At 67.0% G+C, this 48,494-nt stretch carries 47 protein-coding genes and 2 tRNA genes; 24 read left to right on the top strand and 25 right to left on the bottom strand.

The features are described from left to right. From OXR08_RS10910 to moaB, 3 genes are all read left to right on the top strand, one after another. Window positions 1-553, top strand: a 553-nt coding sequence (locus OXR08_RS10910; RefSeq protein ID WP_267349766.1) for a uracil-DNA glycosylase, incomplete at its 5' end; no start/stop codon positions are given. A 38-nt stretch (window positions 554-591) separates the two neighbouring features. After that, window positions 592-2,379, top strand: a complete 1,788-nt coding sequence (locus OXR08_RS10905) for a lytic transglycosylase domain-containing protein (protein ID WP_267349773.1) — start codon at window positions 592-594, stop codon at window positions 2,377-2,379. Then, window positions 2,369-2,896 carry a molybdenum cofactor biosynthesis protein B gene (gene moaB, locus OXR08_RS10900; RefSeq protein WP_149680730.1) on the top strand — a complete coding sequence of 176 codons (528 nt, stop codon included), beginning with the start codon at window positions 2,369-2,371 and terminating at the stop codon, window positions 2,894-2,896. Before OXR08_RS10905 ends, moaB begins: the two co-directional genes overlap by 11 nt. Window positions 2,897-2,899: 3 nt before the next feature. Here the strand turns inward: moaB and OXR08_RS10895 are convergent, their stop codons facing one another. After that, complete coding sequence (locus OXR08_RS10895) at window positions 2,900-3,238, bottom strand: VOC family protein (protein ID WP_112382916.1); 339 nt, start codon at window positions 3,236-3,238, stop codon at window positions 2,900-2,902. A 54-nt stretch (window positions 3,239-3,292) separates the two neighbouring features. Here OXR08_RS10895 and OXR08_RS10890 point away from each other — a divergent pair, with 54 nt between their 5' ends. Then, complete coding sequence (locus OXR08_RS10890; protein ID WP_267349764.1) at window positions 3,293-4,363, top strand: PA0069 family radical SAM protein; 1,071 nt, start codon at window positions 3,293-3,295, stop codon at window positions 4,361-4,363. A gap of 266 nt (window positions 4,364-4,629) precedes the next feature. Here the strand turns inward: OXR08_RS10890 and dnaE are convergent, their stop codons facing one another. Continuing rightward, window positions 4,630-8,121 carry a DNA polymerase III subunit alpha gene (dnaE, locus tag OXR08_RS10885; protein WP_267349769.1) on the bottom strand — a complete coding sequence of 1,164 codons (3,492 nt, stop codon included), beginning with the start codon at window positions 8,119-8,121 and terminating at the stop codon, window positions 4,630-4,632. A gap of 94 nt (window positions 8,122-8,215) precedes the next feature. Here dnaE and OXR08_RS10880 point away from each other — a divergent pair, with 94 nt between their 5' ends. Continuing rightward, window positions 8,216-8,791 (top strand): DUF308 domain-containing protein, encoded by a 576-nt coding sequence (locus tag OXR08_RS10880; protein ID WP_149680732.1) that lies wholly within the window; start codon window positions 8,216-8,218, stop codon window positions 8,789-8,791. A gap of 37 nt (window positions 8,792-8,828) precedes the next feature. Here the strand turns inward: OXR08_RS10880 and OXR08_RS10875 are convergent, their stop codons facing one another. From OXR08_RS10875 to OXR08_RS10825, 11 genes are all read right to left on the bottom strand, one after another. Next, complete coding sequence (locus OXR08_RS10875; RefSeq protein ID WP_267349760.1) at window positions 8,829-9,305, bottom strand: glutathione peroxidase; 477 nt, start codon at window positions 9,303-9,305, stop codon at window positions 8,829-8,831. Further along, a complete protein-coding gene (locus OXR08_RS10870; protein ID WP_267349758.1) occupies window positions 9,296-9,976 on the bottom strand; it encodes an ABC transporter ATP-binding protein in 681 nt (226 codons plus the stop codon). Before OXR08_RS10870 ends, OXR08_RS10875 begins: the two co-directional genes overlap by 10 nt. Continuing rightward, a complete protein-coding gene (locus tag OXR08_RS10865) occupies window positions 9,969-11,219 on the bottom strand; it encodes a lipoprotein-releasing ABC transporter permease subunit (protein ID WP_112382740.1) in 1,251 nt (416 codons plus the stop codon). Before OXR08_RS10865 ends, OXR08_RS10870 begins: the two co-directional genes overlap by 8 nt. Window positions 11,220-11,958: 739 nt before the next feature. Beyond that, entirely contained in the window at window positions 11,959-12,564 is a 606-nt protein-coding gene (eda, locus tag OXR08_RS10860) for a bifunctional 4-hydroxy-2-oxoglutarate aldolase/2-dehydro-3-deoxy-phosphogluconate aldolase (RefSeq protein ID WP_112382739.1), read from the bottom strand. Between the two features lie 26 nt (window positions 12,565-12,590). After that, on the bottom strand, window positions 12,591-13,559 hold the full coding sequence (glk, locus tag OXR08_RS10855) for a glucokinase (protein ID WP_112382738.1): 969 nt from the start codon (window positions 13,557-13,559) through the stop codon (window positions 12,591-12,593). A gap of 77 nt (window positions 13,560-13,636) precedes the next feature. Further along, window positions 13,637-15,457: a phosphogluconate dehydratase gene (edd, locus tag OXR08_RS10850; RefSeq protein WP_267349757.1), complete on the bottom strand. Its 1,821-nt coding sequence runs from the start codon at window positions 15,455-15,457 to the stop codon at window positions 13,637-13,639. Continuing rightward, window positions 15,454-16,161 carry a 6-phosphogluconolactonase gene (gene pgl, locus OXR08_RS10845; RefSeq protein ID WP_267349755.1) on the bottom strand — a complete coding sequence of 236 codons (708 nt, stop codon included), beginning with the start codon at window positions 16,159-16,161 and terminating at the stop codon, window positions 15,454-15,456. The genes edd and pgl overlap by 4 nt, the downstream gene beginning before the upstream one ends. A 52-nt stretch (window positions 16,162-16,213) precedes the next feature. Then, complete coding sequence (gene zwf / locus OXR08_RS10840) at window positions 16,214-17,677, bottom strand: glucose-6-phosphate dehydrogenase (protein WP_267349753.1); 1,464 nt, start codon at window positions 17,675-17,677, stop codon at window positions 16,214-16,216. Window positions 17,678-17,686: 9 nt separating this feature from the next. After that, window positions 17,687-18,598, bottom strand: a complete 912-nt coding sequence (gene argC, locus OXR08_RS10835; protein ID WP_267349751.1) for an N-acetyl-gamma-glutamyl-phosphate reductase — start codon at window positions 18,596-18,598, stop codon at window positions 17,687-17,689. Continuing rightward, the gene (locus OXR08_RS10830; protein WP_235903816.1) at window positions 18,595-18,945 is read right to left on the bottom strand and encodes an SH3 domain-containing protein; all 351 of its coding nucleotides are present in this window, start codon (window positions 18,943-18,945) and stop codon (window positions 18,595-18,597) included. Before OXR08_RS10830 ends, argC begins: the two co-directional genes overlap by 4 nt. Continuing rightward, window positions 18,890-19,225, bottom strand: coding sequence for a MarR family transcriptional regulator (locus OXR08_RS10825; RefSeq protein ID WP_267349748.1), 336 nt, complete (start codon window positions 19,223-19,225; stop codon window positions 18,890-18,892). The genes OXR08_RS10830 and OXR08_RS10825 overlap by 56 nt, the downstream gene beginning before the upstream one ends. 257 nt (window positions 19,226-19,482) lie before the next feature. Here OXR08_RS10825 and secG point away from each other — a divergent pair, with 257 nt between their 5' ends. Then, window positions 19,483-19,851, top strand: a complete 369-nt coding sequence (gene secG, locus OXR08_RS10820; RefSeq protein WP_112382732.1) for a preprotein translocase subunit SecG — start codon at window positions 19,483-19,485, stop codon at window positions 19,849-19,851. 110 nt (window positions 19,852-19,961) lie between these two features. Next, the gene (locus OXR08_RS10815) at window positions 19,962-21,611 is read left to right on the top strand and encodes a CTP synthase (RefSeq protein WP_267349745.1); all 1,650 of its coding nucleotides are present in this window, start codon (window positions 19,962-19,964) and stop codon (window positions 21,609-21,611) included. A 236-nt stretch (window positions 21,612-21,847) separates the two neighbouring features. Here the strand turns inward: OXR08_RS10815 and OXR08_RS10810 are convergent, their stop codons facing one another. Then, window positions 21,848-22,318 carry an Hsp20 family protein gene (locus OXR08_RS10810; protein ID WP_112382730.1) on the bottom strand — a complete coding sequence of 157 codons (471 nt, stop codon included), beginning with the start codon at window positions 22,316-22,318 and terminating at the stop codon, window positions 21,848-21,850. A 245-nt stretch (window positions 22,319-22,563) separates the two neighbouring features. Here OXR08_RS10810 and OXR08_RS10805 point away from each other — a divergent pair, with 245 nt between their 5' ends. After that, entirely contained in the window at window positions 22,564-24,987 is a 2,424-nt protein-coding gene (locus OXR08_RS10805; RefSeq protein WP_267349742.1) for a TonB-dependent receptor, read from the top strand. A gap of 296 nt (window positions 24,988-25,283) precedes the next feature. On the opposite strand, the gene mltG is transcribed toward OXR08_RS10805, so the two are convergent. The 6 genes from mltG to fabD form a co-directional block, all read right to left on the bottom strand. After that, window positions 25,284-26,249, bottom strand: coding sequence for an endolytic transglycosylase MltG (mltG, locus tag OXR08_RS10800; protein ID WP_267349740.1), 966 nt, complete (start codon window positions 26,247-26,249; stop codon window positions 25,284-25,286). A gap of 140 nt (window positions 26,250-26,389) precedes the next feature. Then, entirely contained in the window at window positions 26,390-27,646 is a 1,257-nt protein-coding gene (gene fabF, locus OXR08_RS10795; RefSeq protein ID WP_112382727.1) for a beta-ketoacyl-ACP synthase II, read from the bottom strand. A gap of 103 nt (window positions 27,647-27,749) precedes the next feature. Next, window positions 27,750-27,986: an acyl carrier protein gene (locus tag OXR08_RS10790; RefSeq protein WP_267349738.1), complete on the bottom strand. Its 237-nt coding sequence runs from the start codon at window positions 27,984-27,986 to the stop codon at window positions 27,750-27,752. A 134-nt stretch (window positions 27,987-28,120) separates the two neighbouring features. Further along, a complete protein-coding gene (fabG, locus tag OXR08_RS10785; protein WP_267349736.1) occupies window positions 28,121-28,861 on the bottom strand; it encodes a 3-oxoacyl-[acyl-carrier-protein] reductase in 741 nt (246 codons plus the stop codon). Window positions 28,862-28,873: 12 nt separating this feature from the next. Next, the gene (locus OXR08_RS10780) at window positions 28,874-29,290 is read right to left on the bottom strand and encodes a GxxExxY protein (RefSeq protein ID WP_149680745.1); all 417 of its coding nucleotides are present in this window, start codon (window positions 29,288-29,290) and stop codon (window positions 28,874-28,876) included. A gap of 29 nt (window positions 29,291-29,319) precedes the next feature. After that, window positions 29,320-30,279, bottom strand: a complete 960-nt coding sequence (gene fabD / locus OXR08_RS10775; protein ID WP_267349734.1) for an ACP S-malonyltransferase — start codon at window positions 30,277-30,279, stop codon at window positions 29,320-29,322. Window positions 30,280-30,520: 241 nt separating this feature from the next. Here fabD and rpsF point away from each other — a divergent pair, with 241 nt between their 5' ends. From rpsF to rplI, 3 genes are read left to right on the top strand one after another with little or no spacing between them, the layout of a single operon-like run. After that, window positions 30,521-30,922 carry a 30S ribosomal protein S6 gene (gene rpsF, locus OXR08_RS10770; RefSeq protein ID WP_112382724.1) on the top strand — a complete coding sequence of 134 codons (402 nt, stop codon included), beginning with the start codon at window positions 30,521-30,523 and terminating at the stop codon, window positions 30,920-30,922. After that, a complete protein-coding gene (gene rpsR / locus OXR08_RS10765; protein ID WP_007403456.1) occupies window positions 30,922-31,146 on the top strand; it encodes a 30S ribosomal protein S18 in 225 nt (74 codons plus the stop codon). The genes rpsF and rpsR overlap by 1 nt, the downstream gene beginning before the upstream one ends. 12 nt (window positions 31,147-31,158) lie before the next feature. After that, window positions 31,159-31,746, top strand: a complete 588-nt coding sequence (gene rplI / locus OXR08_RS10760) for a 50S ribosomal protein L9 (RefSeq protein ID WP_112382723.1) — start codon at window positions 31,159-31,161, stop codon at window positions 31,744-31,746. A 566-nt stretch (window positions 31,747-32,312) separates the two neighbouring features. On the opposite strand, the gene OXR08_RS10755 is transcribed toward rplI, so the two are convergent. Together OXR08_RS10755 and mutL are read right to left on the bottom strand one after the other, a co-directional pair. After that, the gene (locus OXR08_RS10755; protein ID WP_267349705.1) at window positions 32,313-33,062 is read right to left on the bottom strand and encodes an SIMPL domain-containing protein; all 750 of its coding nucleotides are present in this window, start codon (window positions 33,060-33,062) and stop codon (window positions 32,313-32,315) included. A gap of 236 nt (window positions 33,063-33,298) precedes the next feature. Next, on the bottom strand, window positions 33,299-35,071 hold the full coding sequence (gene mutL, locus OXR08_RS10750; protein WP_267349703.1) for a DNA mismatch repair endonuclease MutL: 1,773 nt from the start codon (window positions 35,069-35,071) through the stop codon (window positions 33,299-33,301). 163 nt (window positions 35,072-35,234) lie between these two features. Between mutL and OXR08_RS10745 the strand changes: the two genes are divergently transcribed. The 9 genes from OXR08_RS10745 to OXR08_RS10705 all read left to right on the top strand — a co-directional run bounded on the left by OXR08_RS10745 (window position 35,235) and on the right by OXR08_RS10705 (window position 42,530). Continuing rightward, entirely contained in the window at window positions 35,235-36,275 is a 1,041-nt protein-coding gene (locus OXR08_RS10745) for a rod shape-determining protein (protein WP_112382720.1), read from the top strand. A 26-nt stretch (window positions 36,276-36,301) separates the two neighbouring features. Then, entirely contained in the window at window positions 36,302-37,174 is an 873-nt protein-coding gene (mreC, locus tag OXR08_RS10740) for a rod shape-determining protein MreC (RefSeq protein ID WP_267349702.1), read from the top strand. Then, the gene (locus OXR08_RS10735) at window positions 37,171-37,689 is read left to right on the top strand and encodes a rod shape-determining protein MreD (protein ID WP_112382718.1); all 519 of its coding nucleotides are present in this window, start codon (window positions 37,171-37,173) and stop codon (window positions 37,687-37,689) included. Before mreC ends, OXR08_RS10735 begins: the two co-directional genes overlap by 4 nt. Beyond that, complete coding sequence (mrdA, locus tag OXR08_RS10730; RefSeq protein WP_267349699.1) at window positions 37,686-39,755, top strand: penicillin-binding protein 2; 2,070 nt, start codon at window positions 37,686-37,688, stop codon at window positions 39,753-39,755. The genes OXR08_RS10735 and mrdA overlap by 4 nt, the downstream gene beginning before the upstream one ends. Then, a complete protein-coding gene (gene rodA, locus OXR08_RS10725) occupies window positions 39,752-40,864 on the top strand; it encodes a rod shape-determining protein RodA (RefSeq protein WP_267349697.1) in 1,113 nt (370 codons plus the stop codon). Before mrdA ends, rodA begins: the two co-directional genes overlap by 4 nt. Before the next feature lie 101 nt (window positions 40,865-40,965). Continuing rightward, window positions 40,966-41,041: transfer RNA gene (locus OXR08_RS10720), tRNA-Lys, on the top strand. Window positions 41,042-41,066: 25 nt separating this feature from the next. Continuing rightward, window positions 41,067-41,142, top strand: a tRNA-Lys gene (locus OXR08_RS10715). Window positions 41,143-42,020: 878 nt separating this feature from the next. Continuing rightward, a complete protein-coding gene (locus OXR08_RS10710; protein WP_267349696.1) occupies window positions 42,021-42,344 on the top strand; it encodes a hypothetical protein in 324 nt (107 codons plus the stop codon). Window positions 42,345-42,407: 63 nt separating this feature from the next. Then, window positions 42,408-42,530: a hypothetical protein gene (locus tag OXR08_RS10705; protein WP_267349695.1), complete on the top strand. Its 123-nt coding sequence runs from the start codon at window positions 42,408-42,410 to the stop codon at window positions 42,528-42,530. A gap of 104 nt (window positions 42,531-42,634) precedes the next feature. On the opposite strand, the gene OXR08_RS10700 is transcribed toward OXR08_RS10705, so the two are convergent. The 3 genes from OXR08_RS10700 to OXR08_RS10690 form a co-directional block, all read right to left on the bottom strand. After that, a complete protein-coding gene (locus OXR08_RS10700; RefSeq protein WP_267349694.1) occupies window positions 42,635-44,731 on the bottom strand; it encodes a M3 family metallopeptidase in 2,097 nt (698 codons plus the stop codon). 133 nt (window positions 44,732-44,864) lie between these two features. Next, complete coding sequence (locus OXR08_RS10695; RefSeq protein WP_112382715.1) at window positions 44,865-45,047, bottom strand: hypothetical protein; 183 nt, start codon at window positions 45,045-45,047, stop codon at window positions 44,865-44,867. A 12-nt stretch (window positions 45,048-45,059) separates the two neighbouring features. Then, window positions 45,060-45,746 (bottom strand): Crp/Fnr family transcriptional regulator, encoded by a 687-nt coding sequence (locus tag OXR08_RS10690; protein WP_267349691.1) that lies wholly within the window; start codon window positions 45,744-45,746, stop codon window positions 45,060-45,062. A gap of 156 nt (window positions 45,747-45,902) precedes the next feature. On the opposite strand from OXR08_RS10690, the gene gntA reads away from it, so the two are divergent. The 4 genes from gntA to OXR08_RS10670 form a co-directional block, all read left to right on the top strand. Next, window positions 45,903-46,595 (top strand): guanitoxin biosynthesis heme-dependent pre-guanitoxin N-hydroxylase GntA, encoded by a 693-nt coding sequence (gntA, locus tag OXR08_RS10685; RefSeq protein WP_149680752.1) that lies wholly within the window; start codon window positions 45,903-45,905, stop codon window positions 46,593-46,595. Next, a complete protein-coding gene (locus OXR08_RS10680; RefSeq protein ID WP_112382712.1) occupies window positions 46,588-47,184 on the top strand; it encodes an urea carboxylase-associated family protein in 597 nt (198 codons plus the stop codon). The genes gntA and OXR08_RS10680 overlap by 8 nt, the downstream gene beginning before the upstream one ends. Continuing rightward, a complete protein-coding gene (gene uvsE / locus OXR08_RS10675) occupies window positions 47,181-48,299 on the top strand; it encodes a UV DNA damage repair endonuclease UvsE (RefSeq protein WP_267349688.1) in 1,119 nt (372 codons plus the stop codon). The genes OXR08_RS10680 and uvsE overlap by 4 nt, the downstream gene beginning before the upstream one ends. A 12-nt stretch (window positions 48,300-48,311) precedes the next feature. After that, window positions 48,312-48,494: hypothetical protein (locus OXR08_RS10670; RefSeq protein ID WP_267349686.1), on the top strand; the 183-nt coding region annotated here is incomplete at its 3' end.

Here is a 48,494-nt window from a genome sequence, read left to right as displayed (position 1 = left end):
CGCCACCTGGCGCATGGGGCCGGAGGCGCCGGAGCAGGGCTGGACCGGCATTTCGCTCGCCGCCAGCGGTCCGGCGGATGCGGCCGTGATGATCTTGGTCGACTGCCCGGACCGCGACGACGGACAGGCGGGGCAATTGCTGTCCGGGGCGCCCGGTCGCCTGTTCGACCGGATGCTTGCCGCGATCGGCCTGTCGCGCGACACGGTGCACATCGCCGCGGTCTGTGCGCGCCGCCCCGCCGCCGGCCGCATGCCGCGCGAACTGGAAACCCGGCTGGGCGAAGTCTCCCGCCACCATGTCGGGCTGGTCGCGCCCAAAAGGCTGCTGCTGCTCGGCAATGCGGCGAGCCGTGCCATCCTTGGGACCGAAATGGGTCAGGCGCGCGGGATTTTGCACCGGCTTAACCATAGAACCGGCACCGAGGGGTCGACCGGCGAGCAGGATACCGGTGTGGTGGCAAGCTTCCACCCAAGGTTCCTGTTGGAAAAGCCGGTGGCGAAGGCGGAGGCCTGGAGGGATTTGCAGTTGCTGATGAAGGATATCGGGGCATGACGCGCACGCTGGCGATCGCATGCGCACTGGCGGCCGCCATGGCCGCGGCGGCGGCCACCGCCGAACCGGCCAATAGCGCAACCACCGCCAAGACCCCGCGCATCCCCACGCTGCTCGACGACGCGCAACAGGTCGGTTACCGCGCCATCTTCGGCGCGATCCGCGACGGCCGCTGGACCGATGCCCAGCTGCAGCTCGACGCGCTGAAGCCGGGTCCGCTCCACGCCATCGCTCGCGCCGAGCTCTACACCGCCAAGGGATCGCCGCGCGTTGATCTCGACAAGCTGCTCGCCGTCCTGAACGAAGCGCCCGAGCTGCCCCAGGCCGAGCAGCTCGCCCGCCTCGCCAAGTCGCGCGGCGCGAGCGAACTTCCCCCGCTTCCCGAAACCCAGACGCTGATCTGGCGCGACGGCGCGCCCCGCCGCGCCCGTGCCAAGAGCGTGAAAAGCGACGAAATCGCCGCCACCCTCGCGGTACAGATGCAGCCTTATGTAAAGGCGGACCAGGGTGCACCGGCACAGGCGCTGCTCGAATCCACCAGCGGCCTCACGCCCGAAGCGCAGACCGAATGGCAGCAGCGGGTCGCCTGGATGTATTTCCTCGGCGGCGACGACACCAACGCCCGCGCCATGGCCGCCAAGGCGGCCGTGGGCAGCGGCGAATGGGCGATCCAAGGCCGCTGGGCCGGCGCGCTGTCCGCCTGGCGTCAGGGCGACTGCGCCGCAGCCGAGAACGGGTTCGAGGGGGTTGCCGCCCGCGCACCTGACGTCGATCTGCGCGCCGCCGCGCTCTACTGGGCATCGCGTGCCGACATGGTGTGCGGCCGCCCCGACAAGATCGAGGGCCGGCTGAAGGCTGCCGCGCAGTTCGGCGAAAGCTTCTATGGTCAGCTTGCCCGACAGGCGCTCGGCCTGAAGACGCAGGCCCAGCCCGGCGGGCAATTGGTCGCCACCGACTGGGCCGCGCTCGACCGGCGCCCCAACATCCGTGTCGCCGCCGCGCTGGCGGAAATCGGCGAGAGCGAGCTGGCCGATACCGTGATCCGCCAACAGGCGCGCATCGGTGCCCCCGCCGAATTCCGCAGCCTCGTTCGCCTGGCCGAATCGCTCGACCTCCCGGCGACCACCGTCTGGCTGGCGCATAACTGCCCGGCCGGCGTCACCGCCACCGCCGAGGCACGCTACCCCACCCCGAACTGGACGCCGGACAGCGGCTGGCGCGTCGACAAGGCGCTGGTCTATGCCCACACGCTTCAGGAATCGGGTTTCCGCAACAAGGTGGTGAGCCCCGCCGGCGCCTATGGCCTGATGCAGATCATGCCCGCCGCCGCGACCGACTTCGCGCGTGAACGCGGCGTTTCCATCGACAAGTCCGCACTGACCAAGCCGTCCACCAACATGGATGTCGGCCAGCGCCATCTGGAGAGGCTGCGCGACATGGCGGGCATCACCGGCGGCCTGCTGCCCAAGGTGATCGCGGCCTATAATGCCGGCCCCAAGCCGGTCGGCGAATGGAACAGCATCGTGCATGACGGCGGCGATCCGCTGCTCTACATCGAAAGCATCCCCTATTGGGAAACGCGCGGCTACGTCACCACGGTGCTGCGCAACTACTGGATGTACGAGGGGCAGGCGGGCAAGGCCAGGTCGCCCAGCCGCACCGCACTGGCGCAGGGCATGTGGCCGCGCTTCCCCGGCCTGCCGGGCGCCGCTGCGGTCCGCATGAACGCAAAGCCCAATCCGCGCGCCACCGCCGACGCCACCACCGCCATCGCGGTACAGGCGGCGGTCAGTCCGCAATCGACCACGGTGACGCGTGCCGATTGATCCCACCCGCACCTTCCGCCCGGTCCGCATCGCCGTTCTCACCGTCTCCGACACCCGCAGCCTGGCCGAGGACCGCTCCGGCGACACGCTCGTCGGCCTGTTGACCGGCGCGGGTCACGAACTCGCCGACCGCGCGATCATCCGCGACGAGGCGGAACAGATCGTCGCGCGCCTGCACGCCTGGATCGACGATCCCGAGGTCGATTGCATCCTGACCACCGGCGGCACCGGCGTCACCGGCCGCGACGTCACACCGGAGGCGGTGGAGCGCGTCGCCGACAAGATGATCCCCGGCTTCGGCGAACTCTTCCGCTGGCTCAGCTACCAGACGATCGGCACCTCCACGGTCCAGTCGCGCGCCTGCGCCTGCGTCACCCGCGGCACCTATATCTTTGCCCTGCCCGGCTCCACCGGCGCGGTGAAGGACGCCTGGAACGGCATCCTCAAGGATCAGCTCGACAGCCGCCACCGCCCCTGCAACTTCGTGGAACTGATGCCCCGCCTTCAGGAGCGTTGAGCCTCACCCGGCATCCGGCTGCATCGCGGCCAGTTCATGCCCGTCCATGTCGCGGAAATGAAATCGCCGCCCACCGGGAAAGGCGAAGATCGGCACGCTGATCGTGCCCCCCGCCCCGGCCACGGCGGCCAGCGCCGCCTCCAGGTCCGCCACCTCGATCACCGGCAGCGGCTGGCGCACCGCGTCGCGGTCGGCATCCAGCCCGATATCGGTATCGCCCGACATCGTCGCCGCATAGCTCGGCCCGAAATCGCTGAAGTCCCAGCCGAACGCCTGCGCATAGAAACGCTTCGCCGCCTCCCGGTCGCGCACCGGCAGTTCCAGATAGTTCAACCGCGCCATCTCGTCGCCTCCCTTGTTCTTGCTATGTTCTGACACGCCCGATAGCATCGCGCAATGGCAAAGACTCGCCCCCAGCGCGGCGCCACGATGAACGCGGCCAGCACCCGCTTCAACCTGCCCGGCCATGAAGCCGATGGTGACTGGCTCGACGCGCGCGAGGCGATCGACGGCGAGGCCCCGCGACTGCGCACCACGGTGACGGTCGAACGCCCCCGCACGATCATCGCTCGCAACGCCTCTCCCGACGTCCCCTTCGACCGCTCGATCAACCCGTATCGCGGCTGCGAACATGGCTGCATCTACTGCTTCGCCCGCCCCACCCACGCCTTTCACGACCTGTCCCCCGGCCTCGACTTCGAAAGCCGCCTCTTCGCCAAACCCGACGCCGCCACCCTGCTCCGCACCGAACTCGCCCGGCCGGCCTACACCCCCGCCCCCATGGCGCTCGGCACCAACACCGACCCCTATCAACCCATCGAGTTCGACTGGCGCATCACCCGCAGCGTGATCGAAATACTGGCGGAAACCCGCCACCCGCTGACCATCACCACCAAGTCCGATCGCGTCGTCCGCGACCTCGATCTGCTCGGCCCCATGGCGGCTGACGGGCTTGCGGCGGTGTGTATGTCGATCACCTCGCTCGACCCGAAGATCGCCGGCACCATCGAGCCGCGCGCGCCGCATCCCGAACGCCGTCTTGCGGCGGTCCGCCGCCTCGCCGATGCCGGCGTGCCCGTCTATGTCTCGATCGCCCCCGTCATCCCGGCGATCACGGACCATGAAATGGAGCATCTGATCGAACGCGCCGCGCAGGCCGGCGCCCGCAACGCCTTCTTCATTCCCGTCCGCCTGCCCCACGAGGTCGCGCCGCTGTTCCGCGCCTGGCTCGACGCGCATTTCCCCGACCGCGCCGGCAAGGTGATGGCGACGATCCAGGCGATGCGCGGCGGGCGCGACAATGATCCGGACTTCTTCAACCGCATGAAGGGCAGCGGCCCTTGGGCCGACCTGCTGCGCACCCGCTTCCACATCGCCTGCCGCCGCCACGGCCTCAACCGTGAGCGTATTACCTTACGCACTGATCTGTTCCGCAAGCCGGCCGGGGCGCAGGGCGAGTTGTTCTGACCTCAAAGGATCGCGCGGCCATCCCAGCCGTTGAACCTACGAAGGAGACGAACGATGATCGACCCCGAGCAGGAACCGCAGCAAGACGACGCCCCCACCGAGCAGGAATCGGGTGCCGGCTACGGCAACAACGCCGAAGAGCCCGAAGGCGAAAGCAAGTAATCCATACAATCCCTCTCCCCTCCGGGAGAGAGGGACCCACGGCGCAGCCGTGGGGAGGGTGAGGGGCAGACCAGCAGTGCTGCGCAGCTTTGGCCGCCCCTATATCACCCCACCAGCGCCAATCGCGCGTCGGAGTTCTTCATCTCCACCCCCGTCACCCCCGGCAGGGTTTCGACATGCTCGGCCAGTTCAGCGTCGAGCAGGAAGTCGCGCCCGAGCATCACCATCGCCTCGCCCCCGCCGGGAAGCGTCAGCCGCGCGCGGACTTCCCCCTTGGCGCCGCGATGTTCGGACAGCAACGCGGCGAGCGGGCGGAACGCCGCTGCATCGCGGATCGCCACCTCCAGCACGAACCGCGCCTGCGACGCCAGATTCTCGAACGGCTGAATACGCTTGATGCTGACCCGCGGCGCCTCCTCGCCCGACCGGCGGTCCAACTCCACGGTGACCAGCCCGCATCCGCCGACCCGCGCCGCATCCTCCAGATCCTTGGCCACCGCATCGTCGAAACACGTCGCCAGGAACTGCCCCGTCGCATCGGATACCTGCGCCATCATATAGCGCTTGCCTCGCGCCGAGGTCCGCCACCGCGCATCCTCGATCAACAGCGCCATCGTCGCGCCCGCACGCGTACCGTCGTCCGGGATCACCAGTTCCGACAGCGCGGTATAGCTGCGCGCGCCGTGCATCCGCGCGATATGCGCGTGCCGGTCGACGGGATGCGCGGAGAAATAGAAGCCGAACGCCTCCTTCTCCTGCTCCATCTTTTCCGACAGGCTCCACCGCGCATTCGCCGGCAGCTTGATCGCATCGCCCGCCTGCGGCCCGTCGCCGAACAGGCCACCCTGCCCGCTCGTCCGCCCGGCATGGGTGCGCGCCGCGATCGCCAGGATCGTCTCGGCCACCGCATGCACACCGGCGCGGTTCGCCTCCACCCCGTCGAACGCGCCTGCCGCCGCCAGCGTCTCCAACTGCCGCTTGTTGATCAGGCGCGGGTCGACCCGGGTCGCCAGTGCATCCAGCGTGGTGAAGGCACCGCCCGCGACGCGCTCGGCGACCAGCTTCTCCATCGCCCCCTCGCCGACCGACTTTAGCGCGCCCAGCGCATAGCGGACGGCCAGTCCCTCGCCATGCACCTCGACATCGAACTCGGCCTGACTGGCATGAATGCACGGCGGCAGCATGGTCACGCCCATGCGGCGCGCATCGTCGACAAAGATCGCCAGCTTGTCGGTCAGCGCCATGTCGTAGCACATCGACGCGGCGTAGAATTCGTGGGGATGATGCGCCTTCAGCCACGCCGTCTGGTAGGCGAGCAGCGCATAGGCGGCGGCGTGGCTCTTGTTGAAGCCATATCCGGCGAACTTGTCGATCAAGTCGAACAGCTCGTTCGCCTTGGCCTTCGGGATGCCGTTGGCGCTCAGGCATCCCTCGACAAAGGTCGCGCGCTGCGCGTCCATCTCCGCCTTGATCTTCTTGCCCATTGCGCGGCGCAGCAGGTCGGCGCCGCCCAGCGAATATCCCGCCAGGATCTGCGCGGCCTGCATCACCTGTTCCTGGTACACGAAGATGCCGTAGGTCTCCGCCAGGATCGGCTCCAGCAGCGCATGCGGATAGACGATCTCTTCCGTGCCCTGCTTGCGTCGCCCGAACGAGGGGATATTGTCCATCGGCCCCGGCCGGTAGAGCGAGACGAGCGCGATGATGTCGCCGAAATTAGTCGGCCGGACCGCGGACAGCGTCCGGCGCATGCCTTCCGATTCCAGCTGGAACACGCCCACCGTGTCGCCCTTCTGGAGCAGGCCGTAGGTCGCCTCGTCATCCCAGGGCAGCGCGGCAAGATCGATCTCGACCCCGCGCTTGTTCAGCAGTTTCACCGCCTTTTGCAGCACGGACAGCGTTTTCAGGCCGAGGAAGTCGAACTTCACCAGTCCGGCGCCCTCGACATATTTCATGTCGAACTGCGTCACCGGCATGTCGGATCGCGGATCGCGGTAGAGGGGCACCAGTTGCGCCAGCGGCCGGTCGCCGATCACCACGCCAGCGGCATGCGTCGACGAGTGGCGCGGCAGGCCCTCCAGCTTCGTCGCCAGGTCCAGCAGGCGCCGGACCTGGTTGTCGTTGGCATATTCCTTGGCAAGCTCGGGCACGCCGTTCAGCGCGCGCTTCAGGTCCCAGGGATCGGTCGGGTGGTTGGGCACCAGCTTGGCCAGCCGGTCGACCTGGCCATAGCTCATCTGCAGCACGCGGCCCGTGTCTTTCAACACCGCGCGCGCCTTCAGCTTACCGAAGGTGATGATCTGCGCCACCTGATCGCGACCGTATTTCTCCTGTACGTAGCGGATCACCTCGCCGCGCCGCGTTTCGCAGAAGTCGATGTCGAAATCGGGCATCGACACGCGTTCCGGGTTCAGGAAGCGTTCGAACAGCAGGCCCAGCTTCAGCGGATCGAGGTCGGTGATCGTCAGCGCCCAGGCGACGACCGAACCCGCGCCCGAACCACGCCCCGGCCCCACCGGAATATCATGATCCTTCGCCCATTTGATGAAGTCCGCAACGATCAGGAAATAGCCGGGAAAGCCCATCTGGATGATGATGTCGACCTCGAAGGTCAGGCGCTCGTGATACGCCTCGCGCCAGCCCGGCGCCCCCTCGCCCTCCAGCTCGGCAATGCGGTCGAGCCGCGCCTCCAGCCCGGCCCGCGCGTCGCGACGCAACATCTCCGCCTCGCCGTCACGGTCGCCCGCCAGGCTGGGCAGGATGGGTTTCCGCCACGGCGCCATCACCGCGCAGCGCTGCGCCACGATCAGCGTGTTGTCGATCGCCTCGGGCAGGTCGGCGAACAGCGCCTTCATCTGCGCCGCCGGCTTCAGCCATGCCTCCGGACAGCTACGCGGCCGGTCCTCGCTTTCCACATAGGTGGAATTGGCGATGCACAGCATCGCGTCATGCGCATCGCCGAAGGCGGAGTCGGTGAAGCAGCACGGGTTCGTCGCGACCAGCGGCAGGTTCCGGTCATAGGCCAGGTCGATCAGCGCCTGCTCGGCCGCCATCTCGACCGGATCGTCGCGCCGGCACAGCTCCACGAACAGCCGGTCGCCGAACAGCGCCTGCAAACGGTCCGCATAGATGCCCGCACGTGCCGGCTGATCCTCCGCGAACAGCCGCGCCAGTCCGCCCTCCCCGCCCGCGGTCAATGCCACTAGCCCGTCGCAATGCCGCGCCAGCGTCTCGAAGCAGACATGCGCCGGCAGCTCGATCGGCCGTTCCAGATGGGCCGCCGACACCAGCGCGCACAGATTGTCGTAGCCGCGTTCGTTCTGCGCATAGAGCGCGATCCAGTCCAGCACCGGCGGCACGCCCTCGGGCATGTCCGGCCGGGCAAGACCCAGCATCGTGCCGACCACCGGCTGCACGCCCGCCTTCTTGGCCGCGTCCGAAAACGCCATCGCGGCATACAGGCCGTTACGATCGGTCAGCCCGGCGGCGGGAAACCCTTGCGTCTTCGCCTGCGCGGCGATCGCCTTGGGGTCCATCGCCCCGTCGAGCATCGTGAAGGAGGAAAAGATGCGGAGCGGGACATAGCCGGAATGCATCGCATCCCCATAGCCCGACCCGCATGATTCGACCAGCACGGAACCCTCGTCCGATCGACCCGTTGCGATCGTGAATCACAGGAAGAAAGCCCGCATGACCGACGCCTCCCAGGATCCGCAAATGTCCATCGGCACCCCCAGGGTCGGGTCCGGCTGGGGCTGGATATTGGGCTATGGCATCCTGTCCGCGGCGATCGGCGTCGCCGCATTCGCCTGGCCCTTTTCGGCCACGCTTGCCGCGACGCTGGTGATCGGCGCGTGCTTTATCGCCGCCGGCATCGTCTCGATCGGCGCCGGCATCTTCGGCCAGGGGCATGAGGGGCGCGGCTATGCGATCGGTTTCGGCCTGTTGTCGCTGTTCATCGGCCTCATCATGGCGTTCGAGCCGGCGACCGGCGCATTGTCGCTGACGCTCCTCGTCGCCGTCTGGCTGGGTCTTCGCGGCATATTGGAGATCGTCTGGGGCCGCCGCATGCGACGCGGGCGCGGCGCAATGTTTGCGCTCGGCGCACTCAACATCGTGCTTGCCCTGGTGGTGCTGGCGACGCTGCCGTGGAGCGCACTGACCCTGCCGGGCTATATCCTCGGCCTCAGCTTCCTGTTCGGCGGCATCACCGCCATCGTCTCGGCCCTGAACCACAAAAAGGGCGCAGACGCCTTCGCGCTCTGATCCATAAGCCCTCTCCCCCCGGGGGAGAGGGCTGGCTTTACAACAATCCTTCGATATCCGCCGCCAGTTCCTCCGGCTTCGTCGTCGGCGCATAGCGTCGCACCACGCGCCCCTCGCGGTCGACGAGGAACTTCGTGAAGTTCCACTTCACCGCCTTCGATCCCAACAGCCCCGGCGCCTCGTCCTTCAACAGCACGAACAGCGGGTCCGCATCCGCCCCGTTCACGTCGATCTTGGCAAACACCGGAAACGTCACGTCGTAGCTGGTCGAACAGAAGTTCGCGATCTCCGCCGCATCGCCCGGCTCCTGCGCGCCGAACTGGTTGCACGGGAAGCCCAGCACCGAGAATCCTCGCGCCCCATAGCGGCGGTGCAGCGCCTCCAGCCCCTCATATTGCGGCGTGAACCCGCATCTGGACGCGGTGTTGACGATCAGCAGCACCTGCCCCGCATGGTCGGACAGCGACACCATGCCACCGCCCGCTGCCTTCACGGACAGATCGGTTACGCGCATTCCAGCATCCCCTCATGCAGCCGCACGACGCGGTCCATCTTCAATGCCAGCCGTTCGTTATGCGTGGCCACCAGCGCCGCCGAACCCTCGCCCCGCACCAGCCGCAGGAATTCGGCCAGCACCACCTGCGAAGTATGCTCGTCCAGATTGCCCGTCGGCTCGTCCGCCAGCACCAGCGCCGGCCGGTTGGCCAGCGCCCGCGCCACCGCGACCCGCTGCTGCTCGCCCCCCGACAACTGGCTCGGCCGGTGCGTCAGCCGATGCCCCAACCCCAGCGCGGTCAGCAACGCCGTCGCCCGCTCCTGCGCCGGCACCGTCTCCGCCCCATGCACCAGTTGCGGCAGCACGACATTCTCGATCGCGTTGAAGTCGGGCAACAAATGGTGGAATTGATAGACGAAGCCCAGCCGGTCACGCCGCGTGATCGTGCGGCCGTGCGCGTCCAGCTTCGCCACCTCTTCGCCGGCGATACGGATCGATCCGGAAAAGCCGCCTTCCAGCAGCCCCACCGCCTGCAACAGCGTCGACTTGCCCGATCCGGACGGCCCGAGCAGCGCGACGATCTCGCCTGGCGCGATCGACAGGTTCACGCCGCGCAGCACGTCGATCGTCTGCCCACCCTGCGTGAAGCTGCGCGCCAGATCGGTGGTCTGGAGAACGGGTTCACTCATAGCGCAGCACCTGTACGGGATCCGTGCTCGCCGCCTTCCAGGCCGGGTAGAGCGTGGCGAGGAAGGAGAAGATCAGGGCCATCGCCGTGATCACCACCACCTCCACCGGATCGGTCTTGGACGGTAATTCGGTCAGGTAGCGGATCGACGGGTCCCACAGATTCTGACCGGTGACGAGTTGCACGATGTTCACCACCCCCTGCCGATAGAACAGGAAGATCGCACCCAGGATCAGGCCCGCCACCGTGCCCAGCGCGCCGATGGTGGTGCCCACCACCATGAAGATGCGCATCAGCCCGCCGCGCGTCGCGCCCATGGTGCGCAGGATCGCGATGTCCCGCGTCTTGGCGCGCACCAGCATGATCAGCGAGGACAGGATGTTGAACACCGCCACCAGGATGATGATCGACAGCACGGTGAACATCGCCACCCGCTCCACCGCCAGCGCCTCGAACAATTGCGCGTTCATCGTCCGCCAGTCGGCGATCACCGCGCGCCCGCCCATCCTGTCGGCCAGCGGCGCCAATATCTCCCCGACCCGGTCGGCATTCACCGTCTGCAACTCGATCATGCCGACCGCGTCACCCATCAGCAACAGGGTCTGCGCATCCTCGATCGGCATGATGACATACGCCTTGTCGTAATCGTACACCCCGATCTCGAAGATGGCGCCGACCTTGTAGCTCATGATGCGCGGCATCGTGCCGAACGGCGTGGTCTGCCCCTGCGGACTGATCAGCGAGATGTCCGATCCCACCGTCGCGCCCAGCGCCTCGGCCAGGCGGCTGCCGATCGCAATCCGATTGCTGCCCGGCGTGACGCTGGACAGGTTACCCATCACGATCTTGGACCCGATGGCACTGTTGCCGCGAATGTCGGCGACGCGCATGCCGCGCACCAGCACGGCCTCGACGCGGCCGTTATAACTGGACATCAACGGCTGCTCGATCAGCGGCACCGCGCTGGTCACGCCCGGCGTCCGCTTCGCATCGCGCACGATGTCCTGCCAGTCGGGCAGGCGCCCGCCGATGCCCTGCACCACCGCATGGCCGTTCAGGCCGACGATCTTGTCGAACAGTTCGGCGCGGAACCCGTTCATCACGCTCATCACGATGACGAGCGCGGCGACGCCCAGCATCACCGCGACCAGGCTGATCGACGCGACCAGGAAGATAAAGGCTTCCCCCTTGCCCGGCAGCAGGTAGCGCCGGGCGATCATCCGTTCGTAGCGAGAGAGGATCATGGGCGGGTCGATCGATCCTTGGAATGCATGATACAGGCTCTAGGCGGCACCTGCCGGGCTGGCAATGGCGCGCGATGTTGCGCGCAAGTCACAGCGCCCGGCCAATCGTGTAAGCTCGTCTTGATGACGCGTGACAAAGCCCGGTGGCTTACCTAGCAAGAACTCACTTGAGACACAGGCAACGGCCGTGGTTCGGGGAATGCTCTTCCGCCCGCCTTTCAAGGGGCTGGAGCGAGAGCGGGACAAGGGGGCTGACGAGCGATCGTCACGCAGGCGCCCGGATCGGCAACGGTCCGGGCGTTTGCTTTTTCGGCAACATGCCGTGCAGCAGAACCACGCGGAACCGGAATTGTTTCCGCCGGAATGCCGCCGAAGCCGACATGGGATACGGGGAGCTTCCAGACTGCCGTTCCCACCGCCGACTCCGGCGCCCTGGACGGGATTTTTACCTAGCGCAGCGAAGATGAACGGCAGGTGGCTGATTGATGTGGTTTATGATCTTGCGTGCGTGGCACCGAGGTCAGGAAACGACGCGCGATCCAGCGCCCTCTCCCCTTCGGGGAGCATCAGGTAAGCAGCGCCCCGCGCTACTTAGTCCATGCCGGGGGCATGGACGACCTGATGCTGGAGGGGACCCACGGCGAAGCCGTGGGGAGGGTGAGGGGCTGCCAAGCAGCGCAGAACTGCCGGCCTACCCCTCACGCTCCCGCTCCCCCGGGGGGGAGAGGGAAAGCGCCCCCTACCCCCGCAAACCCGCGGCCGCCCGCGCCTTTGCCTCAACATCCGCCATCGACCCGCCGGTTACCCAGCTTCCGCCGACGCACAGCACCGGCTTGAACGCCAGCCAGTCGGGCGCCGACGCCTCGGTGATCCCGCCGGTCGGGCAGAAGCGCGCCTGATAGAAGGGTGCCGCCAGCGCCTTCAGCGCCTTCAGCCCGCCGCTCGTCTCGGCCGGAAAGAACTTGAAATGGGTCAGCCCCAGGTCCAGCCCGCGCATGATGTCGCCTGCGGTGGCAATTCCAGGCAGATAGGCGATGCCGCTGTCGATCACCGCGCGGCCCAGCCGGTCGGTCAGGCCGGGCGACACGATGAACTCGGCCCCTGCGTCCGCAACGTCGCGCAACTGCTGCTCGTTCACGACCGTGCCTGCACCGACGATCGCGCCGGGCACCTTTTTCATCTCGGCCATCGCCTCCAGCGCCGCCGGCGTACGCAGCGTCACTTCCAGGACGCGCAGGCCGCCGGCGACCAGCGCCTCGGCCAGCGGTTTCGCGGTGGCGGCATCCTCGATCACCAGCACCGGGATGACGGCGCTGGTCTGCATGATGGTGGCGATATCGGTCATTGGATCGGTTCCCCGTGGATCGGAAATCAGGCGGTATGCTGCTGCGCGAACGCCGCGGCGGCGCCGAACAGTCCGGGCTGCGGATGGGTGATGAGCTTGACGGGCAGCTTCGCCATCATCGACTGGAAGCGGCCCTTGGCGACGAAGCGCTGGTCGAAGCCGGAGCGGATCAGCTTGTCCTTGATGCGGAATCCCAGCCCGCCGGCGATCACCACGCCCTTGGCGCCCTGCACCAGCGCGAAGTCGCCCGCCACTGCACCCAGTGCGAGGCAGAAGCGGTCGAGCGCGGCCAGCGCGATCGAATCGGTGCCCTCCAGCGCCTCGGTCCAGATTGCCTTGTCGTCGCGGCTGGGCACGGCGCGCCCCTCCATCTCCGCCAGCGTCTCGTAGATCGCGACGATCCCGGGGCCAGAGCAGATGCGCTCGGCGGACACGCGGGTAAAGGTGCGACGCAGCCGGCGCAGGAACGCATCCTCGATGCCGTCCAGCGGCGAATAATCCATGTGGCCGCCCTCGGTTTCCAGCACATGGTAATAGCCGCCCGTCTTGAACACCTGCGCCACGCCCAGTCCGGTGCCGGGGCCGCATACCGTGGTGATGCCGGTGGCGGGAAGCGGCTCGTCTGGCCCGCACAGGTGCAGGAAATGCTCGTCGGACACCTGCGCGACCGCATGGCCGACCGCACCGAAATCGTTGATGACGGTATATATGTCGGCGCCCAGCCGCTCGGGGATCAGCGACGGGCGAATCACCCAGGGATTGTTGGTCAGGCGGATCACGTCGCCGGTGATCGGCGATGCGATGGCCAGCGCCGCCGCTCTCGGCAGCGCCCGGCCGACCTCGGCCTCGAATGCCTGCCACGCGGTCTGCAGCGAGGCATGCTCGGCCGTCTTCTGCGTGCTGACCTCGCCCAGTCTGACGACGCGGCCCCCTTCCACCTCGGCAATGGCGAAGCGGGCGTGGGTGCCTCCGATATCGACGGCTACGACTTCCATTGATCCTCTTCCCCTGCTCGCCACCGCACGCATGCCGCCCGCCACGACCGGGCGGCGGCCTGCATGCGGTCCTTCTCTTACAGCCCCGCGCCGGCCAGCACGGCGGACGCGCCCTTTTCCGCCTCGTCCGCCAGACCGCGGAACAGGCCGAACAGTTCGCGACCCATGCCGCTCGCGGCGGGCGGTGCGTCGGCTAGCGGCCGTGCTTCCCATTCGGCGGGGTCGACCAGCGCGTCCAGCGTGCCGGCCACCGCATCCAGCCGGATGATGTCGCCGTCGCGGATACGGCCGATCGGCCCACCGCCCAGCGCTTCCGGGCTCAGATGGATCGCGCACGGCACCTTGCCGCTCGCGCCCGACATGCGGCCATCGGTGACCAGCGCCACCCGGAACCCGCGATTCTGCAACACGCCCAGCGGCGGGGTCAGCTTGTGCAGCTCGGGCATGCCGTTGGCCCGGGGGCCCTGGAAGCGCATGACGACCACCACGTCCCGCTCCAGTTCGCCCGCCTTGAACGCCGCCAGCACGTCCGCCTGGTCGGTGAACACCCGCGCCGGCGCCTCGACCACCCAGCGCTCGCACTCGACCGCCGACACCTTGATGCACGCCCGCCCGATATTGCCGGACAGGATACGCATCCCCCCATCCGCCGAAAACGGCGCCGCCGCCGTCCTCAGAATGCTCTCGTCCCCGCTCTCCCCCACCGGCTCCCAGGCCAGCGCGTCCGCCGCGTCCAGCACGGGCCGGTTCGCATAGGCCGACAGGTCCTCGCCCGCCACGGTCATGATATCGCCGTGGAGCAGCCCTGCGCCCAGCAGTTCGCGGATCACGAACGGCATGCCGCCCGCCGCCTCGAACCCGTTCACGTCGGCAGAGCCGTTGGGATAGACCCGCGCGATCAGCGGCACGCTGGCCGACAACCGGTCGAAATCCTCCCAGTCGATCACGATCCCCGCCGCGCGCGCGATGGCGGGCAGGTGCAGCAGATGGTTGGTCGATCCGCCCGTCGCGAGCAGGCCGACCGCTGCGTTGACGATCGCCTTTTCATCGACGCAGTGGCCCAGCGGGCGCCAGTTCTCGCCGCGATGCCCGATCCCCGCCAGCCGGTGGACGGCGGCGCGGGTCAGTTCCTGGCGCAGCTTGGTGCCCGGATTGACGAAGGCGGCGCCCGGCATGTGCAGGCCCATCACCTCCATCATCATCTGGTTGGTGTTTGCCGTGCCGTAAAAGGTGCAGGTGCCCTTGCCGTGATAGGCGGCGATTTCGGCGTCGAGCAGTTCCTCGCGCGTCGCCTTGCCTTCCGCATAGGCTTCGCGCACCGCCGCCTTCTGCTTGTTGGCAAGGCCCGTCGCCATCGGCCCGCCGGGGATCAGGATCATCGGCAGATGCCCGAAGCGCAGCGCACCCATCAGCAGGCCAGGTACGATTTTGTCGCAGATGCCGAGAAGTGCTGCCCCTTCGAACGTCCCGTGGCTCAGCGCCACCGCGGTCGCGAGGGCGATGGTGTCGCGGCTGAACAGCGACAGCTCCATGCCGGCATAGCCCTGCGTCACGCCGTCGCACATCGCGGGCACGCCGCCCGCCACCTGCGCGGTCGCCCCCACCTCGCGTGCCCAGACCTTCATCAGTTCCGGATAGCGGTAATAGACGGCATGCGCGGACAGCATGTCGTTATAGGCGGTGACGATGCCGATGTTCATGCCGCGATCGGCCTTCATCGCCTCGCGGTCTTCATCCGTCCCGGCATAGGCATGCGCCAGATTGGCGCAGCCCAGGTTCGGTCGCCGGATCGCCGTCGCCGCCTCGCGCGCGATCAGGTCCAGATAGGCCTGACGCCCCGGCCGCGACCGTTCGATGATGCGGTCGGTGACCGCGGAAACGGCAGCGTTCAGCGTCACTGTTCGCTCCAATGGATATCGACGGGCAGTTCCACCTCGGCCAGCACCCGGCCGATCGGATAGGCGGACGACGCACCCTGCTTGATCGCGTCCTCCAGCACCTTCTTCTTCGCCTTGCCCGAAATCGCGATCATCAGCGCGCGCGCCGATGCGATGCCGGCGCGGCTCAGCGTCACGCGCGCGACCGGCGCCTCGGGCGGCAGCGGTTCAGGCATCACGCCCAGCGCGCGGCGCTCCTTGGGGCCGTTCAGCGCCTCGTCGAAATCAGGGCCGGGGAAGATCGAGGCGGTATGCCCGTCGCCGCCCACGCCCAGCAGGCAGAGGTCCAGCGGCCAGTGCAGATCCTGGCACAGCGCGTCCGCCGACCGGCCCGCGGCCTTGTAGTCCTCGGTCGCCGCCGGCACGATCGGGATCACCCGCGCGCCCTTGGGGATGAAGGTCTTGCCCAGCGCGGTGACGTTCGACAGCGGGTCGCCCAGTGGCACGATGCGCTCGTCGGTCGGCAGGATCGTCACCCGCTTCCAGTCCAGCTTGGCCTTGACCAGCTTTTCATAGATCGGCAGCGGCGTCTTGCCGCCGGCCAGCGCGATCACCGCCGCGCCGCGCGCATCGATCGCCGCCTCGATGATGAACTGGATATCGCCGGCAAGGGCATCGGCCATCTCGGCCGCGTCCTCATAATCCCACCATTCGATCTCGGTCATATATCCTGTCCTTGTGCATTCGCGCCGGCCCGCTCGTGCGGCCAGCGGCGTATCAGTCGTCCTGCCACGTCACGCCGTCGCGCTCGGTCAGCGCGATCGCGGCGGATGGGCCCCAGCTTCCGCTGGCATAGCTTTTCGGCTTCATCGCATTGGCGTCCCAGCCGGCGCGGATCGAATCGATCCAGGCCCACTGCGCCTCCACCTCGTCACGCCGCACGAACAGCGTCTGGTCGCCCTCGATCAGGTCGAGCAGCAACCGTTCATAGGCGATGCGGCGACGCTTGCCCGCGAACTCGGCGTCCATCGACAGGTTCAGCGGCACCTCGCGCAGGCGGATGCCGTCGCGGTCCAGCCCCGGTTCCTTGGCCATCACCAGCAGCTGGATATATTCCTCCGGCTGCAACCGGATGATCAGCGTATTGGGCTGGAGCAGCCCGCCGCGCCCCGCGAACATCGAATGCGGCACCGGCTTGAACTGGATCGCGATCTCGCTGCGCCGCGTCGCCATGCGCTTGCCGGTACGCAGGTAGAAGGGCACCCCCTGCCAGCGCCAGTTGTCGACATGCGCCTTGATCGCGACAAAGGTCTCCGTCGAGGATGGCTTGCCCAGTTCCTCGGCATAGGATTTGACGATCTTGCCGCCCACCGCGCCGTCGCCATACTGGCCGGTGACGGTCACGTGCGGCACCTCCTGCGGCTCCATCAGGCGCAGCGAGCGGAAGACCTTGGCCTTTTCGTCGCGAACCGCGGTACCGTCGAACCGCGCCGGTGGCTCCATCGCGATCAGCGCGAGCAGTTGCAGGATATGGTTCTGCACCATGTCGCGCAGCGCGCCCGCGCTTTCGTAATAGCCTGCGCGCTCTTCCAGCCCGACCGTCTCGGCGATGGTGATCTGCACATTGTCGATGCCATGCGCGTTCCAGATCGGCTCGAAGAAGAAATTGCCGAAGCGCAGCGCCAGGATGTTCTGGACCGTTTCCTTGCCCAGATAATGGTCGATGCGGAACGTCCGCTCCTCCGGAAAGGCGAAGGCGACCGCGTCGTTGATCTCCTTGGACGACGCAAGATCGTAGCCGAGCGGCTTTTCCAGACCGATCCGCACCGTGTTGCCGGCCAATCCGACCGACTCCAGGCCTTTGATCGTCGATTCGAACAGGCTCGGCGCGGTCGACAGGTAGATGGCAAGGCCGCCCGACACGTCGCCGACCTTTTCGGCCAGCGTCGGGAAGCCTTCCAGCGAGGATGCGTCGAGCGCCTGATATTGCAACCGCTCCAGGAAACCCTTGATCGCGCCCTCGTCCTTGCGATCGGCGGGCAGGAACGTGTCCAGCGCATGCGCGGCAAAGGCGCGGAAGCTGGAATCGTCATGATCGGAACGCGCGGTGCCCGTGATCGTCAACCCGTCGGGCAACAGCCCATCGGCGTGAAGGCCGTACAGCGACGGCAGCAGCATGCGCTGCGCCAGATCGCCGGTCGCACCGAACAGCAGAAGCTTGCCCACGGGGTTGCGCGTCATGGTGTCTCCTTACAGGACTAGCCCTGCGACCGGGTCGAGCCCGGCCATGATGTTGAGGTTCTGGACCGCTGCACCCCCGGCACCCTTGCCGAGATTGTCGAGCGTGGCGACCAGCCGCGCCTGTCCCGTGGCGCGATTGCCGCACAGGCGCAAGGTCATCCGGTCCGTTCCGGCGTTTTCCTCGATGCCGATCGCGCCGATATCGCCGCTTGCCACCGATACCAGCGCGCTGTCGGTATAGGCCTTGGCCAGCGCATCCTCCACCGCGCCCCAGTCGGCGTGGAGGAACAGCGGCACTTCGACCACCATGCCGCGATAGGTCGGCACCACGGCGGGCGCGAAGATCGGCGCGCGGGTCAGCCCGGCATGCGCCTGCATCTCCGGAATATGCTTGTGCGCCAGCCCCAGGCCATAGGGGCGGAAGGCGGACGCGCCCGGCGCCTCATATTCGGCGATCATCGCCTTGCCGCCACCCGAATAGCCGGACGCGGCATAGATCGACAGCGCGGCATCGGCCGCCACCAGCCCGGCCCGCACCAGCGGCCGCACCAGCGCCAGGAACCCGGTGGGGTAGCAGCCCGGATTGGACACGAACCGCGCCTGCGCGATCTTCTCCGCCTGGTCCGGCTCCAGTTCGGCAAATCCATAGGTCCAGTCCGGCGCCACCCGGTGCGCGGTGGAGGCATCCACCACCCGCGTCCGGTCGTTCGCGATCAGCGACACCGCCTCGCGCGCCGCATCGTCGGGCAGGCACAGGATCACGAAATCGGCATCGTTCAGCGCCTCGGCGCGCGCCGCCGCATCCTTGCGCCGTTCCTCGGGCAGCGTCACGACCGACAGGTCGCTGCGCCCCGCCAGCCGCTCGCGGATCTCCAGCCCCGTGGTGCCGGCCGCACCATCGATGAAGACGGTCGCGCTCATGCCGCCTCGTCCAGCAGGTCGGCATCGACATAGCCCGCCAGCCCCTGCTCGGCCGCCAGACCCCAGGCCAGGCCGCCGGCCACTTCCAGCACCTCGAAACGGGTGCCGGCATCCAGATCGGCCATCACTTCGCTTGTCCTCTCGCGTGCGACACGCAAGCACGTCGCCTGTCGCAGCGTGCGTAGCACCGGGGCGGCATAATGGGGGGCGAATACGTATTCGGCCAGGCGCACGTCCGCCAGGTCGCCGCGCACCGCATGGGTACGCGGGTCCAGGCGAACGGTCGGCCCGCTAAGCTGGAACGCCCTGCGGGATGGAGCCGTGCCGGGCTGGGGCGTCGCCTTCACCGATGAAATGCCCGAATTCTTCAAGAAAGTCCGCCCCTTCAGATGTGCGTGCGACGAAGATGTTGCGCTTGTCGCTGTCGTCGCGCTGGCGGCGCAGATAGCCGAGGGCGCCCAATCTGTTCAAGGCACGCGTCACCACCGGCTTCGACACGTTCAAACAGCGCGCCAGACCGCGCACCGTGTGCGGGCCGGGTCGCAGGTACACCACCATCAACAGTGCCATCTGTCGATTGGTCAGGTCCGGTTCACCGGATCGCACATAGTCCACCAGCGCGGTCATCCATACCGCCAGCGACTGGGCTTCGACAGGTGCTGCCACGTTCGCGAATCCACTAGCTGTTCCGGGCATTTGCCGGGCGTTGTTTCGCTGTCATAACGCCGCTTGGCACGGCAGGTTTCCGTCGAATCGCTGCGTTTGCGTACCGTTTGTGACGCAAAGGTCCGGATCGGTCCGGCGCACGCCGGTTGATCCCCACCGACCCCTCGCCTATGTGCGTGCCGTTACACACAAGCTTTGCCCGGGAAATCCAGCCCTCCATGTTCGCCTTCCTGCTCGTCGTCCACGCTATCATCGCCGCGGCTCTCGTCACGGTGATCCTCATGCAGCGGTCGGAGGGTGGCGGGCTCGGCATGGGCGGCAGTCCGTCCGGGCTGATGTCGGCACGCGGCGCGGCGGACTTCCTCACCCGCGCCACCGCGGTGCTGGCGACGCTGTTCGTCGGCTTCTCGATCGTGCTCGCGGTCTATGCGGCTACCCGCGCCGCGCCGCAGATCGATACCTCGCTGGCGCGCACGCCGCCCGCGACCCAGACGGCGCCCGCCACGGCCCCTGCCCCGGTTCCGGCCGACAATGCGGCGGCGCCCGTCCAGCCCGCGGACAACTCGGCCGTTCCGCTGGCGCGCTGACGCCTTTCGTTTTTCGTCACGATAACAGGCACGGCTCGCCCGCATTCCCATGCGGGCGTGCATCTTTGCTGTTGTCGTCTACCCCCCATCCAAGCTAGGCGGTTCCTCCCATGGCGCGGTATATTTTCATCACCGGCGGCGTGGTCTCGTCGCTCGGCAAGGGCCTCATGGCGGCCTCTCTTGCGGCTCTTCTTCAGGCACGCGGCTACCGCGTGCGCATCCGCAAGTTCGACCCTTATCTGAACGTCGATCCGGGCACGATGAGCCCGTATCAGCATGGCGAGGTGTACGTCACCGACGACGGGGCGGAGACTGATCTCGATCTCGGCCACTATGAACGCTTCACCGGCGTTGCCAGCCGTCAGTCGGACAACGTCACCTCAGGCCGGATTTACAAGACGATCATCGAGCGCGAGCGTCGCGGCGACTATCTGGGCGCGACCGTGCAGGTCATCCCGCACGTCACCGACGCGATCAAGGCGTTTGCCCAGGCCGATACGCTGGACGATGACGGCGAGGATCTGGATTTCGTGCTGTGCGAGATCGGCGGCACCGTCGGCGACATCGAATCGCTCCCCTTTATCGAGGCGATCCGCCAGCTGAAGAACGAGCTTGGCCGTGGCCGCTCGATCTCGATCCACGTCACCCTCGTCCCCTATATCGCCGCCGCCGGCGAGCTGAAGACGAAGCCGACCCAGCATTCGGTGCGCGAACTGGCCGCACTCGGCGTCGCGCCCGACGTGCTGGTCTGCCGCTGCGAAAAGCCGCTGCCGCCGTCGGAGCGCGCCAAGATCGCGCTGTTCTGCAACGTGCCGTCCTCCGCGGTCATTCCCGCGCTCGACGCGGCCAGCATCTATGCGGTGCCGCTGCAATATCACGCCGAAGGGCTCGATTCGGAGGTGCTGCGCGCCTTCGGGATCGAACCCGGCGCCGCCCCCGATCTGGCTCGCTGGACCGAGATCGTCGACCGCCTCACCAATCCGGAGGGCGAAGTGACCATCGGCGTGGTCGGCAAATATGTCGGCCTGCAGGATGCCTACAAGTCGCTGAACGAAGCGCTCGTCCATGGCGGCATCGCCAACAAGGTGAAGGTCAACATCCGCTGGATCGACGCCGAGCTGTTCGAGGGCGATCACGGCGAGGTCGCCCAGCATCTGGAGCCGTGCCACGCCATCCTCGTCCCCGGTGCCTTTGGCGAGCGCGGTGCCGAGGGCAAGATCGCCGCGGTCCGCTTCGCGCGTGAGCGCAACGTGCCCTATTTCGGCATCTGCTTCGGCATGCAGATGGCCTGCGTCGAGGGCGCGCGCGACCTTGCCGGCATCGCGGATGCCTCCTCCACCGAGTTCGGCCCGACCGAACAGCCGGTCGTCGGCCTCATCACCGAATGGATGGGCCGCGCCGGGCTGGAAAAGCGCGAGGCGAGCGGCGACATGGGCGGCACGATGCGGCTCGGCGCCTATGACGCCAAGCTGGCCGGCAACAGCGTTGTCGCCTCCATCTACGGCAGCAACGACATCTCCGAGCGCCATCGTCACCGCTACGAGGTGAATACCGGCTACAAGGAAGCGCTGGAGAAGAGCGGCCTCGTCTTTTCCGGCATGTCGCCCGACGGCACGCTCCCCGAAATCGTCGAGCGGCCCGACCATCCCTGGTTCGTCGGCGTGCAGTTCCATCCGGAACTGAAGTCCAAGCCGTTCGACCCCCACCCCCTCTTCGCCAGCTTCATCGGCGCCGCGCTGAAGCAAAGCCGGCTAGTGTGACTGTTAAGTAGCCCTCTCCCCTCCGGGGAGCATCAGGTAAGCAGCGCCCCGCGCTGTTTAGTCTATGCCGGGGGCATAGACGACCTGATGCTGGAGGGACCCATCGCAAAGCGATGGGGGGTGAGGGGCAGCCCGGCAGCGCAACGCCCAAAACAAACAAAGCGCCCGGACCTCTCGGCCCGGGCGCCCCGCGGCGCCGTATCAAAGGGAGTTCGACGTCGGCGCCGAGCTTGGGCTTATGCGGCCTGGGCTTCACCCTGGTCCACATGCTCCACCGCAGCGAGCGGCTGGCCCGTCTTGATCGCGATCGTCTTGGGCTTCATCGCCTCCGGCACCTCGCGCACGAGGTCGATGACGAGCAGCCCGTCGTTCAGGCGCGCATCCTCCACGAACACGAAGTCCGCGAGTTCGAAGCGCCGCTCGAACGAGCGATTGGCGATGCCGACATGCAGGAAGTTGGGCGCACCCGCCTTTTCATCCTTGCGGCCGGCGACGAGCAGCAGGTTCTGCTGCGCGGTGATCTCGATCTCGTCACGGCTGAAACCGGCGACCGCGATGGTGATGCGGTACCGATCCTCGGCCAGACGCTCGAGGTTGAAGGGGGGATAATTCTCGGCCGTGGCACTGCGTGCGTTGGTTTCGAGAAGGTCGAACAGCCGGTCGAAGCCGATGGTCGAACGGCGATAAGGGGTCAGGTCGAGTCGCATTTGCAAAACCTCCAAAAGAAGCGAGTTGACGTCTGCGGGATGTCCAGTTCGCTGCGACATCCAGGCGCGGCCCGTGGCGGCACCGCACTGAACCTATTTGGTTCGCGCCAACCGCCATTCAAGAACCAGGATGCAAATTTCGACGCAATAGCTGCGCTTTGCCGCCGGCAAGGCACAGCCATGTTGAATATCCATCATATCAATAGAGATTACGCGGCGACCAGGGATCAAAAGGGAAATCGTTCATGTCGCTCACGCTCGCGCTGCTGCTCGCCGGCCAGATCGCCGCCGGTCAGCAGACCCCGCCGGACCAGACGGCAGGACCGCAGGACCCCGCGCCCCCCGCCGAGCAGGGACGCCTCGGCACCGCGCAGCAGGGCGGCGGCGACATCGTCGTCACCGCGCGCCGCCGCAACGAAACCGTGCAGTCCGTGCCCATCGCCATATCGGTCATCGGCGGCACCGCGCTGGCGGAAACCGGCGCCTACAATGTCAGCCGCCTGACCCAGCTTCAGCCGACGCTGCAATTCTATTCCACCAACCCGCGCAATTCCGCCGCCAATATCCGTGGTCTGGGCGCCCCCTTCGGCCTCACCAACGACGGGATCGAACAGGGCGTCGGCATCTATGTCGACCAGGTCTATTACAGCCGCATCGCGTCCGCGACGTTCGACTTCACCGATACCGAGCGCATCGAGATCCTGCGCGGGCCGCAAGGGACGCTCTACGGCAAGAACACCACCGCCGGCGCGATCAACATTTCCACCCGCGCGCCCAGCTTCACGCCGGAGGGCCGGGTCGAGCTGACCGGCGGCAATCTCGATTTCTTCCAGGGCAAGGCATCGATTTCCGGCCCGCTGGTCGACGATCTGGTCGCGATGCGCCTCTCCGCCTCCGTCACCACCCGCCGCGGCACGATCTACAATGTCCGGCAGGACGAATGGCAGAACAGCCAGGACAATGTCGGCGTGAAGAGCCAGATCCTCTGGCACGCCACCCCCACGCTCGACCTCACCCTGTCGGGCGATTACAACCGCCAGAACCCCAATTGCTGCGTGCAATACTACGCCCGCACCGGCGCGACCCAGCGTCCGCTCAACCGCCAATATGCCGCGCTCGCCGCCGCGCAGGGCTATGCCGTCCCCTCCACCAACGCCTTTGACCGGCTGACCGACGTCGACACCGATCTGCGCGCCCGGCAGGAACTGGGCGGCCTGTCGCTGCTCGCCAACTGGGATATCGGCGGCGCCGCGATCACCTCGGTCTCGGCCTGGCGCTTCTGGCATTGGGACCCGTCCAACGACCGCGACTTTATCGGCCTGCCCATCACCACCGTGTCGGCCAACCCCTCGCAGCAGAGCCAGGTCAGCCAGGAACTGCGCATCGCCTCGACCGGAGAGCGCCGCCTCGATTACGTCGCCGGCCTTTTCTACTTCTGGCAGTCGATCGATACGCAGGGTTTGCAGGTACAGGGCCCCGCCGCCAGCGCCTTCTTGCTCAACCCGACCAGCGCCGGCGGCCGCAACCCCGCGACCCTCGATGGCCTGACCTCGCGCAACACCATCGGGTTCAAGAACACGTCGGCGGCGCTGTTCGGCAAGCTGACCTGGCACGCCACCGATCGCCTGTCGATCTCACCGGGCCTGCGCCTGAACTACGACAAGAAGGACGGCTCCTATGTCTCGGTGGTCACCAACGGCACCAACACGCCGCTGACCGCCGACCAGCGCGGCGTCCTCGCCCCGCAAAGCTACCAGCCTAGTTTCGACAACTGGAACGTCTCCGGCGACCTGACCGTCGCCTATGACGTCACGCCCGACGTGCACTATTACGCCACCTATGCGCGCAGCTACAAATCGGGCGGCATCAACCTGTCGGGCCTGCCGCTCGATCGCAACAACAACCCGATCCTGGAATCGGCGCGCATCGACCCGGAAAAGGTCAATCACTTCGAACTCGGCCTGAAGACGCAGTTCGCCGACCGCCGCGCGACCGTCAACGTCGCCGCCTTCTGGACCGAGATCGAGGATTATCAGGCCACCGTCACCAACAATCAGGTCGGCGTGCTGCGCGGCTATCTGGCCAATGCCGGCAAGGTCCGCACCCGCGGCATCGAGATCGACAGCGCCTTTCGCCCGACTTCGCGCCTCAACCTCTACGCCAACGGCGCCTTCACCGACGCGAAATATGTCCGCTTCGTCGATGCGCCCTGCCCGCCCGAACTTGCCGGCGGCACCGCCCTCCAGCCTGGCCAGACACCCGCCCCCGCCGGTACCCCCGGTGCCAGCCCGGACAATTGCAATATTTCCGGCCAGTGGCTGCCCGGCATCTCGCGCTGGGCCTTTTCCTACGGCGCGGAATACGACCTGCCCGCCACCGTCGCCGGGGTCGAGGGTGCCTTCTACCTCGGCTATGACGGCAGCTACCGGTCGAAATTCTCGTCCAACCCGTCACGCTCGGCTTATACCGATGTGAACGGCTACAGCCTGTCCAATTTCCGCCTGGGGTTCAAGGCACCGAACAGCTGGAACGTCTTTGCCTGGCTGCGCAACGCCTTCGACCATGATTATTACGAGTTGCTCGCCACCCAGTCCGGCTCGACCGGCCTGATCGTCGGACAGCCCGGCGATCCGCGCACCTATGGCCTGACGGTCTCGCGGTCCTTCTGATCGCGCGACCGTGCTGACTTTGCCCTGTTCCGTTCGTGCCGAGTAGAGATCGAGTAGCTCCGCAGGAGCGTATCGAGATGAGCGGGTCGGATCGTCCCCCGGACGATCCTGAACATGCTGGGGGCATGTTCACCTGCTCATCGTATCGAGGTACCGCCCCGTGTGCCAACCGGTCTCTCGATACACCGCCTTGATACGCGGCTTTGCCGCTACTCGACGGCTACTCGAGACGAACGGGCAGATGGCTCAACCGCATGTCATCTGGCTCTAGGGGCCGGTCACCCCGGCCCCCTCCCTCACATCTCGCCGCGCGAGCGGCGGATGGCGTACCACTTCTCCACATTGGCATTATGTTCGGGCAACGTGTTGGCGAAGACGTGCCCGCCCGTCCCGTCCGCCACGAAATACAGCGCCGGGCTCGACGCGGGGTTCAGCACCGCATCGATCGACGCCCGCCCCGGATTCGCGATCGGCCCCACCGGCAGGCCGGCGCTGGCATAGGTATTGTACCCATTTTTGGCATGCAGTTCGGACCGCAGGATGCGCCGCCCCAGCGGCCGCCCCCTGGTGATCGGATAAATCACCGTCGGGTCCGCCTGCAACGGCATGCCGATGCGCAGCCGGTTGCCATAGACCGCCGCCACCATCCGCCGCTCGGACGGCTTGCCTGTTTCCTTCTCGACGATCGAGGCGAGGATGATCGCCTGTTCGGGCGTCGATACGGCGATGTTGGGTTTCCGTTTCGCCCAGGCGTCCGCCAGATAGCGGTCCATCGCCGCCTGCATCCGTGTCACCACGGCCGCGCGCGTGTCGCCACGCTGAAAGGCGTAGCTGTCCGGCAGGATCGACCCCTCGGCCGGCACCGGCACCTCCCCGGTCAGGCCGTCCGCCCGCATCAGCGCATCATGTACCAGGGCCGATGGGTAACCCTCCGGCACCACCACCATCCGCTGGCGGACCTTGCCGTCCTGCAACAGCGCATAGACCTCGCTGGCGCTGGCTCCGGCGGGCACGTCATACTCGCCCGCCTTGATCGACCCGCCACCGCCAAAGACCCGCGCGAGCAGGCGGAAGCGGGTGGCGGAGCGGATCGCCCCGGCCTGTTCCAGCTCGGTCGCCGCGCGTGCCAGGCTGGCGCCCTGCGGCACCACCACCGTCACCGGCCGCTCGGCCGGGCCGGCGCCCGCCCACATGTTCGCCGCGACGAACCCCGCCAGCACGATGGCGGCGATCAGCACCAACAGACAGCCCAGCTTGCGCATCGTCCCTCACCTGCTTGTCATAAACAGAGGCGCCCCGCCTCGCCGTCCGTAACGAACGACAGAAGCGAAGCGCCCCTTGTGCCCCCGCTTTGCGGGAGCGTCAGCGCGCGGACAAGCCCGGCACCCTGACCTATCGACGTTTAGATCGCCTTCATCACCAGCGAGGCGTTGGTCCCGCCAAAGCCGAAGGAGTTGTTCAGCACCGCCTTGACCTCACGCTTCTTGGCCGTGTGCGGCACCAGGTCGACGCCTTCGGTCCCCTCGTCGGGATTGTCGAGGTTCAGCGTTGGCGGCACGATCTGGTCCCGCAGCGCGAGGATGCAGAAGATGCTCTCCACCGCACCGGCGCCACCGAGCAGATGACCGATCGCCGACTTGGTGCTCGACATGGACGCGCCCGACAGGTCGTCGCCGAACACCCGCTTGGCGGCCGCCAGTTCGATCGTATCCGCCATGGTCGACGTGCCATGGGCGTTGATGTAATCGATGTCCGACGGCTCCATGCCCGCCTTGCGCAGCGCCATGCGCATCGCATTCTCGGCACCCTTGCCCTCGGGATGCGGCGCGGTGACGTGATAGGCGTCGCCCGACATGCCGTAACCGACGACCTCGGCATAGATCTTGGCGCCGCGCGCCTTGGCATGCTCATATTCCTCGAGCACGACGACGCCCGCGCCCTCGCCCATCACGAAGCCGTCGCGGCCCTTGTCATAGGGGCGGCTGGCCTCGGTCGGCCGGTCGTTCATGCTCATGTTCAGCGCGCGCGCCTGTGCGAAGCCCGCCACGCCCAGCGGATTGATCGTGCTCTCGGCACCACCGGCCAGCATGATGTCGGCATCGTCGTCGCGGATCATCCGCGCCGCGTCACCGATCGAATGCGCGCCCGTCGAACAGGCGGTGACCACCGCATGGTTGGGGCCCATCAGGCCATACTTGATGCTGACCTGACCCGAGATCAGGTTGATCAGGCGGCCATGCACGAAGTGCGGGCTGACCCGTCCGGGGCCGCGCTGGTCCAGATTGACCGATTCGAGCTCGATGCCCGGCAGGCCGCCGATACCCGATCCGATCGACACGCCCGCACGCAGCCGCGTCTCTTCGTCCATCTCGGTCAGGCCGGCATCTTCCAGTGCCTGCCCGGCGGCGTCGATGCCATAGACGATGAACGGATCGACCTGACGCTGGACCTTGTGGTCGACACGCTTGTCGGGGTCGAAACCATATTCGTGATCCTTGGGCTTCACCTCGCACGCGATGGTGCATTTCTGCCCCGTGGTATCGAAGCGGGTGATCGGACCGGCGCCCGACTTGCCAGCGATCAGATTGGCCCAGGCGGTTTCCACGTCAGCACCCAGCGGCGTGACAAGACCCAGTCCGGTGACGACGACGCGCCGCATATTCCACTCCATTCACAACGAAAACGGCTCCCCGCCCACTATGCCGGGGTCGGGAAGCCGCTAAATTCCGGCCCTTGACGGGCTAGGTCAATCCCCGAAGGGATCAGCCCTTATGCTCGTCGATGTACGTGATCGCGTCCTTGACGGTCGTGATCTTCTCGGCGGCATCGTCGGGGATCTCGACCCCGAACTCTTCCTCGAACGCCATGACGAGCTCGACGATGTCGAGGCTGTCGGCACCGAGATCGTCGATGAAGCTCGCGTCCTCGGTCACCGTGTCGGCTTCGACGCCGAGATGCTCGACGACGATCTTCTTCACGCGGTCGGCGGTCTCGCTCATGGTAATCCCTCTTCGTATCCTGCGGGGTTTAACGGTATTCTGAACGCACGTAGAACGGGCAAAACGCTGTGGCAAGCCCGTCGGGTTCTTCCTGGACCCCGATTACAGCCCACTCGAAGCCCATCGGACTTCGGTCACAACATCGCCATGCCGCCGTTCACATGCAAGGTCTGCCCGGTCACGTAACCGGCCTCGCGGCTGGCGAGATAGACGACTGCCGCGCCGATGTCTTCCCCCTTGCCGAGGTCGCCGGCGGGAATTTTGGTCAGCAGCGCGGTCTTCTGCGCCTCGGGCAGCACGTCGGTCATCGCCGATCGGATGAAGCCCGGCGCGACGCAGTTCACCGTCACGTTGCGGCTCGCCAGTTCCTGCGCGATCGCCTTGGACATGCCGACGAGGCCGGCCTTGGACGCGGCATAGTTCGCCTGCCCCGGATTGCCGGTTGCACCGACGATCGAGGTGATGGAGATCACGCGGCCGAACCGCGCCTTCATCATCGGCTTGGCGGCGGCGCGCATCAGGCGGAACGCGGCTTCCAGATTGACGGAGATCACCTGATCCCATTCGTCATCCTTCATCCGCATCGTCAGGTTGTCGCGCGTGACCCCGGCATTGTTGACCAGGATGTCCAGCCGGCCGCCCAGTGCGTCCACCGCCTGCGGCACCAGCGCATCCACCGCCGCGGCGTCGGACAGGTCGCACGGCAGCGCGACATGATCGCCCCCCAGCTCCCGCAGAAACGCCTCCAGCTTCGCGACGTTCGACCCGGACACCGCCAGCCGCGCCCCCTGCCCCGCCAACGCCCGGGCGATCGCCGACCCGATCCCCCCCGAAGCCCCCGTCACCAGCGCCGTCATTCCCGTCAGATCGAACATGCTTCGCAATCCTTATTGGTTCACGCGAAGACGCGATGACGCGAAGGCGGTGTGGCCGTTGACGATACGTCGCAGCCCTTCCTTCAGCGTTGCGCCTCCAAAATTGATGAGCAGCCCCAGGGGCTGTTTCGTCAGTCGAAGATAGGTCAGCAGCTGCTTGCCATGAGCGGCGTTCAGCCGCTCGACCGATTTGATTTCGACAAGCAGCGCACCGGCCACCACAAGGTCGACCCGGAAAGCCGCGTCAAACGAAAGCCCTTCAAACGTAAACGAAACCGGCATCTGCCGCTCGACGCTGTGGCCCAGCGCGCTCAACTTGGCCGCAAGCACCGTCTCGTAAACGCTTTCCAGCAAACCCGGCCCAAGATCACGATGAAGCCGCAGCGAAACGTCGATGACATCGGAAGCGGCCGCCTCCAGATCCATCATCTTCGCGTCTTCGCGGCTTCGCGTGAACATCAAAGCCTTTTAAGCAATTCCTCGATATCGTCCATGCCGACCACGCTCACCGCATCCACATCCGGCGCGATGCGCTTGACCATCGGGGTCAGCACCTTGCCGCCGAACTCCACGAACTGCGTCACGCCCGCCTGCGTCATCGCCGCCACCGATTCGCGCCAGCGCACCATGCCCGTCACCTGCTGCACCAGCAGCGTGCGGATCACGCCCGGATCGGCCACCGCCACCGCATCGACATTGGCATAGACCGGCACCAGCGGCGCCCGCAGGTCCGCCTCGGCCAGCGCCGCGTCCATCGCGTCGGCCGCCGGCTGCATCAGCGGGCAGTGGAACGGCGCCGACACCGGCAGCAGCACCGCGCGCTTGGCACCCAGTTCCTTGGCCAGCGACACCGCCCGCTCCACCGCTGCGCGGTGACCCGAGATCACCACCTGCGACGGATCATTGTCGTTGGCGACGGTGCACACCAGTTCCTCGCCACCCTCGGCCAGGATCGCATCCACCGCCGCGCCGGCGATCACCTGCGCCTTGTCCAGATCCGCGCCCAGCAGGGCGGCCATCGCCCCCTCGCCCACCGGCACCGCGGCCTGCATCGCCTGACCCCGCAGGCGCAGCAGCCGTGCGGTTGTCGCCAGGTCCAGCGCGTCCGCTGCGCACAAGGCGCTGTATTCGCCCAGCGAATGCCCCGCCACGAAGTCCGCCTTCTCCGACAGCCGAACGCCCCCCTCGCGCTCCAGCACGCGCAGGGTGGCGACCGCATTGGCCATGATCGCGGGCTGGGCATTGGCGGTCAGCATCAGGTCGTCGGCCGGTCCCTCGGCCATCAGCCGGTACAGGTTCTGCGACAGCGCCTCGTCCACCTCCCCGAACACCTCGCGCGCCACCGCACTGGCCTCCGCCAGGGCCTTCCCCATGCCCACCGCCTGACTGCCCTGACCCGGAAAGATGAACGCGCGCATGATCCTTGACCGCCTTACCCTGTTGGCAAATGATCCGCGGGCGTTAGGCACCCTGTTCCACGCTGGCAAGCGTCGAGGGGCCGATCGCAGCTTGCGTTTCGCCCCGATATCGCTATGGCCGCACCGTCAGGGCGACGGGCATCGGTCCGCCGCCCCGGCGCCATTACATCGATGGACGACAGCCGGAGGGGCGTACCGCATGGGGCGGGCGTCAGCGATCGGCCAACATAAGGTAAGCTGCATGGCTCTTTACGAGCACGTGTTCCTTGCGCGCCAGGATCTGGCACAGGCGCAGGTGGACGCGCTGGCGGAAGCCGCCACGAAGATCGTCGAGGACAATCAGGGCAAGGTCGTCAAGACCGAGACCTGGGGCCTGCGTTCGCTGGCGTATCGCATCGCCAAGAACCGCAAGGCGCATTACGTGATGCTCGAGATCGACGCGCCGGCCGGCGTGGTCGCCGAGCTGGAGCGCCAGACCCAGATCAACGAAGACGTGATCCGTTACATGACGGTCAAGGTCGACGAGCATGAAGCCGGCCCGACGGTGATGATGCGCAAGCAGGAGCGTGACCGCGAGCGTCGCGCTGACCGTGGCGAGCGCAGCGAACGCCCCCGTCGTGACCGTGAAGAGGAAGCCGCATAATGGCCCGCCCGTTTTTCCGCCGCCGCAAGAGCTGCCCCTTCTCCGCGAAGGACGCGCCCCGGATCGACTATAAGGACGTGCGTCTGCTGCAGGGCTTCGTGTCCGAGCGTGGCAAGATCGTCCCGTCGCGCATCACCTCGGTGAGCGCCAAGAAGCAGCGCGAACTCGCCCAGGCGATCAAGCGCGCCCGTCACCTGGGGCTCCTGCCCTACGTCGTGAAGTAAGGAGTCCTACACATGGACGTTATTCTGCTTGAGCGCGTCGAGAAGCTCGGCGGCATCGGCGATGTGGTGACGGTGAAGGACGGCTTTGCCCGCAACTTCCTGCTGCCCCGCAAGAAGGCGCTGCGCGCCAACGAAGCCAACAAGAAGGTGTTCGAGGCGAACCGCGCCCGGATCGAGGCCGAGAACGCCGCGCGTCGCTCCGACGCCGAGGCGGAGGCCAAGACCTTCGGCGACGTGACCGTCACCCTGATCCGTCAGGCGTCGAACACCGGCCAGCTCTACGGATCGGTCGCGGTGCGCGATCTGGTCGAGATCCTGGAAGGCGAAGGTCACAAGGTCACCAAGAGCCAGGTCATCCTCGACAAGCCGATCAAGGCGATCGGCGTGTATGAGGTGCGCGTGGCGCTGCACCCCGAGGTCATCGTGACCGTCAAGGTCAACGTCGCCCGCAGCCCGGAAGAAGCCGAGATGCAGGCGCAGGGCGTCGACGTCATGTCGCAGATGTTCGAGCGCGACGAGGCTGGCTTCACCGAGGACTACGATCCCAACGCCGAACCCGGCGCGACGGCCGAAGTTCAGCCGGAGGAGCAGCAGGCCTGATCGCCCGCTCGCTTACGACGTGAAAACAGGAAGGGCCGCCCGGAGCAATCCGAGCGGCCCTTTCCGTATCACCCCTGCCGCATCGGGAAAGGAAGGCGGACAAGCTTGGGGGCTGCATGGCATGGCCAAGCAGGACGGACCTTCATCGCCGACCATCAATCCTTCCCACCCCGTTCGTCTCGCACAGGCATCGCGCTTGTCGAGATGACGGATCGAGAGACCCGGCGAAGGGAGAGCTCCTCGCGATACAAGGCACTCGATCGCCACTCGCAACGCAAGGGTCGGGTGATGCTCCCTCCGGTCAGAAGACCACATAGCCCCAAAAAGCGAAAAAGGCCTCCCGGCAAACCGGCAGGCCCTTTTCCATCACCCCGCGCAAGCGCGGATCACGCCGCTACTGTTACGGGCACATCACACAGGCACCGACCATGGCGGCCAGCGGAATGGCGGCGAACAAGATGGGGACGATCTGCTTCATGATCCGATTTCCGACGAGTGGAGTGTCTTTGGCGATTAAATGCGCGACCCATGGAAAGGTTGCGCAAAGATGAACCGCTGGGGTTTCTTCAGGGCAGGATAGCGTACCGAACCGAGACCCGCGCGCTCGTCTCGATCGGTGCGGGCTTCACGTCGATCGCCACTGGCGCGGGGGTCGGCGATGCAAGAGGAGGAGGCGGAGCGCTGGTAAGGACGATCGGCATAGGCACCTCCTCGATGCCTCCGCCCGCGCCGTCGTTCAGCGTCAGGATGGTGCCCAGCCGTACCCCCGCTGCTGCTGCAAGCGTCATCGCCTTGGTCTTGGCATCGCGTACCGCGACCTTGATCGCACTGGCCTGTGCCGCTGCCGGATCGCGCAAGGCGAAGCCGTTCATCTGAGCCTGTTGCGCGCCCAGCCGGGTCGCCAGCCCAACCCCGGTTCCCACCTTGCCGACCGCGCCCGTCTCCACCGCGCCACGCAGCGACGCGACGTAACCCATCACCGCACAGGCGCCCTCGCTCAGCCTTTGCTCTCCATAATCAGTCCGGCACTCCGCCCCGCGCACCTCGGCCACATTGACGTTGCTGGTCGTGACCGCCGTTCCACGACCCAGCAGGTTCAACAGCCCCGCCTCAATCGCCTTGGCCTTCGTCGCCAGCGCCCGCGATGCGGCATCGGCCGTCGCGCCCTCGCCGGTCACCGAATAGGTCATCGACGCCATGTCGGGATCGGTCTTTACCGACCCCGTACCGGCAACCTGGATCACCGCCGGCTCGCGCTCCTGCGCCGCCAGTGCGGCCGGCAAGGCCAGCAGCATCAACCCCGTCGTCCAGCGCATCCCATACCTCCCTGTGGTTAGATCGGTCATCCTAGCCGCCCCCGCGCCAGACACCACCACCCTCATGCCCGCGCCTGTCCTACAGGCCCGGACTCTGCTATGCGGCGGTCATGGCCTGCACGCCGTTCCCGTCGATCATCCGGCACCATGGGACGATTGCAAAAACGGTAAGTGGACACGGGATGGGGGACGTAGTGTCCACTTCCGCGAAACGGCCGGCCAAAAGCCTCCGCGAATCACTTCCGCCCGAACAGCTTCTCGATATCGCCATTCGCCAGCTTCACCCAGGTCGGGCGGCCATGGTTGCATTGGCCCGAATGCGGCGTCGCCTCCATCTCGCGCAGCAGCGCGTTCATTTCCGCGACCGACAATATGCGTCCCGCCCGCACCGATCCGTGGCACGCCATGGTCGATGCGACATGATCCAGCCGCTCGCGCAAGCTGAGCGCCTCGTCATACGCCGCCAGCTCGTCCGCCAGATCGGCGACGAGGCCCCGGGGGTCGCTCTGCCCGAGCAGCGCCGGGGTCGCGCGCACCAGCATCGCCGCCGGTCCGAACCGCTCCAGCTCCAGCCCGAACTCCGCCAGTTCCGCCCCCCGCGCCTCCAGCCGGTCGCAGGCGGGCTCGTCCAGTTCCACCACCTCGGGCAGCAACAATGCCTGCGACGCCACGCGCCCTCCGGCCAGCGCCGCGCGCATCCGCTCCAGCACCAGCCGTTCATGCGCCGCATGCTGATCGACCAGCACCAGCCCGTCCTCCGATTCGGCGACGATATAGGTCTTGGCGACCTGCCCACGCGCCACACCCAGCGGATGCGCGGCGGTCTGCGGCGGCGGTGCCCAGGCCGGCTCGGCGCGGGCGAGCGGCGGGGGTGCGTTGAAATGCGCCCGCGGCTCGAACAGCGATCGCCGCTCCAGCACCGGCGTTTCGGTCGGACCGGCGGGCCAGGCAGCCGCCGCGACGGGTGCCACCGGTTCCGGGCGCCACATCGCCAGCGCCGACTCCGCTGGCCGCTGCACGCTGCGATGCCCCGCCTCGTCCAGCGCGCGGCGCAGGCCCGATACGATCAGCCCGCGCACCATCGCCGGGTCGCGAAAGCGCACCTCGGTCTTGGCGGGATGCACGTTCACGTCCACCTGATGCGCGGGCACGTCCAGGAACAGCGCCACCACCGCATGCCGGTCACGCGGCATCATCTCGGCATAGGCGCCGCGGATCGCCCCCATCAGCAGGCGGTCGCGCACCGGTCGCCCGTTGACGAACAGATACTGGTGGTCGGCAATGCCGCGGTTGAAGGTCGGGATGCCCGCCACCCCGCCCAGCACCAGCTCCTCGCGCACCCAGTCGATCGGCACCGCATTCTCGGCCAGCGCCTTGTCGGTCAGCATCGCGACCCGCGCCGGCCGGTCCTGCCCCGCCGGCACGGTCAGCACGCGCCGGCCGTCATGTTCCAGCGAGAAGGCGATGTCGGGCCGCGCCATCGCCAGCCGCCGCACCGCATCCAGGCAGGCGGCATATTCCGACCGGGCGGAGCGCAGAAACTTGCGCCGCGCCGGCACGCGCGCGAACAGGTCCTCCACCACGATCCGCGTGCCCGGCGGCGTCGCGGCGGGGCCGTCGCGCACCACCTCGCCATTGTCGACCGCGCGGCACCATCCGTCCCGCCCCGCCGGCCGGCTTTCGATCGTCACCCGCGCGACCGACGCGATCGAGGGCAGCGCCTCGCCCCGAAAGCCCAGGGTCGTGACGTTCTCGATCGCCTCGTCGGGCAGCTTGGAGGTGCAGTGCCGCTCCAGCGCCAGCGCCATGTCGCCGGCATCCATGCCGCACCCGTCATCGGCCACCTCGATGCGCTGCGTGCCGCCCGCGGACAGCGTTACCGCGACTCGGGTGGAACCGGCATCCAGCGAATTCTCAACCAGTTCCTTCAACGCGCTGGCGGGCCTTTCCACCACTTCACCGGCCGCGATACGATTGACGAGATGCGCAGGGAGACGCCGTATTGACATGCATCATTCCCTAGCCCAAGCGGCGGCATCCCGCGACCCGCAAACGTGACGGAACCGGCGCCTGTTCTGGCTCCTGGCTTTGTTCCGGCTCTTAGGCCTTGGGGCTCGCTGGATGATGTGCGAACGGCCGTCCCCCCGGCCTCCAGACGGAACAAGAGTGTCGATGCCCCTGCCCCGCTTCCTGAAATTCATGTCGCACGACATGGCGATCGATCTCGGCACCGCGAATACCGTGGTCTATGTGCGCGGTCGCGGTATCGTGCTCAACGAGCCGTCGGTCGTCGCGGTCGAGACGTTGAACGGCGTGAAGCGCGTGAAGGCGGTCGGTGACGACGCCAAGCTGATGATGGGCAAGACCCCCGGCACGATCGAGGCGATCCGGCCGCTGCGCGACGGCGTCATCGCCGATATCGACGTCGCCGAGCAGATGATCAAATATTTCATCCAGAAGGTGCACGGTCCGCGCAAGTTCGCCCGCTGGCCCGAAATCGTGATCTGCGTGCCCTCGGGCTCGACCAAGGTGGAGCGCCGCGCGATTCGCGACGCCGCTTCCAACGCCGGCGCCAGCCAGGTGTGGCTGATCGAGGAGCCGATGGCGGCCGCGATCGGCGCCGACATGCCGGTGACCGAACCGATTGGCAGCATGGTCGTGGACATCGGCGGCGGCACCACCGAGGTCGCCGTGCTCAGCCTGCGTGGCCTTGCCTACACCACCTCGGTGCGCGTCGGCGGCGACAAGATGGACGAGGCGATCGTCAGCTATGTCCGCCGCAACCACAATCTGCTGATCGGCGAGGCGACCGCGGAGCGGATCAAGCAGGAGGTCGGCTGCGCCAAGCCGCCGGTCGACGGCATCGGCACCGTGATCCACATCAAGGGCCGCGACCTCGTCAACGGCGTGCCCAAGGAAATCCAGATCAACCAGGGCCAGATCGCCGAGGCCTTGTCGGAACCGGTCGCCACGATCGTCGAGGGCGTTCGCGTCGCGCTGGAGAACACCGCACCCGAACTGGCCGCCGACATCGTCGATCAGGGCATCGTGCTCACCGGCGGCGGCGCGCTGCTCCAGGGTCTGGACGAGGTGCTGCGTGACGAGACGGGTCTCCCCGTCACCGTTGCGGAGGACCCGCTAACCTGCGTGGCACTGGGCACCGGCCGGGCGCTGGAAGACCCGATGTACCGCGGCGTTCTGCTCAACGGCTAATCCTCGAAGGACAGGGGGACCGGCGCATGGCGCCTGCCCGCGACCGTCGCACGGGGTTTTCGCGGCGGCGGCAATATGGAGCGTTTCTGGCCTATGTGCTCGCGGTGGCGGGCGCATTGGTGGGGGCGGCGTTGCTTGTCGCATCGCGGTTCAACCCGCCCGCCTTCGCCGCGATGCGCATGGCGGTGGCCAGCGTCACCGCGCCCGTCTCCGCCAGCGCCGCCTGGGCGATCGACGGCGTGGTGTCGGTGCCCGATACGATCGCCACCTATTTCTTCGTCCATGACGAGAATGCCCGCCTGCGTGCCGAATTGAAGCGGTCGGAGGCGCTGCTGCTGCGTGCCCGCACCATCGCCTATGATAATCGCCGGCTGCGCGCGCTGCTCGCCGTTCGCGACCGTTCGGCCGATACGGTGTTCACGTCGCGGCTGGTCAGCTCCACCGCGTCCAGCGGCCGCCGCTTCGCGCTGCTCAATGCCGGACGCGCGCAGGGCGTGGAGCCCGGCATGCCCGTGCGCGGGCCCGACGGGTTGATCGGCCGCGTGGTGGAAACGGGTCCGGCGGTCGCCCGCATCCTGCTCCTCACCGATGCCGAAAGCATCGTTCCCGTTCGCCGCACCCGCGACGGCCTGCCCGCGCTCGCGGTCGGCCGCGGCGACGGCATGGTCGATATCCGCTCGGTCAACACCACCAATGTGCGCTTCGCCACCGGGGACCTTTTCGTCACCTCCGGCACCGGCGGCCTCTACGCACCCGGCATCCCGGTCGCCCGCGTGGTGCGAACCGGCAATGATTCCATGCCCGCCCGTACCTTCGCGCGCCCCGACTCGCTCGATTTCGCGATCGTCCAGCGCGCCTTCCTGCCCCTTCCCCCCGCTCCGCCCGCACCCCGCCCGTGAGCCCCCAGGACTATAAACCCTTCGACCCCGGCCTGCCGCCGGGGCGCGCCCGCGCACTGCCGTGGATCACGGTGATGGCGGGGTCGCTCGTCACCATCCTGCCGGCGATCGCCACCTTCCCGGTGCTGCCGCCCTTCGGACTGCTGATGCTGCTCGCCTGGCGGCTGCTCGCCCGCTTCGCGCTGCGCCCCTGGGCGGCGGCACCGCTGGGGGCGTTCGACGACCTCGCCAGCGGCCAGCCGCTCGGCTCGGCGGTATTGCTCTGGTCCGCGACGTTTCTCGCCATCGAGCTTATCGAACAGCGCCTGGTGTTTCGCGACTTCTGGCAGGACTGGCTGATCGCGGCCGGCGGCATCGCCTTTTGCCTGGTCATGGGCCGGCTGATCGCGGTTCCCTTGGGCGCGCAGGTCGATACCGTGCTAGTGGCGCAGATCGTGATGACGATCATGCTCTTTCCCCTGGCGGCGCGCACCGTCGCCTGGATCGATCGCAAGCGCGGCCGGGAGGCGGCGTGAAGCGCCCCGTCCGCACGATGACCGAGGCCGCCCAGGCCTACAGCTTCTCGCGCCGCGCCTTCGTGCTGGGTGCGGGGCAAGCGGGTATCGGCCTGCTGCTCGCCGGCCGCATGGCGTGGCTGTCGATCGCGCAGAACGAGAAGTACCAGCTTCTGTCGGAAAGCAACCGCGTCAACACCACGCTGATCCCGCCCCGTCGCGGCTGGATCATCGACCGCAACGGTTTGCCGATCGCCAACAACCGCACCGATTTCCGCGTCGACATCATACCGGAGCGGCTGGAGAACAAGGACGCGGTTCTGGCCCGGCTGCAACAGATCCTGCGCCTTCCGCCCGAGGACATGGAGCGCCTGCGCCTCGACCTGAAGGATGCCAAGGGGCTGAAGCCGGTGCAGGTCGCCGAACGCCTGGATTGGGAGCGGTTCGCCGCGGTCAGCGTCCGCCTGCCCGAACTGCCCGGCGTACAGCCGACGCGCGGCTTTGCCCGCTACTACCCCGCCGGCGCCGCGGTCGCGCATCTGACCGGCTATGTCGGCGTCCCCACTGCCGAGCAATATAAGGAAACCCGCGAGCCCCTGCTCGTCACGCCCGGTTTCAAGCTGGGCAAGGACGGGCTGGAAAAGACGCTGGAAAAGCGGCTGCGCGGCATCCCCGGCGCCAAGCGGGTCGAGGTCACCGCGCGCGGCAAGCTGGTCGCCGAACTGGCCACCCGCCCCGACATACCCGGCCACAATACGCGCCTGACGATTGATGCCGGCTTACAGGAATATGTCGCCCGGCGTCTCGGCACCAATTCCGGCTCCGCGGTGGTGATGGACTGCCTCACCGGCGAGATGCTCGCGATGGTGTCGATGCCCGCGTACAATCCCAACAGCTTTTCCGATGGCATCAGCCATCTCGAATGGAAGATGCTGTCGGACGACGATCACATCCCCTTGATGAACAAGGTGACGCAAGGGCTGTACCCGCCGGGCTCGACGGTCAAGCCGATGAACGGGCTGGCGCTGCTCCATGCCGGCGTGCCGGCGTCGGAGCGCGTATTCTGTTCCGGTGCGATGCGCGTCGGCACCGGCGTGTTCCATTGTCACAAGCGCGGCGGGCACGGCCCCGTCGATCTGAAGCGCGCAATCGAACAAAGCTGCGACATCTATTTTTACGAGATGATCCGCCGCATGGGCTATGACCGGATCGCCCCGGTCGCGCGGATGATGGGCCTGGGCCAGAAATTCGACCTGCCGCTCGCGACCCAGCGCTATGGCACCGTGCCCGACTCCGAATGGAAGCAGCGCAAGTACAAGACCAAATGGACCGTCGCCGATGGCCTGAACGCCTCGATCGGACAGGGCTATGTGCTTGCCAACCCGCTGCAACTGGCGGTGATGGCGGCGCGGCTCGCCTCCGGCCGCGCGCTACAGCCCAGCCTGCTCGCCGCCGACGTTCATCGCAACGCACCGTTTCTGTCGCTGGACCAGGATCATTTCCGTATCGTCCGGGAGGCGATGTTCGGAGTGGTGAACGGCGGCGGCACCGGGGGCGCGGCGCGCATGTACGTGCCGGGCGTCAGTCTGGCGGCAAAGACAGGCACCGCGCAGGTCCGCCGCATCACCATGGCGGAGCGGCGTGCGGGCGTGCTGAAGAACGGCCAGTTGCCTTTCCGTCTGCGCGACCACGCGCTGCTCGTCTGTTTCGCGCCCGCCGATAATCCGCGTTATGCCGCGGGCATCGTGCTCGAACATAACGGCCATACGGTCCGCAACCTCGACACGCCGATGATCGGGCGCGACATCATGACCTATCTGTTCGACCGCGAGCGCGCGCTCAAAAGCCTCGCCGAGGTGGAGCCGACCTGGGGCGGCAATATCGAAACGCGCATGGCCTTCCAGGAAGCGGCTTACCGCGCGGTCAACGCGCCGATGCCGGCGACCAAGACCGACGCCGTCATCCCCACCGACGCGCCCGCGGTCGAGGCCGCCGCCGCCGCCGCCGACCGCGAGGCGGAGACGCGCGCGACCCAGACCACTGGCAACACGGTTGCGGAAGCCTCCATCCCCGAGGGCGATGAATGAGCCGCAACCGGATCATCCCCGAACCGCTGGCACGCATACCGTGGCGCGTCATCCTGCTGGTCACCGCGATCGGCAGTTTCGGCCTCGTCGTGCTCTATTCGGCGGCCGGCGGATCGCTGAGGCCCTGGGCGATGCTGCAAGGCATCCGCTTCTTCGTGCTGCTCGCCGGCTCGCTGGTGCTGGCCCGCCTGCCGGAGCGATTCTGGAAGGGGATCGCGGTGCCCGGCTATATCGCGATCGTCGCCGCGCTGATCCTGGTCGAGCTGCTCGGCGCGGTACGCGGCGGCAGCCAGCGCTGGCTGGATGTCGGCTTCATCCGCCTTCAGCCCTCCGAGTTGATGAAGCCCCTGATCGTGCTGGCCTGTGCCCGCTTCTACGAGGTGCTGCCCCCCGCCGAGACACGGCGCTGGTCGGGCATCTGGCCGGCGGCGGTGCTGATCGGCATTCCGGCGGTCATCGTGATGAAGCAGCCCGATCTCGGCACCGCGCTGATGATCTGCGCCGGCGGCGTCACCGTCATGTTCCTGGCGGGCGTGCCCCTGCGCCTCTTCATCGGTGGCGCGATCAGCGTCGCCATCGCCGCACCACTGGCCTTCAATCTGCTGCTCCACGATTACCAGCGGAACCGCGTCCTGATCTTCATGGATCCCGAAAGCGATCCCCTCGGCACCGGCTATCATATCAGCCAGTCCAAGATCGCGATCGGCTCGGGCGGTATCTGGGGCAAGGGCTTCCTGAACGGCACGCAAAGCCATCTCGACTATCTGCCGGAGGGGCATACCGACTTCGTCTTCGCCACCATGGCGGAGGAATGGGGTCTGGTCGGCGGCTGCCTGCTGATCCTGGCCTTCCTGCTGGTCATCCGCTGGGGCATCGATGTCGGCCAGCGCGCCAAGACGCGCTTTGCGCGGCTGGCCGCCGCCGGCCTGTCCACCACCATCTTCTTCTATGTCGCGATCAACCTGATGATGGTCATGGGGCTCGCTCCCGTTGTCGGCATTCCGCTGCCGCTGGTCAGCTATGGTGGGTCGTCGCAGATGACGGTGCTGCTGTGCCTGGGCATCCTGATGAGCCTCGACCGGGAAAATCGTCGCGCAACGCGCTGGTAGGGCAAAAAAGGGTTTGCAAACTCCGCGGCGGGTGCTAACCGCGCGCTTCCCCGATGCCGGGGCGCTTCACCAAGGCGCTCCATCGCGGCGCTGGCGGGAATGGACGCATAGCTCAGTTGGTAGAGCAGCTGACTCTTAATCAGCGGGTCCTTGGTTCGAGCCCAAGTGCGTCCACCATCCCTTTTCCGCCCCTGACGGGTACGGACGCATAGCTCAGTTGGTAGAGCAGCTGACTCTTAATCAGCGGGTCCTTGGTTCGAGCCCAAGTGCGTCCACCACCCTCCCCTTCGCACGGCCGGCCGCGCTCACCCCCAGTACCAGCGGTGCAGGCGAATATCCCGCCCATCGCGGCGTCAGGCCCATGCGCACCACCACCATCCGGCGCGAGGGGATGATCGCGACCGACTGCCCGTCATGCCCCAGCATCCAGTAGGTATCGGCCGGCAAGCCCGCCCGGTCCATGCCCTGCGGCAGGCGGCGCCACACCTGTCCGCGTCCATATCGCCCACCTGACGCCCGGCTCGGTGCGTGCATCCACGCGACATAGCCGCGCGGCAGCAGTTGGGCACCCGCCCACACCCCGTCCTGCAAGAGCAACTGCCCGAACCGCGCCCAATCTCGCGCCGTGGCATAGAGGAACGACGCCCCCCCGAACGTTCCCCGTCCATCGACCTCCAGCACCGCACTGCGCATGCCCACAGGCCCGAACAGCCTGTCATAAGGCCAGCGCAGCGCATCCGCCGGCCGTGCGAACCGATCCTGGAACAGTCGGGCGAGGATCACCGAACTGCCCGACGAATAATCGAACACCGTCCCCGGCGTCACCGCCAGCGGCATGGCCGCGGCATAGCCGGCCGGATCGGGCGCGGTGAACAGCATCCGGTTCACGTCGGACGTGCTGCCATAATCCTCGTTGAAGGCCAGCCCGCTTTCCATGCCGAGCAACTGCGCCAAGGTGATGCGGGCCCGTGCATCGGTCCATTCAGGCCGCAGGCCCTGCGCGCCCACGCCCCCGAACCGGCCGAGCACGGTGCCGACCAGCGCCGCCGTCACCGTCTTGGTCATCGACCATCCGATCAATCGCGTATCGGCGGTAAACCCGGGCGCATAGCGCTCGCCCACGATCCGCCCGTCCCGCACCACCACCACCGCACGCATGCCCGGCCCGACCAGCGCGTCGTCGGCCAGCACGGCCGCGACCGCAGGGTCGGCGTTCCCCGTCGCGCTTCCCGTCGGCCAGGGCGCCGATGATGCAGGCGGCGGCAGCATCGCCCGCGACGGCGCGACCTGCGCCCGCACCCGCTCCACATCGCCGTCCGGCACCGTGGTGCAGCCCAGCCCCTCGCGGTACACCGCCTGGTTGCGCCCGATCACGCCCAGCATGGCCACCGTCACCACGCGCCGCGCTCGGTCGACATCCACCGACATCAGCCGCAACAGCGGATTGCCCGGCGCCTGCACGTCGATGCGTCGCACCTGATCGGCATCCCGCCCCGCCAGGAAGACGTTGGAGCAGACGATCTTGGCGGTATAGCCGCTGCCGATGCGCAGCAGCGTCGGCGGCGCGATCAACAGCCATGCGGCAAGGCAGATCACCACCGCCAGCAGGATCAGCCCGGCGCGCTTGGCAATTCCCCCGACCCGCATGATCGCCCCCACAGATTAGGCCGGGGCGATGCCGTCCCCCGACACGAAAACGCGCCGCCGATCATAGGACCGGCGACGCGCCCACGTAACCGGAAACCGGCTCCGGTTGGAAGGTGAAGGTCCTTACCGCGTCGGGAAACCGCGCTGCTTCAACAGGGCGTTCACGTCCGGGTCACGCCCCCGGAACGCGCGATAGGCATCCGCGCGGTCGGTCTCGTTACCCGTCGACAGCAGCACCTTGGCAAAGCGATCCGCCGTCGCCTTGTCCCACGGGCTGCCCGCTTCCTCGAACGCCGCAAAGGTGTCCGCGTCCATCGTCTCGGACCACAAATAGCTGTAATAGCCCGCCGAATAGCTGTCGGAGGAGAACAGGTGATTGAACTGCGGCAGGCGGTGCCGCATCACCAGTTCCTTGGGCATGCCGATCTCGGCCAGCGTCTCACGCTCGAACCGGTCGGGATCGACCACCCCGTCCGCCACCGTGTGCAGCTTCATGTCCACGATCGCCGAGGACAGATATTCGGTCGTCGCAAAGCCCTGGTTGAACGTCTCGGACGCCTTGATCTTGTCGAGCAGCGCCTGCGGCATCGCCGCCTTGGTCTGGTAGTGGCGCGCATATTTGTCGAGCACGTCGCGGGTCAGCAGCCAATGCTCGTTCACCTGGCTGGGATATTCCACGAAGTCGCGCGGCGTGCCCGCCAGCCCCGGATAATAGACGTTCTGCAACATCGCATGGATCGCATGGCCGAACTCGTGGAACAGCGTTTCGGCATCGTCCAGGCTGATCAGGATCGGCTCGCCCGGCGCGCCTTTCGCGAAGTTGTTGTTGTTCGACGACAGCACGTTGCGCACCGGCGGCAGGTTGCGCTGGCTGCGATAGGTGTTCGCCCAGGCGCCCGATCGCTTGCCCGTCCGCGCGAAATCGTCGCGGTAGAACAGGCCCACTTCCTTGCCCGCCCGGTCGGTCACGTGCCACACGCGCATGTTCGGCTCGAACACCGGTACGGTGCCGGTAATCTCCTTGAAGTTCAGCCCGTACAGCCGGTTGGCAGCATAAAGCGAACCCTGGATGATGTTGTTCAGCTCGAAATACGGCTTCAGCTCCGCCTGATCCAGGTCGTAGCGGCTCTTGCGCACCTTCTCCTGGTAGAAGCGGTAATCCCACGGCTCGATCGTGATCTTCGCGCCGCCGTCCTTATCCGCGATCGCCTGCATGTCGCGAACCTCTTCGGCCACCCGCGCCTTGGCGGCGGGCCAGACGCGCATCATCAGGTCCATCGCCGCGGCCGGCGTCTTGGCCATGGTGTCCTGCATCCGCCAGTCGGCGTGCGTCTTGAAGCCGAGCAGGTGCGCCCGGTCCGCGCGCAGCTTCACGATCCGCGCGATCGTCGCGTTCGTATCGTTGGCGTCCCCGTTGTCGCCGCGATTGACGAAGCCGCGCCACACCTTCTCTCGGAGCGCGCGATCGGTCGCGAAGGTCAGTACCGGATCGACCGCGGAGCGCGTGTTGACGATCGCCCAGCCGGTCTGTCCCCGCTCGGTTGCCGCCGCCTTGGCGACCGCCTTCACGCTGTCAGGCACGCCGGCCAGTTGCCGCTCATCGGTGACCAGGATCGCCTTGCCCTCGTCGCCGAGCAGCTTTTCGGAGAATTCCGAGAAGGCGGTGGCGAGTTGCTGGTTATATTGCGACAGTTGCGCCTTCTGCGCCGCATCCAGCTTCGCACCCTGCCGCACGAACATGTCGTAGGTGCGCGTCACCAGCCGCTTCTGCTGCGCGTTCAGCCCGCTCGTGTCGCGCGCCTGATAGATCGCCTCGATCCGCGCGAACAGCTTGGGATCGAAGGTGATCCGGTCCTGCGCCGCTGCCAGCTTGGGCGACCATTCGCGGTCGATCTTCTGATAGGCGGGCGTGTTCATGTTGCCGGTCATCACGCCGAACAGCGTCATCACCCGGCCCAGCCGCTCGCCCGCATTCTGCATCGGCACGAAGGTGTTGGCAAAGGTTGGCCTGGCGGGATCGTTGGCGATCCTGGCATAGTCCGCCGCCCGCTCGGCAAGCGCCACTTCGAACGCCTGCGGAAACAGCTCCGGCTTCACCTTGTCCCAGGGCGGCACGCCGCCATAGGGGCCGGTCCAGGTGGCAAGCAGCGGATTGGCATTGGCGGCTGGGGCGGCGGCGGGTGCAGCGGCCTGTTCCCCGGCAATGGCAGTGGTGGACATCAACGCCGCAAGTCCGGCGGCGAGAAAGGCATGGCGCACAAAGGGCTCCCGTTGGAAAAACCCTGCCACCATAAGCCTCTGCCACAATGCGTAAAGGTCCCTGACCCGTTTCGCCGGTTGCGACCGCCGGCGTTCATTCCTGCGACGGTTGCGCCTGCCCCTCGGCTGCATCCGCCGCGGCAATCAGCGAGCGACCCGTATCGCGCGCCGCCGCCGGTGTCATCGCCACCGCCACGCCGTTCGGTCCATCCAGCATGACGATGCCATTCTCCGCGGTCGCCCGCCCCGCCACACTCTCCGGCTCGATCGAAGCCATACGCACATCTCCCTAGCCGGCCCCGAGTTCGACATCGGAGCTGTACAAATAAAGCGGGTCGAATTCGCTCAGCGTCTCCAACACCTTCAGGTCGAGAATACGCGCAACGCCACCCTTGAATGTCAACGCATTGCGCTCGCGCAGGCTCCGCAACACGCGGTTCACATGCACGCTGGTCAGCCCGCACGCCTCCGCGATGTCGACCTGTGTGACGGGCAGGGTGAAGCTGCCGTCGGTCACCCGTTCGATCATCGCCATGCGCGCGTGCAGTTCGCAGAACATGTGCGCCACCCGCCCCTCGGCGCCCAGCCGTCCGAGCCGGAAGATCCATTCGCGGTGCATCGCGGCATCCAGCAGGGTCGAGAACCACAGCAGCCGGGTCAGGCGCGGCCAGGACTCGGTCACCGTCGTCAGTCGCGCATGCGGCACCACGCCGTAGCGGACCGGGGTCAGCGTACCGATGTCATGGTCCAGCCGCTTCATCGTGAAGCCGTGCAGGTCGACGAAATCGCCCGGCACATGAAACGCCACGATCTGCCGGTGCCCTTCCCGGTCGTCCATGTACCGGCACATCAGGCCTTCGAGCAGCAACGTGCTGTTCTGCACCTCGCGCCCCCGCTCGACCAGCAACTGGCGCGGGCCCAGCGTGCGGACATCCTCGACGGAGTCCTCCAGCGCCTGGACATCGGTGGCGGACATCCTCTCCCGCCCGCGGCCTCGCAAAAACAGATCCGTTATCATGCTGTCCGCTCCTCGTTCACCGCCTGTATTTCGGGGACCGAACATTCGTCTTAATCCAGGTCAATACATCATCATCTGACGCAACATTGTTGGACCCCGCGGGTTCCATCGGCCATGCGAACGATCAGTTACCAGAACGACCACCCCCTCGCCGAGGAATTCATCGGCGCGATACGGGAGGCAAGTTTTCCGTGCGTGGGGGCGAAATCGGCACTGGCCAAGGGACAGATGGACATTCTGGTCGCCCGCGACCTGCGCTCCGCCTGGGACGATATGCGCATCCTGCCGGCACTCACCACCACCGTCGCCAAATATCGCGCCGACCGTGCGTTGTTCCGAACCCTGGTCATCCTGTTCGAAGGTCCCGGCGATCTGGACGAGGCCGGGTTCGAGCGGCACCTGTGGGCGCGTGCCCAGTCGCTGTCCGACAAGGACGAATGGCTCGGCTACCAACCCGACCCCAGCGTCAGCACCGATCCCGACGATCCGCATTTCTCGCTGAGCTTTGCGGGCGAGGCGTTCTTCGTCGTCGGCCTCCACCCCGCCGCCAGCCGCCCCGCACGGCGTTTCGCCACGCCCGCCATGGTGTTCAACCTGCACGACCAGTTCGAGGTGCTGCGCGAACAGCAGCGCTACGAGAAGCTGCGCGCCTCCATCCTTGCGCGCGATCTCGATCTCGCCGGCTCGCTCAACCCGATGCTCGCCCGTCACGGCGAGATCAGCGAGGCGCGCCAGTATAGCGGTCGTGAAGTGCCATCCGACTGGCGCTGCCCCTTTCATCGCGGCGGAGGTGCGGCGCATGGTTGAGACGATCCCGCCCCGCTCCGGTGCCGGTTTCCGGCTACCGAAGGGCGCCGAGTTGACCGTGATCGATCCGCAAGGCTGTCAGGTGTCCGACCTGCTCGCGTTCAACGCGGATGATCTGCGCGAGGTCATCTCCTCGGGCCGCACGCTCGATTATGCCAGCCGGCTCTACCTGACCACGGGCGACCCGCTTTATTCGAACCGGTCCAACGTCATGCTCTCCATCCTGGAGGACACGGTCGGCCGGCACGACTTCCTGCTGACGCCCTGTTCGAAGGACACGTTCCGTATCATCTACGGCGACACCGATCCCCATCGCGGCTGTTTCGGCAATCTCGCTGCTGCGCTGGAGCCCTACGGCGTCGAGCCGGACATGATCCCCACCGCCTTCAACTGCTTCATGAACGTGCCGATCGACGGCGCCACCGGCACCTTCACCGTCGAGCCCCCGCTCAGCAAGGCCGGCGACTTCATCCGCTTCCGCGCCGAGATGGACCTCGTCATCGGCCTCACCGCCTGCTCCGCCCTCCAGTCGAACGGCGGCTCGTTCAAGCCGATTCAGTACCGCATCGACGCCGGCCCCGCCGCATGACCGATCGCCCCTTACGCCTCGGCTTCCCCGTCAAGGTCATGGGGAAACCGGGGATGAAATCCAACGACACCCGGCGCTGGCAGAAAAATCCGCATCTCAAATGCTCGCTCGAATATGTCGACGCCATCCTCGACTATCTGGCGACCCAGAAGATCGACATGTACCGCCTCTCGTCGGACCTTGCGCCCTACGCCACGCACCCCGACATGCCGCAATTCCACAACATGGTCGCGGAAAGCGACGCGGAGTTGCGCGCGCTCGGCGCCAAGGCGCGCGCGCTCGACATGCGCCTGTCCTTCCACCCATCGCAATATGTGCTGCTCAACGCCCCCAATCCGGCGCTGACCACGAAGAGCATCTGGGATCTGTCCAGCCAGGCCGAAATGCTCGACCGTATGGAGCTGGACGACGAAGCCGTGATGGTCACCCATGTCGGCGGCGTCTACGACGATCACGAGGCCAGCCGCGCACGCTGGATCGCGGGATGGGAGCAATGCCCCGAACATGTTCGCCGCCGCCTCGTCCTCGAAAACGACGACATCCGCTTCTCGGCGGCCGACGTGCTGTGGATTCATGAGCGCACCGGCGTCCGCCTGATCTTCGACTATCAGCATTTCTGGTGCCTCAATCCCGAGCGGCTCGACCTGCGCGACACGCTCGAAAAATTCATGGCAAGCTGGCCCGCCGGCGTCCGGCCCAAGATCCATTTCTCCAGCCCCCGCACCGAACTGCGCGAGATCAAGCAAAAGGTCGCCCCCGGCGCCAAACCCAAAAAGGGCGAACAGCTCAAGGCGCCGCTGAAGCCCGGCGCCCGGGTCAAGACGGTGTTGCGCCCGCCGATCTGGACTGGGCATGCCGACTTCACCAACCCGTTCGAATTCTGCACCTTCATGCGCACCGCCGAGGGTCTGGAATTTGACGTGATGCTGGAAGGCAAGTCCAAGGACATCAGCCTCATCAAGCTGCGCCCCGACATGTTGCGCTTCGCCCCCGACGTCGCCGCCCGCTTCGGCATCACCGCCGAGGATGCCGCCGAGCTCAGCGAGGACGAGGCCGAACTGGAGGATGGTGCCGATGCCGACGATGCACCCGATGTGGACGAGGGCGACGCCTGATACCACATTCGCGTGATGCTTTCGCCGCCTGCCGATTCGCCCGAAACCGCGCTTGCCCCGCTCGACCCCGATCGCCGCCGCATGGTGCAGGGCCGCGTTCGCGAGGCTTTGCGCCAATGGCTCGCTGCCGATGACGATGCGCTGCTCGCCCTGCTCGGTCGACTAGGCCGCGACGAGATCGCCCATGCGGCCGAA

The organism is Sphingomonas sp. GM_Shp_2 (genome assembly GCF_026540875.1).
Lineage (GTDB): Bacteria > Pseudomonadota > Alphaproteobacteria > Sphingomonadales > Sphingomonadaceae > Sphingomonas > Sphingomonas carotinifaciens.
The sequence above is the reverse complement of the archived record's forward strand: the minus strand, read 5'-3'. Positions and strand labels throughout refer to the sequence as shown.

Bases quoted from the DNA above. Each gene is read 5' to 3' on its own strand.
- OXR08_RS10905 (WP_267349773.1), top strand. From the start codon at position 592: ATGGCCGCGGCGGCGGCCACCGCCGAACCGGCCAATAGCGCAACCACC.
- OXR08_RS10895 (WP_112382916.1), bottom strand. From the start codon at position 3,238: ATGGCGCGGTTGAACTATCTGGAACTGCCGGTGCGCGACCGGGAGGCG.
- OXR08_RS10890 (WP_267349764.1), top strand. From the start codon at position 3,293: ATGGCAAAGACTCGCCCCCAGCGCGGCGCCACGATGAACGCGGCCAGC.
- dnaE (WP_267349769.1), bottom strand. From the start codon at position 8,121: ATGCATTCCGGCTATGTCCCGCTCCGCATCTTTTCCTCCTTCACGATG.
- OXR08_RS10880 (WP_149680732.1), top strand. From the start codon at position 8,216: ATGACCGACGCCTCCCAGGATCCGCAAATGTCCATCGGCACCCCCAGG.
- OXR08_RS10875 (WP_267349760.1), bottom strand. From the start codon at position 9,305: ATGCGCGTAACCGATCTGTCCGTGAAGGCAGCGGGCGGTGGCATGGTG.
- OXR08_RS10870 (WP_267349758.1), bottom strand. From the start codon at position 9,976: ATGAGTGAACCCGTTCTCCAGACCACCGATCTGGCGCGCAGCTTCACG.
- OXR08_RS10865 (WP_112382740.1), bottom strand. From the start codon at position 11,219: ATGATCCTCTCTCGCTACGAACGGATGATCGCCCGGCGCTACCTGCTG.
- eda (WP_112382739.1), bottom strand. From the start codon at position 12,564: ATGACCGATATCGCCACCATCATGCAGACCAGCGCCGTCATCCCGGTG.
- glk (WP_112382738.1), bottom strand. From the start codon at position 13,559: ATGGAAGTCGTAGCCGTCGATATCGGAGGCACCCACGCCCGCTTCGCC.
- pgl (WP_267349755.1), bottom strand. From the start codon at position 16,161: ATGACCGAGATCGAATGGTGGGATTATGAGGACGCGGCCGAGATGGCC.
- zwf (WP_267349753.1), bottom strand. From the start codon at position 17,677: ATGACGCGCAACCCCGTGGGCAAGCTTCTGCTGTTCGGTGCGACCGGC.
- argC (WP_267349751.1), bottom strand. From the start codon at position 18,598: ATGAGCGCGACCGTCTTCATCGATGGTGCGGCCGGCACCACGGGGCTG.
- OXR08_RS10825 (WP_267349748.1), bottom strand. From the start codon at position 19,225: ATGACCGCGCTGGTGGACTATGTGCGATCCGGTGAACCGGACCTGACC.
- secG (WP_112382732.1), top strand. From the start codon at position 19,483: ATGTTCGCCTTCCTGCTCGTCGTCCACGCTATCATCGCCGCGGCTCTC.
- OXR08_RS10815 (WP_267349745.1), top strand. From the start codon at position 19,962: ATGGCGCGGTATATTTTCATCACCGGCGGCGTGGTCTCGTCGCTCGGC.
- OXR08_RS10810 (WP_112382730.1), bottom strand. From the start codon at position 22,318: ATGCGACTCGACCTGACCCCTTATCGCCGTTCGACCATCGGCTTCGAC.
- OXR08_RS10805 (WP_267349742.1), top strand. From the start codon at position 22,564: ATGTCGCTCACGCTCGCGCTGCTGCTCGCCGGCCAGATCGCCGCCGGT.
- mltG (WP_267349740.1), bottom strand. From the start codon at position 26,249: ATGCGCAAGCTGGGCTGTCTGTTGGTGCTGATCGCCGCCATCGTGCTG.
- fabF (WP_112382727.1), bottom strand. From the start codon at position 27,646: ATGCGGCGCGTCGTCGTCACCGGACTGGGTCTTGTCACGCCGCTGGGT.
- OXR08_RS10790 (WP_267349738.1), bottom strand. From the start codon at position 27,986: ATGAGCGAGACCGCCGACCGCGTGAAGAAGATCGTCGTCGAGCATCTC.
- fabG (WP_267349736.1), bottom strand. From the start codon at position 28,861: ATGTTCGATCTGACGGGAATGACGGCGCTGGTGACGGGGGCTTCGGGG.
- OXR08_RS10780 (WP_149680745.1), bottom strand. From the start codon at position 29,290: ATGATGGATCTGGAGGCGGCCGCTTCCGATGTCATCGACGTTTCGCTG.
- fabD (WP_267349734.1), bottom strand. From the start codon at position 30,279: ATGCGCGCGTTCATCTTTCCGGGTCAGGGCAGTCAGGCGGTGGGCATG.
- rpsF (WP_112382724.1), top strand. From the start codon at position 30,521: ATGGCTCTTTACGAGCACGTGTTCCTTGCGCGCCAGGATCTGGCACAG.
- rpsR (WP_007403456.1), top strand. From the start codon at position 30,922: ATGGCCCGCCCGTTTTTCCGCCGCCGCAAGAGCTGCCCCTTCTCCGCG.
- rplI (WP_112382723.1), top strand. From the start codon at position 31,159: ATGGACGTTATTCTGCTTGAGCGCGTCGAGAAGCTCGGCGGCATCGGC.
- OXR08_RS10755 (WP_267349705.1), bottom strand. From the start codon at position 33,062: ATGCGCTGGACGACGGGGTTGATGCTGCTGGCCTTGCCGGCCGCACTG.
- mutL (WP_267349703.1), bottom strand. From the start codon at position 35,071: ATGTCAATACGGCGTCTCCCTGCGCATCTCGTCAATCGTATCGCGGCC.
- OXR08_RS10745 (WP_112382720.1), top strand. From the start codon at position 35,235: ATGCCCCTGCCCCGCTTCCTGAAATTCATGTCGCACGACATGGCGATC.
- mreC (WP_267349702.1), top strand. From the start codon at position 36,302: ATGGCGCCTGCCCGCGACCGTCGCACGGGGTTTTCGCGGCGGCGGCAA.
- rodA (WP_267349697.1), top strand. From the start codon at position 39,752: ATGAGCCGCAACCGGATCATCCCCGAACCGCTGGCACGCATACCGTGG.
- OXR08_RS10710 (WP_267349696.1), top strand. From the start codon at position 42,021: ATGCCCGGCCCGACCAGCGCGTCGTCGGCCAGCACGGCCGCGACCGCA.
- OXR08_RS10705 (WP_267349695.1), top strand. From the start codon at position 42,408: ATGCGCAGCAGCGTCGGCGGCGCGATCAACAGCCATGCGGCAAGGCAG.
- OXR08_RS10700 (WP_267349694.1), bottom strand. From the start codon at position 44,731: ATGTCCACCACTGCCATTGCCGGGGAACAGGCCGCTGCACCCGCCGCC.
- OXR08_RS10695 (WP_112382715.1), bottom strand. From the start codon at position 45,047: ATGGCTTCGATCGAGCCGGAGAGTGTGGCGGGGCGGGCGACCGCGGAG.
- OXR08_RS10690 (WP_267349691.1), bottom strand. From the start codon at position 45,746: ATGTCCGCCACCGATGTCCAGGCGCTGGAGGACTCCGTCGAGGATGTC.
- gntA (WP_149680752.1), top strand. From the start codon at position 45,903: ATGCGAACGATCAGTTACCAGAACGACCACCCCCTCGCCGAGGAATTC.
- OXR08_RS10680 (WP_112382712.1), top strand. From the start codon at position 46,588: ATGGTTGAGACGATCCCGCCCCGCTCCGGTGCCGGTTTCCGGCTACCG.
- uvsE (WP_267349688.1), top strand. From the start codon at position 47,181: ATGACCGATCGCCCCTTACGCCTCGGCTTCCCCGTCAAGGTCATGGGG.